We start from the raw sequence: 54,616 nt of genomic DNA on the forward strand, positions 1-54,616 counted from the left end.
ATGTCCGCGTCGACCATGGCCGCGACGAATTCGTGCGTGGCGAAGTCCATATCAATGGCATCGAGGCCTTCTGGGGCTATGCCAAGACCCGCCTCGCCAGGTTCCGCGGCATCAGCCCCGCCACCTTTTCTCTGCACTTGAAGGAGTGCGAGTTCAGGTACAACAATCGGGGCGAGGATCTCACCCGGCTTCTCCTCGAAATCTGCCGGAAAAACCCCCTCTGCTAGTCAAGACCCTCTGCGAAAATTCGGCGTCCCGATTTTTCGCAGAAAAATCGTTACTGGGCGTAGGTCGCGCCTTCTTCGTCCAGCAGGGCCTTGATCTCCGCCAGGTGGAAATCAGCGCCGCCGGGATAGGCTTCCCATTCGCGGGCTGTCTTTTCGGCCACCTCGTCAGAGAGGACGCGGAGCGGCTTGCCGGTCTGCAGGGCGCGGATATAGGTCTCGGCGGCGCGTTCGAAATAGGTCAGGCGGTTGAAGGTCTCGGCCACGGTCTGGCCGATGATCAGCACGCCGTGGTTGCCCATGACCATGGCCGTCACCTTGGGATCGGCCAGCATATGGGCGCAGCGCGCGCCCTCTTCCTCGAAGGCCATGCCACCGTAATGGCCATCCACCACATGCCGGTTGAAGAACATGGCCGAGTTCTGGTCGATCGGCGGCAGGGTGCTGTCGGCGAGGCTCGCCAGCACGGTCGCATGCATCGAATGGACATGCATCACGCAGCGCGCATGCGGCAGCGCGCGGTGGATCGAGCCGTGGAGGCCCCAGGCCGTCGGATCGGGGGCGTCGGGCCGCTCCATCGTCTTCGGGTCATTGGCGTCGATCTCGACGAGGGAGGAGGCGGTGATCCGGCCGAAATGGCGGCCATTGGGGTTGATCAGGAACCGCGTGCCTTCCGGGTTGACGGCGAGGGAGAAGTGGTTGGCCACCGCCTCATGCAGGTTCAGCTTCACCGTCCAGCGGAAGGCGGCGGCGAGGTCGACGCGTTCCTGCCAATGAGTGATGTTGGGGGTGGCTGTGGGCACATGGGTGTTCATTTCGGGTCTCCATAGGGCCATTCGCCGGCGGCGAAGGCGGACAGGGCGGATGTGATGCGGGCAAAGCTGGCCCGGGCGCGGGCCACAGTGTGGCGGGCGCGCAGATAGCCGTGGACGAGGCCGGGCTCGGTCACGGCATGGGCACGGCCCCCGGCTTTTGTGAGGGCTGCGGCATAGGCATGGGCGTCATCGCACAAGGGGTCGCATTCCGCGCCGAGGCAGAGCGTAGGCGGCAGGCCGGAAAAGTCGCTGTCCTGCAGGGGCGAGACGCTGGCATCGCCTTTGGGCACCCGCCCGCCATGGCGGATCCCGGCGTAAAACAGCACGTCGTCGCGGGTCAGCATCGGCGCATGGGCATGGGTCAGATAACTCCCCGCATCGATATCGCCGCCGAGGCCGGGATAGATCAGCACCTGGCCCAGCACCTTTACCCCGCTGCCACGCAGGGCGCGCGCGGTGGCAGCACAGAGGTTGCCCCCCGCGCTGTCACCCGCCAGCAGGATCGGCCCCGCGGCGCCCAGCAGGCGGGCGACGGCCAGCGCATCCTCCAGCGCCGCCGGATGCAGGTGTTCGGGCGACAGACGGTAATCGGCACAGACCACTTTCAGCCCGGTGGCGGCCGCGATCTCGGCGCAGACATCGTCATGGCTTTCAAGGCCGCCCACCACAAAGCCGCCGCCGTGCAAATAGAGGATCGCAGGCGCCGCCCCGGCAAAGATCCGGCACGGCACCCCGGCGAGGTTCCGGTCCTCTGCCGTGATGCCCGGCGGATAGCCGCGGTGGAAGCTGCGGCACATCGCATCATAGACCTTGCGCTGGTCCGCAATGGAAAGGCTAGCCGCATCAGGGGGATAGGCGTCGTCCGTGGCCTTGATGAAGGCCCAGGTCTCCGCATCGATCAACGTGTCGTAATTCATGATCACCTCGCCGCGCGACAGTGGCGCAAACCGCGGCGCAAGACAATCTCTCCCGCCCTGCCCTTCCGGCGACTTTCGGGCAAAGCCGCCCGATTGTGGTGAGGTTCCGGCCAGATTTCGCCCTCATTCCGCCTTGAGGCCCCGATAGTTTGAGTCAAATACCACGCTCACATGAGTCTCCGATGCAAATCATCCGCACCATCCATGAAAATACGGCCACTCCGATCGGCTTTGCCTGCAAGGTGCTGCTTCTTTCGGCAGAGGCGGGGGGTGGCGAACTGGCGCGCCGGTTGGCGGGTCTGGGCGCCCAGGTTGACGTGATGGACGAGATGTTCACCGCCCTGTCCGATGTGATCGACGACCCGACCGGCTACAGCCTTCTGGTCATGGAATGCGACAGGACCAATGCCGGCGGGTTGGAGGGCGGCCTGCGGGCCACCAAGATGATGGGCGATCTGGTGGCCAAGGTGCCGGTGATCCTCGTCTCGAAGGAATGCCAGCAGCAGCGCTTTCCCGAGGACCGCAACGCGCCGACCGTGCTGCGCGCGCCGGTCTCTGCCGTGTCGTTGAAGGTGGGCTTCGAACATGCCCTGCGCGACCGGCTGGCCTACCGGGTGCTGTAACCTTCGGCCGGGGCGCTGCGCCTCATTTCCCGACGAATTCGAACGAGAAGCTGCGCCCGCCGACCTCTGGCGGGGCGGGAAACGGGGCCGCGCGGCGGATGTGGTTCAGCGCGATCTGATCCAGCCCGCTGTCCCCCGAACTCCTCAGCACCTGCACGCCTGCCAGCGCGCCGCTTGTGGCCACGGTGAAACCCACGACCACGCGGCCCTTTCCGGCACCGGTTTCCTTGCGGGTCGCCCGGACCTTCTTCATCACCGCCTTGGCATAGAGTGCGGGAGAGGTGGCGACACCGCCGCTGGCTTTGCTGGCCGCTTGCGGGGCGCTGGCGCCTGCCGCGCTGGCCTGCGCGGGTTTGGCCTTGGGCGGGTTGGCCTTGACGGTCTTGGTCTTGCGCTGAACCGGCTTTTCGGGTTCGGGCGGTTTGGTCTTGGCCTCGGCCTTCGGGGCGGGGGACGGGCTCGGGGCTGGGGCGGGCGGCTCTGGCGTGAGGGGTGCGGGCAAAGCCACCTCCGCCGGTTGGGAGATGTTCGGCAAGGGCGGCGCGGGCCGCGTCTGCGCCTCTGGCACGGGTGGCGCGGGGGCGGCGACGGGCAGCGGCGCGGGTTCGGCCATCGGGGCGGGCGGGGCGGCCAGATCCGGGGCCTCGTCCACCACCTGGGGGGCGGCCTCGGCCAGGGCGGCGAGCGCCGGGGCGGCGGGCGGCGCCTGACCGAGGTCAAGGAAGAGGGGCAGCGGCTCCAGCGGCGCGCGCACCGTCATCGCCAGCGCCGCCGCCCCGGTCAGCAGGGCCGCGGCCGCCCCTGCAGCGCCGAACCAGCCCAGGGCCGGGCGCAGGGGCGAGAGGGAGGCGGGCGGGGACAGCGCGCTCATCGGGCGGCCTCCAGCCCGACGAGGGCCACCTTGAGGTAGCCCGCCGCGCGCAGGTCATCGAGAACCTGCATCAGCGAAGCATAGGTCACGCTGCGGTCGGCGCGCAGGAAGATCGGCGTCTCATGCGCGGCACCGGTGCGGGCGTCGAGGGCGGCGGCCAGCGTGCCGGGTGGCACCGTGTCATCGGCCAGCAGAACCGACAGATCGGCGGCCACGGTCAGCCAGACCGGGTCTTGCGGGCGCTGGGTCGGCGGGGCTGAGGAGGCGGGCAGGTTCACCGGCACATCGACCGTCGACAGGGGGGCCGCGATCATGAAGACGATAAGCAGGACCAGCATCACGTCGATGAACGGGGTGACGTTGATCTCGGCCAGTTCTGCGGCGTCATCGGCGGGGCCGGTCTGCAAAGCCATGGTCAGCCTCCCGTGACCATGCGCGCATCGGCGACATGGCTGAACTGGCGCAGCACCTCGGCCACGCCATCGGCCAGCCGGTGGCGGAACCCCGCGATGCGACGCATCAGGTGGTTGTAAAGCAGCACCGCCGGGATCGCTGCCGTCAGGCCAAGCGCGGTGGCCAGAAGCGCCTCAGCGATGCCGGGGGCGACGATGGCGAGGTTGGTGGTCTGGCTGGCCGAGATCGCCATGAAACTGTTCATGATGCCGAAGACCGTGCCGAACAGCCCGACGAAGGGGCCGACGGACCCGATCGAGGCCAGAACCCCGGTGCCCGCCCGCAGGCGCTGTACCGCGCCGGCCTCGATCCGCGACAGCGACAGCTCCAGCCGCTCGCGGGCCGAGGCGCGCAGATCGGCGGTCAGCAGGACGGCAAGGCGGCTCACCTCCTCCTCCGCGGCGCGGGCGCTTTGGGCAAGCGGACACGAGGGGTTGCGCGGCCCCGCCATCCCGCCCGACAGCGCACGGAGCGAACGTGACAGCCGCGCGGACATCAAGGCGAATTCGCCGGTCTTGAACAGCAGGATGGTCAGCACGACAAAGCTGGCTAGCCCCAGAAGGCCCATCACCCCCTGCACCACCGGATGCGCCTTGAGGACCAGGGCCAGCAGAGCGCTTTCCCCCTCGGGCAGAAGGCTGCCCGAAGAAGGGGCCAGGGTCTGCGCCCGGGCCGTGCTTGCCACCAAAGCCTGCGCCACGGCGGCAAGCCAGAGGGGGGATTGTCTTACCATGTCAGCGTCTTGGCGATGGTCAGCTTGGCATTGCGTCCCACGCCATTGTCCAGCGTCAGGTTGTTGCGATAGGTCCTGTCGAAGACATTCTCGATGGCAAAGTTCACGCTCAACCCGGCAAAGGCCCCGGTTTCCGGCGTCCAGGTCACGAAGAGATCATGGCTGGCATAGCCGCTGGCCGAGGTGCTGAGCGAAGAGGTGGTGATCCCGTCGAAAGCCTGGGCGCGCCAGCCGATGACCAGGTGCTGGTCGGGCAGCTTGGCCCCGAGCGTCAGCGCGAGGTTGCGCGCCGGCGTATCGGCCAGGGTCTTGCCGGTGGACTTGTCCTTGGACCCGATGCCGGAGACCGCCAGCTGGCCGAACCAGCGCTCGGCATCATAGCTCGCTTCCAGCTCGGCGCCCCAGATATGGGCCGAGGCGATGTTCTGGTAATAGGACTGGCCCGGTGCCGAATCCGTCGCGGGCCGGGTGCTGATCTTGTCCTTCATCCGGTTGTCGAAGCCGGTGAACTTGACCTGCAGGCTGTCATCCGCGGACAGAAGATCGCTGCCCTGCCAGGAAAAGCCCAGCTCGCCGGTATTGGCGCGCTCTTTCTTCAGGTTCAGCGACGCGGTGCGCTGCGGCACCCGGCCTGCGGTCGGGTTGTACTGGTAAAGCTCGTCCAGCGAGGGCATCCGCTCGGTATGGGCGAGCGAGCCGAAGACCGAGAAGCCGCCGCCCAGCTTGTAGATCGCGGCGATCTTGGGCGAAAGGGCGGTGAAATCCTTGTCCGCCCCGCCATTGGCCGCCGCCACGGCGGAGGGCGACAGGCTGCCAAGGTCGACCCGCAGGCCGGGGGTCACGGTCAGCCGGTCATCCCAGACGAACTCGCCCTGGACATAAAGGCCCAGCTTCTGGTCGGTGCCCTCAGGATGGAAGGCCAGGGGCCCGAGGGTTGAGGTGGCGCTGCGGTCCTGGGTGGAGATCTGCGCGCCATAGATCACGCTGTTCTTCCAGGCGCCAAAGGCGAAGTCCGAGGTCTGTTCGACCTTCAGCGCGGTGGTCGCATAGGCATAGGAACTGTCGCAGAGCACCTGGCTGTCGCCCGGCGCACAGGCCACCCCGAGGGAGAAGTCCGACTTGTCGACCTCGGTGCGGGTATGGGAGAGCTGGACCTTCAGGTTGCCGATGTCCCAGGCCAGGCTGACGGTGTCATCCACCGCACGCACGTCATTGGTCCCGAAACTCGCCGCCGCCGAGGATGGCGAGGTGCCGAAGAACAGAAGATCCCCGGTCATCGCCACCGAAGCATCGTCAAGGCTGGTATCGGTGCGTGAGGCCGAGAAGGTCACGCTCTGATCGCCCGCGATATGCCAGACGCCCTTGACGAGGCCGGACCACGAGGAATGTGCCGTGCCCGGGATGGTCACGCCGGAACCGTCCTGCATGTCGCCGCCTTCGGAATGGTTCAGCGCGGCCAGAAACTCGCTCTGGCCATGGCGGTGTGCCCAGATCACCCCGGCCCGCGTGCCATCGCCATTGCTGGAATAGCCGCCCGAGAGTTTCAGCGCGGTGCCGTCGCCCTCGCCCAGAAAATCCGCCGGGTCCTTGGTGGTGAAGGCAATCGCCCCGCCGATCGCCCCCGCGCCATAAAGCGTCGAGGAGGCCGGGCCGCGCAGCACCTCCACCCGTTTGTAAAGGTCGAGATCGCCGAAGAACGACCCCATCCGGTAGGATTCGTAGAACTTCGGCGCGCCGTCCACCGTGACCGCGATCCGCGCTTCGGAAGCGGTCTGTTCGGCATTGCCGATGCCACGGATGTTGAAGGCCTGCCCCAGCGGCCGGGCCGAGGCCCCCGCGGCCTTGACCCCGGGAACCGAGGCGAAGAGGTCGCTGATCGTCTCGGGCTGGGCGCGGTCGAGATCGTCCTGATCCAGCACGCTCACCGCCTGCGGCGTGTCGATGGCCAGCTTGGCGCTGCCGGCGCCGAGGATGATCCGGCCCAACATCTGGAACATGCCCTCTTGCGGCGGCGGCGCGGTCTGCGCCCCGGCGGTGCCGGGGGCGAGGGGTATCCACAGCGACAGGGCGGTGGCTGAAAGCAGAAGTTGCCTGCGCAGGGCAGGCGTGTGGCGCGTCGGCATGGTCGTCCCTTCGTGTCTTGTCTGCGGAAGGGCTGGCCGGGCCGAAAGGGGCGTGAGCTGGCGGCAGAAATTTCTGACTTGAACTGTCAGGAATAGCCTCTATGAAAGGTGACAGAATTTGTCAAGTATACCCTGTCGCCCGCCTGCCGGCAAAACGGCGCCAGGGAAACCCGCGCCCCAGCTATCCGCCAGAGATGCGCGTCCCCCGAACCCAAAGGAAGGATGCACCATGGCCGCGCTCATGCCCGCCACGATCCGCACATTGCGACTTGAAAACCCCAAAGCCCGCGCCCGCGACTTTGCCCAGAGCCATGGCATCGCCGAGGCCGAACTGGTGGCGGCCCATGTCGGCCATGGCACCACGGCCCTGGTCGCCGACCCCGACCGGCTGATGCCGTGGATCGGCAGGCTTGGCGATGTGATGGCGCTGACGCGCAACGAATCCTGCGTGCACGAGCGGCGCGGCAGTTACCTCGATTACCGGACCGGCGCCTTTGCCGCGATGGTGCTGGGGGCCGAGATCGACCTGAGGATCTTCCAACCGCATTGGGTCCATGCCTTTGCGGTGGAGGAGGATGGCGCCGATGGCCCCAAGCGCAGCCTGCAGATCTTCGATACGGCGGGGGATGCGGTCCACAAGGTGCATCTGAAGCCCGAATCGCACCATGACCAGTTCGCCGCCCTGATCCGCGGCCTGCGTCATCCCGATCAGGCGGCGCCCCTGACCCTCAAACCGCGCGCCGCCGTCGAACCCGCCCGCGCCACGCAAGCCGGGGCGGACGGCTTGCGCAAGTCCTGGGATGCGATGAGCGACACGCATCAGTTCCTCGGCATGGTCAAGGACCATGGCATGAACCGGCTTGGCGCCTACCGCGTCGCCGGGGCGCCCTATGTGAAACCGCTGAAGACGGGCGCCGTGACCCGAGTGCTGGAGGCGGTGGCGGCAGAGGCGATCCCGCTGATGATCTTCGTCGGCAACGCCGGCTGCATCCAGATCCACTCCGGCCTGATCGAAAAGGTCGTGCCGATGGGGCCCTGGATCAACGTGATGGACCCGCGCTTCAACCTGCATCTGCGCACCGATCATGTGGCCGAGGTCTATAGCGTCTGGAAGCCGACCCGCACCGGCGATGTCTTCAGCGTCGAGGCCTTCGACGCCGAGGGCGGGCTGATCCTGCAGATGTTCGGCTATCGCAAGGACGCCCCCGCCAAGGCCTGGGATGCGCTGATCGCGGCCCTGCCCCCGCGCGAGGAGGCCTTCGCATGAGCCGGGCGCGCAGGAAGCTGTCCGCGCTGGCCCTGCTGCTGGGCCTGGCCCTGCCCGGCCCCGCCCTGGCGGACAAGGCGGCGCGGGTTCTGTCGCTGGGCGGTTCGGTGACCGAGATCGCGGTGGCCCTTGGCGCGCAGGACCGGCTGATCGGGCGCGACAGCACCTCGAACTATCCGGAAAGCGTTCTCGCCCTGCCCGATGTCGGCTACCTGCGCGCCCTGTCGCCGGAAGGGGTTCTGTCGCTGTCGCCGGACCTCGTGCTTGCCGAACACGACGCCGGCCCCCCCGCCGCGATCGAGGTGCTGAAGGCGGCAGGGATTCCCTTCGTCTCGATGCCCGGGACCCCCTCGCCCGAGGGGGTGGTGGCCAAGATCACCGCCGTCGCCGCAGCATTGGATATGGCACCCGAGGGTCAGGCGCTTGCGCAAAAGGTCCGCAATGATCTGGCAGCAGCGACTAAGCGCGCCGAGGCCGTGCCGCAGCGCAAGAAGGTTCTCTTCCTTCTGTCCTTGCAGGGCGGGCGCGTCATGGCAGGGGGGCAAGGCACCTCGGCTGAGGGAATCATTCGGCTGGCCGGTGGGCAGAACGCGGTCACCGGCTTTGCCGGCTATAAACCGATGACGGACGAGGCGGTGCTGGAGGCCGCCCCCGATGTCATCCTGATGATGGCGCGCGAAGGATCGCTTTCGATGTCGGATGCCGATGTGCTGGCCCAGCCAGCCTTGGCTCAGACCCCGGCAGCCAAGGCCGGTGCGATTGTCAGGATGGACGGGATGCTGCTTCTCGGCTTTGGCCCGCGCACCGCCGAGGCGGCGACGGCGCTGCATGACCGGCTTTATGGCCCTGCGGCCGCCGGCTCGGGGGGCTGAGGCGATGACCATGGTTCTGAGCCTTCGCCCGGCGCGGTTCCGGGCGGGGCTTCTGACGCCGGCGCTGGTGCTGGGTGTGCTGGTGGCCTCCATCCTGTCGCTGACCACCGGGGCAGCGGATCTGGGCCTGCGGGCGGTGCTGGCAGCCCTGACCGGCGGCGAGGTCGCCTTGCGCGACCGGGTGATCCTGTTCGACATCCGCCTGCCCCGGCTGGTGATGGGCCTGGCGGTGGGGGCTGCGCTGGCGGTGTCTGGCGTCCTGTTGCAGGGCCTCTTCCGCAACCCTCTGGCTGATCCGGGGATCGTCGGCGTCGGGGCCGGGGCCGGGCTTGGCGCGGTCCTGGCCATCGTGCTGGGCGGGCTTTTGCCCGCCTCGGTCGCAAGCGCGTTGGGGGTGAACCTTGTGCCGCTGGCAGCCTTTGGCGGCGGCTGGATTGCGACGCTGGTCCTGTATCATCTGGCCACCACGGGCGGGCGGACGCAGATGGCGACCATGCTGCTGGCCGGGATCGCGCTTGGCGCGCTGGCGGGGGCGGTGACGGGGCTGCTGGTCTACCTCGCCGATGACCGGCAGCTGCGCGATCTGACCTTCTGGGCGATGGGCTCGCTCGCCGGGGCGACCTGGGGCAAGCTTGGCGCCGGCCTGCCGCTGATCGCGCTGGTGCTGGGCCTTGCGCCGCGTCTGGGCAAGGGGCTGAACGCGCTGGCCCTCGGCGAGGCGCAGGCCGGGCACATGGGCGTCGATGTGCAAAGGGTCAAGCATCTGGCCGTCTTCGGTACCGCGGCGGCGACCGGGGCCGCTGTGGCGGTCTCGGGCGGGATCGGCTTCATCGGCATCGTCGTGCCGCATCTTCTGCGGCTGGCGCAGGGGCCGGATCACCGCCGGCTTCTGCCCAATGCCGCCCTCCTGGGCGCGGGGCTTCTGGTGCTGGCCGACCTCGCCGCGCGGCAGATCGTGGCCCCGGCCGAGCTTCCGATCGGCATCATCACCGCGCTGCTCGGCGCGCCGGTGTTTCTCTGGATCTTGCTGCGCCAGACGCGCAGGGGAAGGTTTTGAATGCTGCAGATCCTTAACCTTTCCGCCCGGCTGGGGGGCAAAGCCATCCTGCAGGGCATTACGCTCAGCGCGCATCCCGGGCAGATCCTTGCGATCTGCGGGCCGAATGGCGCGGGCAAAAGCACGCTCTTGCGCGCGGCTTTGGGCGAGATCCGTGCCGAGGGCCATCTGTCGCTCAACGGGCTTGACGTGGGCATGACCCCGCCGGCCCGTCTGGCGCGCATCCGCGCCGTCCTGACACAGGAAACGCAGGTGGCCTTCGGCTTTCACCCCGAAGAGGTGGTCGAAATGGGCCAGGAGGCCGGCGATTTCGCCCATCTGCCCGGTCTGGCCCGCAAGGCGCTGGCCGCGGTCGGCCTTGCCCATGTCGCAAGGCGCGACTTCCAGACCCTGTCGGGCGGCGAGAAGCAGCGCACCCATCTGGCCCGCGCCCTCGCCCAGGTCTGGGAGCCCAAGGGTCCACAAGGCCCGCGCTGGCTGTTTCTGGATGAGCCGGTGGCGAGCCTCGACCTTGGCCAGCAGTTGCAGGTCATGCAACTGGCCCGCAGCTTTGCCGATGCGGGGGGCGGGGTGGTGGCGGTGATGCATGACCTCAACCTTTCGGCCATGTTCGCCGACCGGATGGCTCTGGTCGTGGCGGGCCGGGTCATCGCCTGCGATGCGCCGGCGGCGGTGCTGACCGCGCCCCTGTTGCGCGCGGCCTATGGCTGCGAGGTCGCGATGAACCGGGCCCCGGCCTCGGGCCCCTGGTTCGTGCCGCAATCCTGCCGGAGCGTCGCAACGCCCCAGCCCTGAGGGTCAATGCGGCCTTGTGCCGGGCGGGACGGCGAAGTCCGCCTCTGTCGCCTGCCGGCTGCGCAGGCGGCGCGCCATGGCGAGGATCATCAGGCCGAGCGGCGCCGCCGTCTGCACCGCATCGAAGGCGAGGTCGGCGGGCAGCATGGTCAGGGCCAGCGCCATGGCATCCTCACGCTCGCCCGCCATGGCGGCGGCGACCATGAGGGCAAAGGCGCTTTCGTCGCCGCCAAGGCAGGTGCAGCGGATGTCATGGCGCATGAAGGGGCGGCGGCCGTGGTGTACCAGAAGGGTGATCAGGTGGTCAAGCGCCGCCACCGCCTCGCCCGCGCAATCGGGGCCGAGGGTGGTGGTGAAATCCTCGGCCACGGCGCTGCGGCCCGAAGGGCTGTCGCACCAGTGCCGCATCAGCAGGACGGCTCCCTGTTCCAGCACGGGCAGATCGGCGACGACGCCGACCGGCGCCGCGCCACGCGGCGCAAAGGCGCCCGGAAGGGCGGGGGAGATGAACCAGGGTTTGCTCATTTTGTCAGGATCAACTTTCCGGCTTTGGTGATGCGCAGGGTGTAGACGTGGTCATCCAGCACGATCTGCGCCACCGACTGGCCCGAGGTCAGAACCCGGGCATCATAGGTCGGCACGGCGGAGGCGGGGGGCAGCATCGCAAGCGCCATCATCGGGCCGTCCCGGCGCTGCTGGGGTGTGAAAGGGCTTGGGTCATCGGTTCCTCTGCAAAGGGTGTCGCGGATCAGGTCCGGGCTTCCCGAGAAACGGGTGGCTGGGCGATGCCTATTTCTGAGTTATTTAGTCAACTTTGTAAATCAGATTCTTTTAGTCAACAATTATCCCGCCACCGCAGAGGCCGGTCAGAGCCGGGGCACCTCCACCGGAACCAGCGCGCCGCGCTGCCGGATCACCTGGGCGGCAATCTCTGCCCCCATCGCGACCGCCTGCGCCAGCGGGGCGCCGCCCAGCCAGCCAGCCAGAAAACCGGCGTTGAAACTGTCGCCGGCGGCGGTCGTGTCGACGATATCGGCGACCGGCTTGCAGGGATGGGTCGCCCAGGCGCTATTCTCCAGCGAGACCATCTCGCCCCCGCCGTTCTTGACCACCACGCAGGCGGCCCCTGCCCCGGCATAGCGGCGGGCGGTGGCCTCGGGGCTGGCATCGCCGAACCAATGCGCCTCGTCCTCGAAAGAGGGCAGGACGATATCGGCGCAGGCGGCGGCCTCGATGATCGCCTGGCACATCTCTTCGGCCGAGGCCCAGAGCCTTGGCCGCAGGTTCGGGTCGAAGGCCACCTTGCCGCCACGGGCGCGATGGTCCTGCAGGGCGGTCATCAGGGTCTGGCGGTCGGACGGGCTGAGGATCGCCACGGTGATGCCCGAGACATAGGCCAGATCCGCGCCCTCCAGCGCCCGGGTCAGGGCGGCAGGGTCGGAGGCCAGGGTGCGCGCGGCACTTTGCCCGCGCCAATAGGCAAAGCTGCGTTCGGCCCCGGTCAATTGGATCAGGTACAGACCCACGGTCAACCCGGCCCGCCGCGCCACATGGGCGGTGCCGATTCCCGACTGTTCCAGGAACCCGACCATCTGGTCCGAGATCGTATCGGCCCCCACGGCAGTCAGGTAATCCACCCCCGCCCCCGGCAGAAGCCTGCGCAGATACCAGGCGGTGTTGAGCGTATCGCCGGCAAAGCCGATCCGGTAGAGGTCGCCCCCCGCCTGCGGCGCCAGTTCCACCATGCATTCACCAATGGAAACCACACGGGTCATCACTCGGCACCTTCCGTGAACCATTGATGGTTCTTCGCCTTGATCTCGGCCAGAAAGCCGCGGATTCGCGCCAGGTGCCGCCGCATCGCCTCGGCCGTGGCGTCGCCGTCGCGGGCGATCATCGCCGCCAGAATCTCGCGATGCTCGTTCAAGGCGATCTCCGAGGATTTGTCGAGCGACAGCATCCGGACCCGGTCCATATGCGATTTGCTTTCATGGATCAGATCCCAGGCAAAGCCGAGCCCGGCGCGGGTGCAAATCTCGCGGTGGAACTGGTCGTCCAGCGCGTGGAACAGCTTCTTCTCCATCGTGTCGGAGGCTTTCTGCTGCCCGTCCAGCAGCTCTTGCAGCACGGCAAAATCCTTCGGCGTCAGCGTCTTGCAGGCGGTGCGGCAAGTCTCCGTCTCCAGCGCCGTCCGGATGAACTGGGCGCGCAGGACGGCGGCTTCCGAGATCAGGCTGACCACGGTGGCGCGCTGCGGGCGGATCAGCAGGAACCCCAGCTGCGACAGGCGGTAGAAGGCGTCGCGGACCGGCTGGCGCGAGACGTCCATCTGGGTCGCCACATCGACCTCGGACAGTTTGGTGCCCGGCGGCAGTTCCAGCGAAAGGATCTTCTGCTGCAAGGCGCCGAAGACCTGATCGGCAATCGAGGCGCGGGTGACCTGGCCCAGACTGGGCAGGCCCAGAACCTGATTGCTCGCCTGGGTTGTGCCCTGCGCTGCCCCCTGTAAAGTCGGTGTCGTCACGCCTCGCTCCTCTGCGGAAGTGTTCGTCTCTTCATATACGATTTCCCGCGATTGACAAACTCTCAACTAGCATATTAGTTTACCAGTAGCTCGGGGATCAAGATGAACCGCGAGCGGGGAGGGATCTTTCTGTGCTGGACGAAAACCGCTTGTTTCCTGTGGATGCGACGACGCGGGGCCTGGCCCGCGGGCTTTACGATTCGGTGCGCGACCTGCCGATCGTCAGCCCGCATGGCCATACCGACCCGCGCTGGTTTGCCGAAAACCTGCCTTTCCCGGACCCGGCGCAACTGTTCGTCACCCCCGATCACTATGTCTTTCGGATGTTCTATTCGCAGGGCATCCCGCTCGAACACCTCGGGGTGCCGCGTGTCGATGGCGGGCCGACCGAGACCGATGGCCGCAAGATCTGGAAACTCTTCGCCGAGAACTATCACCTCTTGCGCGGCACGCCCTCGCAGATGTGGATCGACCATGCCTTTTCCGAGGTCTTCGGCATCACCGAACGCCTGTCGCCCAGGACCGCCGATGCGACCTATGACCATATCGCGGAGTGCCTGACCCGGCCGGAGTTCTTGCCCCGCGCCCTGTTCGAGCGCTTCCGGATCGAGGTTCTGGCCACGACCGAAAGTGCGCTGGACGATCTGCGCTGGCACGGGATGATCAAGGCCTCGGGCTGGTCGGGGCGGGTGGTGACGGCTTACCGGCCGGATTCGGTGGTGGACCCGGAGTTTGCCGGTTTTGCCGCCAACCTTGAAACCCTGGGCAGCCTGACCGGCGAAGATACGATGACCTGGGACGGCTATCTGGCCGCCCATCGCAAACGCCGGGCCTTCTTCATCAAGCATGGGGCGACCTCCTCCGACCACGGCCACCCGACCGCCCGGACCGAGAACCTGTCGCAAGCCGAAGCTGAGGCGCTGTTTGACCGCGTGAAGCGCGGCAATGCGACCGCGAAGGATGCCGAGGCTTTCCGGGGTCAGATGCTGACCGAAATGGCGCGGATGAGCCTTCAAGATGGGCTGGTCCTGCAGATCCACGCCGGGTCCTTCCGCAACCACAACCCGGGCATCCTCGCGCAATTCGGGCGCGACAAGGGTTTCGACATCCCGACGCGGACGGATTTTGTCGGCAACCTCAAGCCCCTGCTCGATGCCTTCGGCACAGATCCGCGCCTGTCGGTCATCGTCTTCATGCTGGATGAAACCACGCTCTCGCGGGAGCTTGCGCCGCTGGCCGGCGTCTACCCGGCGCTGAAGCTCGGCCCGCCCTGGTGGTTCTTCGACAGCCCGGAAGGCATGCGCCGCTTCCGCGAGACGACCACCGAAACCGCCGGCTTCTACAACACCGTCGGCTTCAACGACGACACCCGCGCCTTCTGTTCGATCCCTGCCCGGCATGACGTCGCCCGGCGGGTGGACTGCGCCTACCTTGCCACGCTGGTCGCCACGGGGCGGCTGGATGGGGACGAGGCCTTCGAGGTCGCCCATGACCTCACTTACCGGCTTGTGAAACAGGCTTACCGGCTCTGACGGGCCATCTCTGGGAGGAGAACCATATGAAAATCTCAAGGACTCTGATCGGTGCGCTCTTGGCCAGCGCCGCGATGATGCAGGCGGCCTTCGCCTGCGAGACGACCCTGCGGTCGTCCGACACCCACCCGGACGGCTACCCGACCGTCGAGGCCGTCAAGGCGATGGGCAAGATGCTGGAAGAGCGCACCAAGGGACGGATCTGCGTCGAGGTCTTCCCCTCGGCCCAGCTGGGCGAGGAAAAGGACACGATCGAACAGACCCAGTTCGGCGTGATCGACATGAACCGCGTCAGCCTCGGGCCGTTCAACAACATCATTCCCGAGACGCAGATCCCCTCGCTGCCCTATATCTTCCGTTCGACCGAACACATGCACCATGTGATGGACGGCCCGATCGGCCAGCAGATCCTGGATGCCTTCGCCGCACATGACCTGGTCGGCCTCGCCTTCTACGACGGCGGTTCGCGGTCCTTCTACAACAAGGAGCATCCGATCAAGTCGGTTGCGGACATGAAGGGGATGAAGTTCCGCGTCATGCAATCGGACATGTTCGTCGACATGGTGGCCGCCCTTGGCGCCAATGCGACGCCGATGCCTTACGGCGAGGTCTATTCCTCGATCCAGACCGGCGTCATCGACGGGGCCGAGAACAACTGGCCGTCCTATGACACCTCGGGCCATTACGAGGTGGCGAAGTACTACACGCTCGACCAGCATCTGATCGTGCCGGAAGTCCTGATGATGTCGAAGAAATCCTGGGACAAGCTGACCCCGGAAGATCAGGCCGTGGTGCGCCAGGCCGCCAAGGATTCCGTGGCGGTGATGCGCGACCTCTGGGACAAGCAGGAAAAGGCCTCGGAAGACAAGCTGGAGGCCGCCGGCGTCCAGGTCATCAAGGACATCGACAAGACCCCGTTCATTGAGGCGATGGTCCCGGTCTACGAGAAATACGTCACCACGCCCGAGCTGAAAGCCATGGTTACCGCCATTCAGGCCACCGAGTAACGCAAAGCCCGCATCCGGCTCAGGATGCGGGCGCACCATTCCCGGGGGGGATCCAAAGACATGTTGATGATTGCGCGTGCGACCGGCCTTCTGGCCCGGCTCGCCCTTTGGGTTGCGGGCACAGGACTGGTCCTGATGACCGTGATCATCGCGGCCCAGGTGTTCTTCCGCTATGTGCTCAACTCCAGCCTGGTCTGGTCAGAGCCCGCGGCGGTGATGATCATGGGCTGGTTCATTTTTCTGGGCGCCGCCGTCGGCATCCGCGAAGGCTATCACCTGTCCTTCGACGTCTGCCTGCACGTCATCCCGCATGGGTTGAAGATGGTGCTCTTCTCGCTGTCCGACCTGATCGTCGGGGCCTTCGGCTTCGGCATGATCTGGTTCGGCTGGGAGCTGGTCATGAAGACGGCGGGCAACAAGCTGCCCAGCCTCGGCATCTCCGGGGCCTTCGATTTTCTTCCCATCGTGGGCGGCGGCGTTCTGGTCGTGCTGTTCTCGCTGGAGCGCATTGCCCGCCGGGCCGCCGGCCTGCCCACCGCCCGTTTCGGCGAAACCGAGCTGGAGAGCTGAGATGGAACTTTACGTCCTGTTCGGAACCTTCGTGTTCCTGTTGCTGATCGGCACGCCGGTGGCCTTCTGTCTTGGCGTGTCGTCCTTCGCGACGATCCTTTACCTGGGCCTGCCGCCGGTGGTGGTGATCCAGAGGCTGAACTCCGGCGTGTCGGTCTTTGCGCTGATGGCCATTCCCTTCTTCATCTTTGCCGGCGATTTGATGGTGCGCGGCGACATTGCCCGCAGGCTGGTGGCGCTGGCCGGCGCCATGGTCGGGCACATGCGCGGCGGGTTGGGGCAGGTGAACGTGCTGGCCTCGGTCATGTTCGGCGGCGTCTCCGGCTCTGCCGCGGCGGATGCGAGCGCGGTCGGTGGCCTCATGGTGCCGCAGATGAAGGCGCGCGGTTATGACGTGGATTACGCGGTCAACCTGACCGTTGTCGGGTCGATCATCGCGCTGATGATCCCGCCGAGCCACAACATGATCATCTATTCGATCTCGGCCGGTGGGAAGATTTCCATCGCCGACCTCTTCACCGCCGGGATCATCCCGGGCCTTCTGCTGGCGCTGTCGCTGATGGTCGCGGCCTATTTCGTCGCCCGCAAGCGCGGCTATCCGACCGAGCCTTTCCCCGGCATCGCCGCCCTGGGCCATATCTTCGTCTCGGCCGTGCCGGGGCTGATCCTGGTCGCCATCATCTTCGGCGGCGTGCGCTCGGGCATCTTTACCGCCTCGGAATCCTCCAATATCGCGGTGGTCTATGCGGCGGCGGTGACCTTCTTTGTCTACCGCAGCCTCAGCTGGAAGGATTTCGTCGCGGCGACCTTTGCGGCGGTGCGGACCACGGCGATGGTGCTGATGGTGATCGGCTGTGCGGCCTCCTTCGGCTGGCTTCTGGCCTATACGCGGGTGCCCACCTCGATGGTGATGATGCTGCGCGGCGTTTCGGACAACCCGATCGTGATCCTGCTCCTCCTCAACGTGGTCCTTCTGATCCTCGGCACCTTCATGGACATGTCGCCGCTGATCGTGATCACCACGCCGATCTTCCTGCCGGTGGCGCAGGCCTTCGGCGTCGATCCGGTGCACTTCGGCGTGATCCTGATCCTCAACCTCGGCATCGGGCTTTGCACGCCGCCGGTGGGGGCGGTGCTGTTCGTCGGCTGCGCGGTGGGCCGGATTCCGATCAGCCAGGCGATGCGGACGATCTGGCCCTTCTATGGCGCGGCCTTCACCACGCTGATGCTGGTCACCTATATCCCGCAGCTGTCGCTCTGGCTGCCCTCGCTGTTCCACTGAGAGGTTCCATGACCTATCCCGTCACCCCCACCGATCCCGGCGTCACCCGTCAGGTCCTGGCCGAGACCCCCGCCCTGATGGTCGTGGCCTTCCGCTTCGAGACCGGGGCCAAGGGCGCCTTGCACAGCCATCCCCATGTGCAATCGACCTATGTCCAGGCGGGACGCTTCACCTTCCACATCGACGGGCGCGAGACCGAGATCGGCCCGGGCGATGCCCTGGTCGTGGCCTCGGGCCTGACCCATGGCTGTGTCTGCCGCGAGGCGGGCACGCTGATCGACACGTTCACGCCCCGGCGTGACGATTTTCTCTGAAAGGACCGACCCCATGCTGACTGTTGAAACCCGCCACGCCGTGCATCCGGACCATGCCAAAACCATGGACACCACGGCCTTGCGCCGCCACTTCCTGACGGAAGGCATGTTTCAGCCCGGTCAGATCCGGCTGGTCTATACCCATTACGACCGTTTCGTGATGGGCGGGGCGGTGCCGGAGGGCCGTTCGCTCGTGCTGGATCATATCACCGAAACCCGCACCCCGGGCTTTCTGGACCGGCGCGAGATGGGCATCGTCAACATCGGCGCGGCGGGCACGGTTTCGGCCGGGGGGCAGACCTATCCGATGAACCGGGGCGATGTGCTTTACCTGGGCATGGGGTCGGGTCCGGTCACCTTTGCGGGTCAGGGGCGGTTCTACATCACCTCGGCCCCGGCGCATCGCACCTGCCCCTCGCGCCTTGTCACCGTGGCCGATGCCAAGGAGCTGCGCCTCGGCGCGCCCGAGACGGCGAACAAGCGGGTGATCCGCCAGTTCATCCATCCGCTCGTCATGGAAAGCTGCCAGCTGGTGCTGGGCTATACGACGCTGCTCGATGGATCGGTCTGGAACACGATGCCGGCCCATGTGCATGACCGGCGGATGGAGGCCTATCTTTACTTCGACATGACGCCCGAGGCCCGCGTCCTCCACCTGATGGGCGAGCCGCAGGAAACCCGGCACCTCTTCATCGCCAACGAGGAAGGCGCCCTCTCGCCGCCCTGGTCGGTGCATGCCGGGGCCGGGATCGGCGGCTATACCTTCATCTGGGCCATGGCGGGGGACAATGTGGATTACACCGACATGGACATGCTGCCTGCGGCGGCGCTGCGCTGATGGGCCCGTTTTCCCTTGCAGGCCGCCGCGCCCTGATCACCGGGGCCAATACCGGCATCGGGCAGGCGATCGCGCTGGCCATGGCCGAGGCCGGAGCCGAGGTGATCTGCGCCGCCCGCTCCTCCCTTGACGAGACCATGGCGGTGATCCCCGGCGCACGGGCACAGCATCTGGATTTCGCCGATCCGATGGCGGCATCGGGTCTGTTCGACGGCGCGGGCATCGACATCCTGGTCAACAACGCCGGGATCATCCGCCGCGCCGATGCGGTGGATTTCTCCGAGGCGGATTGGGATGACGTGATGGACGTCAACCTCAAGGCCGTCTTCTTCACCTGCCAGGCCTTTGGCCGCGCCGTTCTGGCGCGGGGCGGCACCGGCAAGATCATCAATGTGGCCTCGCTTCTGTCGTTTCAGGGCGGCATCCGCGTGCCCTCCTATACCGCGTCCAAGCACGGGGTGGCGGGGCTGACCAAGCTTCTGGCCAATGAATGGGCGGCCAAGGGCATCAACGTCAATGCCATCGCCCCCGGCTATATCGAGACCAACAACACCGAGGCGCTGCGTGCCGACCCCGACCGAAGCAGGGCGATCCTCGACCGCATCCCCGCCGGCCGCTGGGGACGGGCCGAGGATATCGCCGGCACCGCGGTCTTCCTTGCGTCCCCTGCCGCGGCCTATATCCATGGCGCGGTGCTCAACGTCGATGGAGGCTGGCTTGCCCGCTGATCTTCCCCGGCTGACCCGCAGCACGGGCCCCCGCCCCGGCGTCGGCATCGTCCATCTGGGCCTCGGCGCCTTCTTCCGTGCCTTTGGTGCGGTCTATGTCGCCGAGGCGATGCAAGCCTCGGGCGGCGACTGGGGCCTCATTGGCGTCAGCCTGAAAAGCCCCGCCACGCGCGATGCGCTGCGCGGGCAGGACTTTGCCTATACCTCGGTCACGCTGGGGGCAGCGGGCGAAAGCTGGACGACGGTCGAGGTGCTGGAGAATGTCCTCGTCGCCCCGGAAAACCCCGCGGCGGTTCTGGCCGCCATGGCCGCCCCCGCGACGAAGATCGTGACGCTGACGGTGACGGAGAAGGGCTATTGCCACAACCCGGCGACCGGGCACCTCAACCCCGACCACCCCGAGATTGTCCATGACCTTGCCCATGCCATGCCGGTCTCGGCGCCGGGATACCTCGTGCGGGCCTTGCAGCTGCGGCATGCGGCGGGACTTCAGCCCTTCACCGTGCTGACCTGCGACAACCTGCCGGACAACGGGCGGCTGGTGCGGGCGGTGGTCCTCGACCTCGCCCGGCGGATCGACCCGGCTTTGGCCGGTTGGATCGAGGCCGAGGGCCGCTTTCCCGCCACCATGGTCGACCGCATCACCCCCGCCACCACCGCCGAGGATATCGCCCGCCTCGCCGCCCTGACCGGCCGCCAGGATGCGGCGCCGGTGCTGCACGAGCCCTTCCGGCAATGGGTGGTCGAGGATGACTTCGTCGGCGGCGCCCGCCCCGACCTTGCCGCCGTTGGGGTGGAGCTGGTGGCCAATGTCACCGCCCACGAACACATGAAGCTGCGGATGCTGAACGGCACCCATTCCTCGCTCGCCTACCTCGGCTATCTCGCGGGCTATCAGACGATTGCCGAGACGATGCAGGACGCGGCCATGGCCTGCTTCCTGCGCAAGCTCTGGGGTGAGATCATGCCGGCGGTCACCGCCCCCGAAGGCGTCAGCCTGACCGCCTATGCCGACGCCCTCTTCGAGCGCTATGCCAATCCCGCGATCCGCCACCGGACCTGGCAGATCGCGATGGATGGCAGCCAGAAACTGCCGCAGCGGATCTTGGGCACCCTTGCGGCCAACCTTGCCGCGGGGCGGGCCTCGCCCGGACTCTGCCTCGCGGTGGCGGCCTGGATGCGCTATGTCGGGGGCGTGGACGAGGCGGGCCAGCCGATCGAGGTGAAGGACCCGCTCGCGACGCGCCTGCGCGTCCTGTGTGACGCAAACCCCACGCCCGAGGCGCGGGTGGCGGCCCTTCTGGCCGTGACCGAGGTCTTCCCCCCTTCCCTCGCGCCAGCCTTGCAGGCCCCGCTGACCGAGGCCGCCCGCCTGCTCTGGGCCAAGGGCGCAAAGGCGGCGGTTCGGGCCCCGTAAGGGACCGGGACCGCACGTCAGCGCGGGGGGACGAAGGGTCGGATGGAGGCGTCCTTTTCCGGCCCATAGGCGCGGGCCTTTAGGTTTGCACAGGTGTTCCGAAAATGCGCGATCTGGAAATTGGGCGTAAGGCCCGGAAACAATTCATTCTCCGGGGGCGCCGAAACCTGCACAATTAAACAATAATCAGCCGCCGGCCGAGAGATAATGAACGATCATTACGATCAATTTGATCTTGACCGCCAGAACCGCGCAAAGTGCCAGCCCGATTGCCAATTTCAACCGGAGCGACATCTTGCGCCGCGGCGGCACCCCGAACAGGCGCCGGGCGACGGCGGCATAGGGCACCGGCGCGGGCTGCGGGACATAGGCGGCGTTCAGGCTCTCGAACTTGGTGATCCAGAAATAATACTGCTCGCGCAGTGCGCCGTCGTTGCGCAGACGGCGTTCGATGGCCGCATTTTCCGCCCCCGTCAGCAGGCCCATCACATATTGCGCGACGGTGAAGTCATCGACGATGTCAGGAGATTTCATCGGTCTGCCCCCCGCTTTCCAGACAGACCCGCAAGCGCCGCAACGAGCGCCTGAGCCAGCTTTTCATCGTATTCATGGGGACTTGGAACTGCGAGACCAGTTCCTCGTAACTGGCGCCGTCCAGATAGGCCAAGCGCACACAGCGCTGGTGGCTCGGCTCCAGACGGTCGAGGCAGAGGGTCAGAAGGCGGATGTCGCTGTGCTGGATGGCCACCTGCTCCGGCCCCGGGGCATCGGACTCGACCGTATCCAGAAACGCCTCCCCGCCCGGCCGCCGCCCCATCGCGCGCAGCCTGTCGATCGCGGCATGGCGCGCCATATGGGCGATCCAGCACTCGGCATGGGCGCGAGTCGGATCGTAAAGGAAGGACTTGGTCCAGAGCCGCAGATACACCTCCTGATGGACTTCATCCGCCTCGCTCCTGTTGCGCAGAATCCGCATCAGGATGCCGTAAACCTTGGCGGAGGTCGCCTCGAACAGGCTCTGGAACGCGCTGCGCGAGCCTTGTTTGACCCCGGCCATAAGCTCATCGAGCCGGCCCAGCCTTTTATCCTCGTCAAGTTTGGCAGAGGAATTTTCCATAATTTTGCCATATGAATTGATCAAGGTCTGATGACCATAGGCCAAATTCAATACGGGAGGGAGTGGTAAATGGAAATGGCGCAAAGGATCGGTCCGCAGAAGCTCAAGGCCGCTGCTGCCGTCTTCGTCGGTCTGCATGTTCCGCTGGTCGGGCTGGTGGTTTACGCGATGATGACGGATCTGGCCGGGATGATGCCCGTGCTGATCGTGGCGCTGGTTTCGACGCTGGTCGGCGTCGTGGCCACGATTGCCGCGCTGTTCCAGATCCTGAACGCCCCGGTGGCCGCCGGTGCCGCCGATCGGGGCTATCAGCTGTCCTGACGGCGCAGCCCTTCTGACCCGCGACATCCTTGCCTGACAGGTTGCCCCCTCCACCCGGCATGGTGGAGGGGTATTTTTTGCGCTGTGTCCGATTTTTTCCATGCCGCCCCCTATTCGATCAGCCGGGGCGCGCCGGAACATCCGGCATTCAAAAGCTCCAGATTGGCCTGGGCGACGGACAGGCCCAGAAGGTCCTTCACGACGTTCTGGGTCAGCAGACCCTCTGCCCCAGTCGCCTGGGCCACGTTGACGGCCGCCGTGTTCAACTGGCCGATGATGGAGTTCAGAAGCGTCGTCGTTGTCGACAGGGTCGCGCTGACGAGGCAGCCGAGCGGGTTGGTACAGGCGCTGGACCCTCCGGTCTGGCCGCTGATCGCCGTGCTGGCGGTGGTCAGCATCGCGCCGATCTTCGCATCGATCGTCGCGGTCAGGGCGGCAAGGTCCACCGCCACCGTCGGGCCGAAGGTCTTGACCGGATGGTTGGTCGCCTCTTCGCGGGTATAGCTGGTGCGGCTGTTGACGCGCGAGACCACCGCATCCGCGACATGGCCAAGGCCCGACAGGTTCAGCGGCAGGCCCAGGACATCGACCTGAAGATCAAGGTCCAGCAGGCTGGCGGTGACCGGGTCAAAGACGGCGACCACGGTTCTGTCGTCCTGCGAACAGGTGGTACCCTCGTCGGTCAGCCGGGCCGAGGCATTGGCCACTTCCAGCGCCATCGTCAGTTTGAAGAGGCTGAGGATCTGGACAGCCGGAAGCTCGACCCGGATCTGGCTGGTGCGGGCCACGGCGGCGGGATCGCCGGGAATCGCCCCCAGAACGATCTGGCGCGGATCGCCGACCGTGACCTTGGCCTGCAGCGTGCCGACCGAGGGCAGGGTCACGCCGGTCTCCACGGTGGCCACCCGCTTGGCCAGAAGCTCCGCCGTGGCGAAGGCGATGTCAGAGGCCTTGATCGACAGCGGCGGCAAGGGCTGTCCGACGCGGATATTGCGCAGATCGGGGGCGAGATAGATCACATCGGCCAGCCGGATCGTCTGGCTGCCACCCGCCACCGGAAGGCCCAGCGCCGCGCCCAGCACCGAGGAGACCGGCAGATTGGCGTTCAGGATATCGCCATAGGTCAAGTCAGAGCCGCTTGGCGTCAGCAGGCTCGCATCGGCCTGCAGGCTTTGCAGAAAGGACTGCCCGGAGATATGGGCATCGATGCCCCGCCCGCTGCACAGCACGTCGACTTGGGCGCCGATCAGCGGCTGCAGGACCGGGCGCAACAGATTGAGGCTGAGCAGGCAGTTCGACAGCGCGAAGCTGACCCGCGGCTGCTGCGAGGCGACGGCGGACCGGACGATGAAATGGTCCTCCTTGCCCACGAAAAGCGGCAGGATATACATGACGGCCTTGGCCATCACCGTCACCTTGACCGCGTTGTTCTTGCCGATCTCCTGCTGGTCCGCCGCGGCGATGAAATCGGCGCGCGAGGCCTGCCCGATCTGGATGCGCGAATCCGGCGTCGGCTGGGTCGGATAGCTTCCGTTCGCGTCGATGGTCAGGCGCGCCTCCTTGCGCATGCCCTCGGCGGTGTCGAAATGGCGGATCGCGGTCAGGGCCGCCAGATCGGCCTGGGCCTGAACATAGCGCTTCTCGGCCTCGAGGCTGGCCACATCGATCGCAATTCCCGCCGCGAAGAGCAGCAGCGGGAAGAGGATCATGAACAGGACGGAAATGGCGCCCTGCTCGGCCTGACGGAAACGTCGCGGACTGAAGGCGCGGCCCATGATCAGAGCCACATCTTGGAGCTGCGGTTCATCTCGGACAGGTCGATGCCGATCAGATTGGCCAGCGCCATGATCGGATGGTTCGCCATGTCATAGGTGACCGTCACCGTCAGGGCATCGGCGGAATCCAGTTCGCACTTGATCCCCTTGAACCGCGAGGCGGACAGGAAGTCGCCCGTTTTGATCACCGAAGGCGCCAGTTCGGTTTCCAGGGCGGAACACAGGGTGGCCGAGGGCATCCCCGGCTCGTAATAGCGCAGGCTGCCCCGGGTCAGTTCGAAGGAGACCTGCTGCACCTGGCTGGAGGTGACCAAGAGGATGCTGCCGCTGGCGAAAAGGATGAAAAGGCTGATGATCGCCGGCAGGATCAGGACAAACTCGACAGAGACGGCGCCGGAGGTGCCGGTCATAAAGCGCTTCAAGCCCGTGGCCAGAAACGCCGGGCAGAAGCTGCGGCCAAACATGGCGATACTTGATACGGTGCGTTCCATGATATCTCCCAGTTCCCCACCAGGTTTCGGTTCATGAAAGGCCTGCGGTGTCGTCGCTGTCGCAGGACACTTCATAGTTGATTACGCCGGGGGAATACAAATTGTTGCACCCTTGTCTGAAATTTTCTTACAAAAAATGACTTGTATGTATGCATATATTGCCTGAAAGGGCCGAAAACACCGCCCACGCCGCCTGAAAGAGTCAAGCATTACAGGCCCGTCGCGGCGGTTCTTCACTCTGGCCAAGGCGGCTTTCCGCCCTGCTGGGGCGTCTTGCCGCGGCACGCCGCGTCGCCGTGGGCTGGGCGCCAACACTATTTAACTTCGCTTAACTTTGTTCGCGCCCTCCCGTGGCCCACAGTCAAGCCACCGCGGTGCGATGGTGAGCCCGCCTCTCAGGGAGATGGACCATGAAGCCACTGTTTGCGATTGCCTTGGCCTGTGCAGCCTTTGGGGTGCCCGAGCTGGCGCAAGGCGCCTGCGTCCCACCGGTCACCGGCCCTGCCGCCTTTTCGGTGCCGGTCATCCATTACAGGACGGCCGATATCGACGGCGTGAAGGTCTTCTACCGCGAGGCGGGGCCGGCCGATGCCCCGGTCGTGCTGTTGCTGCACGGCTTTCCGACCTCCTCGCACATGTTTCGCAACCTGATCCCGCTGCTGGCCGACCGCTACCATGTGATTGCCCCGGACTACCCCGGCTATGGCCAAAGCGATGCGCCCGATCACACGACCTTCGAATATTCCTTCGCGCATCTGACGGATGTGGTGGACAGTCTGACCCAGAAGCTCGGCCTCGACCGTTACAGCATGTATGTGATGGATTACGGCGCCCCGATCGGCTACCGGCTGGCGCTCAAGCATCCCGACAAGGTGCAGACCCTGATCGTGCAGAACGGCAATGCCTATACCGAGGGGCTTTCCGCCTTCTGGGACCCGATCAAGGCCGACTGGGCCGAACCGACGCAAGCCCACCGCGACGCGCTGAACGGGCTGGTGACGCGGGAGACGACGATTTTCCAATATACCGACGGCATGGGCGATGTGGCGCGGATCAGCCCGGACAACTGGACGGTGGATCAGGCCCTGCTGGACCGCCCCGGCAACCGCGACATCCAGTTGGACCTTCTGCGCAACTACGGCACCAACGTGCCGCTTTATCCCGACTTTCAGGCCTTCTTCCGCGAGAAGAAACCGCCAACGCTGATCGTCTGGGGCAAGAATGACGTGATCTTCCCCGAGGCCGGCGCCCATCCCTATCTGCGCGACCTCCCCGATGCCGAGATGCATATCCTCGACTCCGGCCATTTCGCGCTGGAGGACAAGCTGGACGTGATGGCCCCGCTGATCCACGACTTCCTGGACAGAAAGCTCTGCTCCTGAGGCGCGGGCCACCTTCAACCGAAACGCCAGATCAGGAGAGCGCCCATGCCCCCCGCCACGCGTCCGAAATCCAGCATCCTGCCCACTGGCGGGGGTGCGGCGCTGATCGACCCTGCCGATACGCTGGTGCTGCTGCTCGACCACCAGTCCGGCCTGTTCCAGACCGTCAAGGACATCCCCGTGGCCGATCTGCGCCGCAATGTCGAGATGATCGCGCGGCTTTGCACCCTGTTGAAGATCCCGGTCATCACCACGGCGTCCGAACCTGCCGGCACCAATGGCCCCCTGATGCCGGAGATCCACCGCGATGCGCCCCATGCCGTCTATGTCGCCCGCAAGGGCGAGGTGAACGCCTGGGACAATGCCGACTTTGTGGCCGCGGTGGAAAAATCCGGCCGCAGGACCCTCGTCATGGCCGGGGTCTGGACCAGCGTCTGCGTGATGTTTCCCGCCCTCGGTGCCGTTCTTGCCGGCTATGATGTCTATGCGGTGATCGACGCCTCGGGCGACCCGAGCGAGATGGCCTCGCGCACCTCGCTCGCGCGGTTCGTGCAGGGCGGGGTGAAGCCCACGACGACCAATGCCCTGCTGTCCGAACTGCACCGCACCTGGGCCCGGCCCGAGGCGGCGGAACTGGCGCAGCTTTACGGGCTGGTGTCGCCGAACTACGCGGCCGTCATCGAAAGCTATATGCGGGCGCAAGAGGCCGCGAAGGCCTGAAGCTTCCCGCCCCGGAACCTTGCGGGCGCGATCAACGGAGGTGACTTATGCCCTATGGTTTCATGGAGATCGCCCTGACGCCCAGCGTCCATGCCGCGCAGGTGGAAATGGGGACCGACCATCTCTGGACCGAGTTCAAGGGCCACCGCGCCTCTGACCGCTTCACCCCGCAGGAGGTGGGCTTCATCGCAGAGCGCGACAGTTTCTACATCGCCTCGGTGTCGGAAACCGGCTGGCCCTATGTCCAGCATCGCGGCGGGCCGGCGGGGTTCCTGAAGGTGATCGACGCGCAGACCCTCGCCTTCGCCGATTATCGCGGCAATCGGCAGTATATCAGCACCGGCAATTTCCTGGCGAACGGCAAGGCCTGCCTGATCCTGATGGATTATCCGAACCGGGCGCGGCTGAAGATCTTCGGCGAGGTCGAGAGGGTCACGCTCGAAGCGGACCCCGCCCTGCGCGAGAGCGTGACCGACGCGGCTTATGGCGCGAGGCTGGAGCGGATCTTCCGCCTCCGCCTCAAGGCCTTTGACTGGAACTGCCCCCAGCACATCACCCCCCGCTTCACCGAAGCCGAGGTCGCGGCGGCCGTGCAGCCGCTGCACGATGCCATCACCCGGCTGGAGCAGGAAAACGCCCGCCTGCGCGCCCTGTTCGGCGATGGCGGCGCAGCGCCCGGCTGAACCTTTACAGGCCGAGGTCGGACAGGCCGGGATGATCGTCCGGCCTGCGCCCCAGCGGCCAGCGGAACAGGCGGTCAGCCTCGCGGATCGGCAGGTCGTTGATGCAGGCATGGCGCTGCGCCATCAGGCCATCGGGCGCAAATTCCCAGTTTTCATTGCCATAGGAGCGGTACCAGTTGCCGCTGTCGTCGTGCCATTCATAGGCATAGCGCACCGCGATGCGGTTGCCGGTGAAGGCCCAAAGCTCCTTGATCAGCCGGTAATCCAGCTCGCGGTTCCACTTGCCGGTCAGGAAGGCCTGCGCCTCGGCGCGGTTGGTCACGAAGGTGACGCGGTTGCGCCAGCGCGTATCCTCGGTATAGGCGAGCGCCACCTTGGCCGGATCACGGCTGTTCCAGCCATCCTCGGCCAGACGGACCTTCTGGATGGCCGTCGCTTCGGTGAAGGGCGGCAGCGGCGGGCGGGACATGAGAGCTTTCCTTCCTGAAGTTCCGGTTCAGAGCGCGACGAAGCGGAAGGCATCGCCCTCGCGCATGACGCGGCCAAGTCCCGGCGCGGTGACATGGTTGCCGGCGACAATCAGCCCCTCGGTCGCGGCCATGTCAAGAACCTTGCGCCGGGTGACCTCGGCCGCCGCCGGGTCGGCGTCCAGCACCCAGCCGACCTCGGGATGTTCGAAGTGGATGTGATCGGAGACCACCGAATCGCCGAGCAAAAGGAGCTTCTCGCGCCCGAAATCGACCAGAACCACACAATGCCCGGCGGTATGGCCAAAGGCCGGCAGCATGGTGATCCCACCGCCCAGGTCCGTCTCGCCGGCGTGCAGGACGACCGAGTCTTTCACCATGCGGGCGGTTTTCTGCACCGCCGCAACCATCGGGCGCATGGCGTCCGGGGCGGTGGTGTCGAACCCCTCTTTGGTCCAGAAGGCCCATTCCGTCTCGTTCACATGGATCTTGGCCTTGGGAAAGGTCAGCGCCCCGTCATAGACCGTGCCGCCGAAATGGTCGGGGTGCATATGCGTGATGACGATATCGGTGATGTCGCCGGGTGCCAGCCCCGCCGCCGCCAGTTCGGCGGGCACATGGCCCACGGTCTTGAACTGGTCGGTGATGAAGCGGTCGTTGCCCGCGCCCGCATCAAGCAGGAAGACCCGGTCGCCGCTGCGCACCACATAGGCATTGGCGCCGATCACCACCGGATTGCCCAGCCCGGCCTTCTCGGCCTCGGTCGCGCCGATGAAGGCATCCGCCGGAAAGGCGAAGGTCCCGTCGGAGAGCGTGATCACTTCCCCGTCACCCAGCGCAAAACGCGCCGCCGCGATGGAGCGCCCGGCGAGGCCAGCCCCGGCCAGGGCGGCAAGGCTGAAGGTGAAAATCCTGCGGGTCATGCGGGTCGGGATCATCGGGGGCCCTCCTCTGCTGGCGTCAGCGCCGAAGATACCGCGAGGCGGAGGTCCGGCCTCGTTAATTCTGGTAAAATTCCGCGATGCCTTCGCGGCCTCTGAAGGCGTTCTCAGGCGCCGAGCGTGTCAAGGATCGCCTGCGCGGCAAGGAAGTCGCCGCTGTGCTGGCCTGCGGGGAAGCTGCGGTACAGGGGCAAAAGCGCCGCGCGTGCCGCCCCGGGCCTCTTGTCCGCAAGGCAGAGCTGCGCGAGATCTACCGCCGCCCGCATCTGCCAGCCACGGGCCCCGCATTCCGCGGCCATGGCGATGGCCCGCAGCAAGGTCGCCTCGGCCTCGGGCCGCTGCCCGGCAAGGGTCAGGACCGCGGCCTCGATCCGCAGCAGTTCCGGCCGGCACCAAAGCTCGCCCTGCGCCGCGCACCGCGCCAGCGCCTCGGCGATGGCATCGGCGGCCTCGGCCAGCCGGCCGCATCGGGCAAGGGCCTCGGCCAGGGCGCCGACGAAATAGGGGGTGCGCACGCGGTGCCGGATCGCATCCAGACCGGAAATCCCCTGCCGCAACAGGGTGATGCCTTCGTCCGACAAGGGGTCCTCGGCGCTGGCCAGAAGACCGCGGTAGCACAGGATCACCGGGCGCCAGGTTTCAAGATCGTTGCGCTCGACCAGGGTTTCCAGCATCTCCAGCCGGATTCGGGCCAGGTCGTGATGCCGGCTCCACAAGGCCACCGGGATGGCCGAGACGACAAGCGCGGTGACGATCGTCATCTCGTGGCCGATCTTCACCGTGTGGTTCAGCACCGCCTCGCTGGTCCGCGCCGCCTTGTCAGGGTGCCCGGCGACCCATTGGAACATGCCGAGGATGACGCCGAACTTGCTGGTCGTCTCGAAAAGGAACCGCGCCATCTGTGCCCCGGCGGGCGCGGCGGGATCGGGCTGGAAATGGCCTTCGATCCGCGCGATCACCTGGCTGATCCGGCCCAGATAGAACTCGGCCAGCGAGAGCATCGTCATGCCATCGGCCAGGGCCGAAGGGTCCTTTTCCCCGGCGACAGAACGGAAAGCCTCCATATGCGCCTTGGCGGCGCTGTGCTGCCCGGTGAAGACCTCATAGCCCCCGATCAGCCACAGGTTGCGCAGGTAGAAGTCAGTATCCTCCAGCGCCTCGGCGATCTGCATCGCGCGTTCGGCGGCGGCCAGCGTGTCGACCTTCAGGCTATGGGTGAACATCGAGGCCCCGGCGAGGAAGGTCTGCAGCTTCATCTCGATCCTGGTGCCGGCAAGGCCTGCGGCGTCGAGGCCGGCGATGGCACGGATGACGGCAAGCCTGCATTCCTTGGTCAGCGAGAAATGGTTCCAGAGCGGGGTTCCCGCCGCCGTCAGCTGCACCAGAAGTGCTGTGTCACCGGTGGCGGAACCCGCCCAGACCAGGGCGGCGCGCAGCTCGGGAAGGGCAGATTGATAGCGGGCGCCCCAGTCCGGCGCCGGGGTCGTGGGCCATTCGCTGGTCGCCCGGTCCAGCACGGCGCAGATCTGCGTGGCATGGCGGCGCTGCACCGCGTCGCGCAGGCCGGAGGCCGCGAGCCGTTCCAGGCAATAGACCCTTGTGGTTTCCAGGAGCCGATAGGTCACGCCATCCGGACGCAGCTCTGCCGCCAGAAGCGACTTTGCCGCCAGCTGGCGCAGCCCCTCGGCGGTGTCGTCCGGCGGTGATTGCGCGACGGCGGCGGCATCCTCCTGCCGGAAGGGGCCTGCAAAGACCGCAAGGGCGCTCAGCATCGCGGCCTCTTCCGGCGCGAGGAGGCGGAAGCTCCAGTCCAGCGTCGCAATCAGGGCGCGCTGGCGTTCCGGCCCGGCCCGCCGCCCGTCCAGAAGGCGAAAGCCATCATCCAGCGCGCCCAGCAAGGCACTGACGCTGAACATGTCGACCCGCGTCGCCGCAAGTTCGATGGCAAGCGCCAGACCATCGAGACGCTGGCAGATCCGTGCGACGAAGGGCGCCTCGGCATCGTTCAAGCGGAAAGATTGCAGGCGCGCCGTGGCGCGGTCGGCGAAAAGCTGCACCGCCGGGAAGGTGAGGGCCTGCGCCGCCGTCAGATCTGCCGCAAGGGGCGGCACCTCCAGCCCTTCCAGCCGGCGCACCCGCTCGCCGTTCACGCCCAGCGGCTCGCGGCTGGTGGCAAGCAGGACCACGCCGCGGGTCCGGGCGGCGATCCGTTCGGCACAATCCGCCGCCGCATCGATGAGATGTTCGCAATTGTCGAGGATGAGAAGCATCTCCCGGTCGCGCAGATGAAGGCAGAGTGCGGCGAGCGGGTCGGCCGCGCTGGTCCGAAAGCCTACGGCCGAGGCCACGGCAAGGGGCAGCATCAAAGGGTCGGTCAGCGCCGCAAGATCGACCAGCCAGATCCCGTCGCGGAAATCGCCCAGCGCCGCCTCTGCCACCGCCGTGGCCAGCGTGGTCTTGCCGACCCCGCCGGGGCCGACGATGGTCTCGATCCGGGTGGCGCGCAGATCGGCGCGGATCGCCGCGATCTCGGCCTCGCGCCCGAAGATGCGCGTGGTGAGGCTGGGCAGGTTGTCGCGCCGGGTTTGTGGCGCAGGGCGGGGCGGGGCTGCGCCCGGATGATGGTGGACGGGGGCCACGAACCGATAGCCCCGGCCCGCGACCGTGGCGATATAGGGTCCGGCCTCGGGCCGCAGGGCCAGGGTGCGGCGCAGGGCCGACATGTTGACCTTGAGGTTGCTTTCCTCGACCAGGGTGCTGGGCCAGACCCGCGCCATCAGATCGCCCTTGCTGACGATCTCGCCCGGCCGCTCGACCAGGAGGGTCAGGATGTCCAGCGCCCGCCCGCCCAGCCGCACCGGGTTTCCATCGCACAGGAGGGATTGGCGTTCCGGGGTCAGTTCGAAAGGGCCGAAGACAAAGCGACATGGCGCGGTCCTGTCGACATCGCTTTGCATCCCGCCCGGCCCCCTGTTCTTGCGCCCCGGGCGAATAGTAGGGCATGGCCCGCCACGGGTCCATCGCGACATGGCGCGGCGCTACATTTCACGTTTCAGGATTTATCGTTCCGATACAGACCCTTGATCGACGCGCGGCCGCCCCCTTCCCCGCCAGGCAAGCGCTTGCGTCCCCAGCCCGGCTAAGGCTGCGGTGCGTCCTTGGCCTCGACATAGACCGTATCGGTGGGCCCGTTGCCCGAGATGTAAAGGACGACCGGCTCCTTGCCGGTCCGGGCGAAATGGGCCTGCCCGCCCGGCTCGGTGTAAAAGCTGCCGGGCGGCAGGGGCTTTAGGCTGGCCTCGGTGTTGGTCGGGCCAAAGCCGAACCACCAGGTGCCCGAGATGACGACCGCGGTCCGGTCGTCGCGGTGGGTATGGGCTGCGATGACCGTCTCGGGCGGCACGCGAAGCGCGATCGTGTAGGGCCCGGCAAGCTTGGGGTCCCCCATCAGGATCGTGGTCCTGATCCCGGCCACGCCGGAGGTTCCGGCCCCTGCCCCCTGCGCGGCAAGGCCCGCAATCTCCGCCGGGTCGAGGCGCAGCTGACCGAGGGGCGCGGCGGTTGCGGCAAAGGCCGCTGCGCAGGTCAGGACGACAAGGCCCGCGCCGATCCTGCCCCGCGCGCTCATTGGATGAAGGCCTGGATGACGCGGACGGTGTCTTCGGGGTTTTCCTCCATCAGCCAGTGGCCGGCCTTCGGGATCACCGCCCCCTGCACGTTGGTGAAGGCCGCCTTGGTCACCTCGGCCATCCCGCTGCCGAAGGAGGCTTCGCCCCCGATGGCCAGGACCGGGGTCGCCAGCATCCCGGCCTCAAGCGCCTTGCGGTTGTCGATGGCATCCTGATCGAAGGCATGGAACTGCTCGAACCCGTCATGCATCGCATGCGGCAGGGCGTAGAGCTTGGCGTAATGCTCGCGGCTCGCCTCGTCGAAATTCTTCGGATCGGCGGAGAAATCGTTCCAGAACCGGTCGAGGTAGATCCGCTCGCGCCCCGCCACCAGACGTTCCATATCCGGCCCGCCAAAGCGGAAGTGCCAGAGGAGCGGGTTCTTCAGGATCTCTTCCCAAGGGCCGACGCCGGGCACCGGGGCATCCATCAGCACCAGTTTCGTGGTGCGCTGGGGATCTTCCACCACGAAGGCGAAGGCCACCATGTTGCCGATGTCATGCGCCACGACATCGACCTTGTCGACCTTCAGCGCGTCCAGCACGCTGGCGATGTCGCGGCCCTGGTTCATCTTGTCATAGCCGCTGTCGGGGTGATCCGACAGGCCCATGCCGCGCAGATCGGGCACGATCACCTTGTGGGTCTTGGCCAGGGCAACGGCCAGAGGCTCCCACATGTCGCCGGATTCGCCATAGCCGTGCAGCAGGACAACCGCCGGCCCCTCGCCGCCGACGCGGACGAAAAGGCTGGTGCCATTGGTGGCGATCTTCTCGGTCTTGAAGTCAGAGGGGAAGGGTTTGACCTCTGCGAAGCCCGGGAGGGCAGCAAGGACAAATCCGCTTGCGATCAAGAGTTTGAACAGGTGTTTCATGGCTTTTCCTCTACCTTCTGTCGGGATCAGGATAGCTTTCCCGCCGACCTCAGGCTTGATCAGGGCTGCTGGTCTTGTCGAACACTGCTGTCGCATCGGCGGCGCGGCGGATGGGTCAAACCAGTTGCCTCCGGCCCGCGAAAGCGGCAAGTTAACGAACGGCGATGCATGTACGGCAGCCCCGCGGGATCAGGCCGCGACACCCCCGGCCCGGCGGGTGCGGCTGCGCTTCAGGAAGGATTGGCGCGGTGAATGAAGACGGCGATCTGCAACGTCTGGAGCCTTTGCCCGCCAAGCTGTCCGGCGACCTTCAGTCCTGGGAGAACAGCTTTCGCATCGCGATCGACACCATCCCCGGCCTTGCCTGGTTCGGCAGCGCCGAAGGCCCGGTCGAATTTCTGAACCGTCAGTGGTGCGACTTCACCGGGATCGCGATGGAGGATGCCTTGGGCTGGGGCTGGGCCAGCACGATCCACCCCGAGGATCAGCCGGGACTGGAGGCGCATTGGCGCGTCGCCCTCACCCGCGGCGTGCCGGGCGAGACCGAGGCCCGCGTCCGCCGCTTTGACGGGACCTATCGCTGGTTCCTCTTCCGCTATGCCCCCCTGCTGGATGATCTGGGCCGGGTGGTGAAATGGTACGGCTGCAACATCGACATCGAGGACCGCAAGCTGGCCGAAAGGGCGCTGCGCGCCTCTGAACAGGTGGCGCGCGGCCAGGTCAACGCGCTCAAGAGCACGCTCGACACGCTGGCGATGGAAACCGATCCCGGCCAGTTGGTCGCGCATCTGATGCGGACGATGATCGAACAGTTCGGCGCCGAAAGCGCCAGCGTCTGGCGCCCGAGCCCCTGGCGCCACGGCACGACGGACGAGACCATGACGCTCGATTTCGTCTTCGAGGGCGGGCGGGTCGTGCCCTCTTCCGACATCCGATTTGCCGGCATGGACCTTGCCCTGCCGATGGAGGATGTCTGGCCCTGGGCGGAGGTCTTCCGGCTGGGAAAGCCCAGCGTCATTGCCGATATCCGCGCCGTGCGCCCCTTCCCCCTGCGCGACAGGCTGCTGCCGCTGGGCATCGTGACGGTGCTGCTGGTCCCGATGACGGTGGCCGGGCGGCTGGAGGGGGTGATCGGTCTGCGCTTCCGCGCCCGGCGCGATTTCGAGACCGAAAGCCTCGGGCTGGCCCAGGCCCTTGCCAATCAGGCCATGCTGATGATCAAGCTCGCCGAATTGTCCGCGCAGGGCCGCGAAGCCGCCGTCGTGGGCGAACGCAACCGCATCGCGCGCGACATCCACGACACGCTGGCGCAGGGGTTCACCGGCATCATCGTCCAGCTGGAGGCCGCCGAGGACGCCAGCCGCCGCAACCTCGGCCATGAGGCCGAACAGCATGTGGTCACCGCCCGCAACCTCGCCCGCGACAGCCTGCGCGAGGCCCGCCGCTCGGTTCAGGCGCTGCGGCCGCAGCCGCTCGAGGAATGCGAGCTGACGACCGCCGTCCGCGCCCTCTTCGCGCGTCTGCCGGAAGGCGCGGCCCTGCGCGCCGACTTCAAAGTGATCGGCCCGACCTGGCCCCTGCCGCCCGAATGGGAGGAGAACCTGTTCCGCATCACGCAGGAGGTCCTGACCAATGTCCTGCGCCACGCCCGCGCCACGCGGCTGGCGGTGTCGATCACCTTCAACACCGATGCTGTGCTGGTCGAATTCGTCGATGACGGCCAGGGCTTCGATCCCGCCGCGGTCAGCGAGGGCTTCGGCCTGCTGGGCATGCGCGAAAGGGTCGATGCGATGGGCGGGCAGATGCACATCCGCAGCGCCCGGGGCCGCGGCACGACCATGTCGATCCGCCTGCCGCCCACTTCTCGCGATGCGCCGGGGCCAAGGGCATGACCGCACAGTCCCGTCCCGGCAAGCCGATCCGCGTGCTGATCACCGATGACCATGTCACCGTGCGCGAGGGCCTTGCCGCGATCATCGGGCGCCAGCCTGACATGGTCGTGGTGGCCGAAGCCGCCAATGGCCGCGAATGCCACGAGCTCTGGCGGCAGTTCCACCCCGATGTGGTGCTGGTCGACCTACGGATGCCGGTGCTGGACGGTGTCGGCGCCATCGAGGCGATCCGCCGCGAAGACGGAACGGCGCGGCTGATCGTGCTGACCACCTTCGACACCGACTATGACATCACAAGGGCGATCATGGCCGGGGCCAAGGGCTACATCCTCAAGGACGCGCTGCGCGAGGAGCTCCTCGACTGCATCCGCGCCGTCCACGCCGGCGAAACCCGGATTCCGGCCTCGCTGGTGGCGAAATTCGCCGCCGGGGTCAGCGACGAATCCCTCACCAGCCGCGAGCTGGAGGTGCTGACGCTTCTGGCCCGCGGGCTCAGCAACAAGGACATGAGCGTCCAGCTGAACATCGGCGAAACCACGGTGAAATCACATTTGCGCAGCATTTTCAGCAAGCTGCGGGTGCTGAGCCGGACCGAGGCCATCACCGTCGCCAACCGCCGCGGCCTGGTTCACCTTTAGCCGCCCCTCCTTCGAAAGGAGGAGACTTTCCCCGTCCCTTCGCGGTGCAAAAGCCCCCGTCCGGCGATCAATTGACCGCGGAGGACCCCCGATGTGATCCTTTCCCATCAGGAGGGCCCGGACACATGGGACGATTGCTGGCAGATTTCAGGGCTCCGCAAGAGCCGTCAGACCCCGAGGAGGTGGTGGCACTCGTGGCCCGCCTCCTGCACCGCGCCTCGCAATCGCTCTACCGCGACATTGCCGTGGCCCGGTCCGAGATCCAGACGGCGGTGGACCTGCTGGCGGACAGAAGGCCGGCGCCGAAACCCCGCCCGGCTCCGCGGGCGGCGCGGCAATCCGGTGCGCTGGCGCCCTGGCAGATGCGCTGCGTGACCGACCATATCGCGGCGCATCTTGAAAGCCAGATCGCGGTCGAGGATCTGGCCGGCATCACCCGGCTCAGCACCAGCTACTTCTTTCGCGCCTTCAAGCGCAGCTTCGGCATGGCGCCGCATGCCTATGTCGTGGCCGCCAGACTGACCCTTGCCCGCAGCCTGCTGATGGGCAGCGAGGAGCAGCTCTGCGCCATAGCCCTGGCCTGCGGCTTCGCCGATCAGGCGCATTTCTCGCGGGTGTTCCAGCGCGAGATGGGCTGCTCTCCCGGCAAATGGCGGCGGGAACAGCGCGCCAACCCGCTTGCCGCACGCATCGCCCTGCCGCAGGCCGACAGAACCCCGGCCCGCGCGGTTCTTGAGGCGCCTGCGGGCATCGCGCAGATCCGCCTGCCCGTTGGTCTTGCCATCCTGCCCGCCTGCTAGACAGGGATCAGGCCGGGCCAGAGATCAGGATCGCGCGGAAATCGTTCACATTTGTCAGGGTGGGTCCGGTGATCACCTGCCCGCCGATTGCGGCGAAGAAGCTGTGGGCGTCGTTGCCCTCTAGTGCCGCCTGCGGGTCGATGCCTCTGGCGCGGGCCCGCGAAAGCATGTCGGGGCCAAGGACCGCGCCCGCCACCTCGGCGCCACCATCCACGCCATCGGTGTCACAGGCGATGGCATGGACGCCTTCCGCCCCGTTCAGCGCCAGGCCAAGGGCGAGGGCATATTCGGCATTGGGGCCGCCGATGCCACGGCCCTTGCGGGTGACGGTCAACTCGCCGCCCGAAAGCAGCAGAAACGGCGGGTCGCCCGGGTGCCAGTCTTGCCGGAGCTTGAGGGCAAGCGCCGCGTGCCGGGCAGCCACGCTGCGCGCCTCGCCTTCCAGATCGCACCCCAGCACCTCGACCCGGCAACCCGAGGCGCAGGCCAGATCGGCGGCGGCGGAAAGCGACTGCGCCGGGGCGGCAATGATGCGGTTGCGCACGCGGCTCAGCCTCGGGTCACCCTCCGGCACGCAGCGGGACGGAGCCAGAAGCGCCCTGCGGATGGCCTCGGGCGGGTTCAGGTTCCACCTTTCCAGGGCTTCGGCAACGTCGACGGCGGCGGGGGCTTCGCCCAAGGTCGGACCCGACCCGATCAGCGAGGGGTCATCGCCCGGCACATCCGAGATCATCAGGGCCAGCATCCGCGCCGGTCCTGCCACGGCCAATTGCCCGCCCTTGACCCGACTCAGACGCTTGCGCAGGGCGTTCATCAGGGAAATCGGCGCGCCGCTGGCCAGAAGGGCGGCGTTGAAGGCGGCTTTCTCGGCCAGGCTCACCCCCGCGACCGGGGCCACCAGAAGCGAGGAGGCCCCGCCGGAGATCAGCGCCAGAACGAAATCCTCGCGCCCCAGCCCGCCCAGAAGGTCGAGCATCCGCGCCGTGGCCACAAGGCCGGCCTGATCCGGCACAGGATGGGCGGCCTCGACAATCTCGATGCCGCGGCAGGGCCTGGCATAGCCGTACCGGGTGATCACCAGCCCCTCGCAGGGGCCCCAGGCGGCCTCCACCGCCTCGGCCATGCGGGCGCTGGCCTTGCCGGCACCGACGACGACCACGCGGCCCCTGGGGCGGGGCGGCAGATGTGCTGACAGCGCGCGCATCGGATCGGCAACCTCGACCGCGCGATCAAAGAGGCGGCGCAGAAAGGCGAGCGGGTCCTGCATCCCTCACCTCACCCAGGGGCTGCGCTTGCCGATGGCGATATGGACGGACTTGACCTCGGTATATTCCTCGACCCCCAGCATCCCCGCCTCGCGCCCGATGCCCGATTGCTTGAAGCCGCCCATCGGCTGGCCCGGCCCGCCGGCAATCGTGGTGTTGACCCAGGTCCGCCCGGCCTCGACCCCGCGCATCAGGGTCAGGGCCTTGTCGATGTCCTTGGTCCAGATCGAGGCGGCAAGGCCATAGATCGAGTCGTTGGCCATCTGCAGCGCCTCCTTCGGCGTCCGGAAGGTCATCACGCAAAGCACCGGGCCGAAGATTTCCTCGGAGGCGACGCGCATCCCGTTAAGGGTGCCGGTCAGGATGGTCGGTTCGATGAACCAGCCCGGCGCGTCGCGCCTTTGCCCACCAAAGGCCAATGTTGCCCCCTCGGCCTCGCCCAGCGCGATGTAGTCGAGGATCTTGGTGCAATGTTCCGGTGTCGCAATCGCGCCCATCTGGCTTTCGGGGTCCAGACAATCGCCGATCCGCACCCGGGCAAGCCGGTCCTGCAAAAGGTCGAGGAATTGGTCCGCCACGGAAGCCTCCACGATCAGGCGGCTGCCCGAGACACAGCATTGCCCGGCGTTGAAACACATCGCGAAGGCGACGCCATCGGCCGCGTCCTCAAGATCGGCATCGGCAAAGACGATCTGCGGGTTCTTGCCGCCCAGCTCCAGCCCGACCTTCTTGAAGTTCGAGGTCGAGGCCTGCAGCACCAGCGCCCCCGTCGCGGTCGAGCCGGTGAAGGACACCATGTCGATATCCCTATGTGCGCTGATCGCCTGCCCCACCTCGCGGCCCGTGCCGGGCACCACATTGTAGACGCCCGCCGGCAGGCCCGCCGCTTGCGCGATATCGGCCAGCATCAGGGTCGTGGCCGAGGTGATCTCGGCCGGTTTGACCACCACCGAATTGCCCGAGGCGAGGATATAGGGCAGCCGTTCGGCCAGGACGATCATCGGAAAGTTCCAGGGCGTGATCAGGCCCACGACGCCCACCGGCTGGCGGGTGACAAGGCCCAGCATCGCCTCGCCCAGATGGTTCGCGCTTTCGCCGTGCAGGGTCAGGGCCAGGCCAGCGGCCAGGTCGAAGTTCTGCGCCGCCCCCTCCATCTCGCCCAGAGATTGCGAGATCGGCTTGCCGGATTCGAGCGTCTCCCAATAGGCCAGCTCCGCCGCCGCCGACCGGATGCCCTCGGCCATCCGGCGCAGCACGGCGGCACGGCTGGCGCCATCGCAGCGCGACCAGAGGCCGGCGCGAAAGACGCGGCGCGCCGCAGCGACGGCGCGGTTCACATCCTCGACGCTGCACAGCGGGATGCGGGTGACGGGCAGGCCATAACCGGGTGCGATGCGGGTTGAAAGGGCGCGGTCGCCCGCTGACTCCCACAGCCCGTCAATGAACAGGCCAAAGGTCTTCGGCGCCTCGGGCAGGGCCCGACGGCTGAGGTTCGTCATGATGTTTCCTTTCAGGTCAGAGTTGGGAAAGCGGCGGGCGGCCGAGGATCATGTCCGCCCCCTTTTCCCCGATCATGATGGTGGGCGCATTGGTGTTGCCGCTGGTCAGCACCGGCATGATGGAACTGTCGATCACGCGCAGCCCGCTCAGGCCGTGGACCTTCAGGTCCGGCCCGACGACCGACATCGCATCGCGCCCCATCTTGCAGGTGCCCACCGGGTGATAATCGCAGCAGCCGTATTGCCGGACATAGGCCATGATCTCGTCATCGGTCTGGGCCTGAACCCCGGGCAGGCGTTCATGCGCGATCAGGTCGGCGATGGCAGGCTGCGCCAGCACCTTGCGGATGGTGCGGACGGATTCGATGGCCATCTGGCGGTCGTAAGGATCGGCCATGTAATTGGGGTCGATCACCGGTTCCGCGGCAGGATCGGCGGAGGCGAGCGTCACCTGCCCCCGGCTCCTCGGGCGCAGGAAGGTGGAGTTGACGGTGAAGCCATGGCCCGGGATCGTCGTCTGACCGCCGCGCACCACGGTCGCCGGGGCGATATGGATCTGCAGGTTGGGCCGCGTCTCGCCCTCGGTCTGAAAGAAGCCACCGCCCTCGACGATGACCGAGGCGACCGGGCCCGTCCGGTAAAGCAGCCATTGCAGCCCGTGCAGGACCGATTTCGGGAACCTGTCCTGCCCGTCATAGGTGATACGATCCCTGGTCTGCACATGGACATTGGTGCAGATGTGATCCTGCAGGTTCTTGCCCACGCCGGGCAGGTCATGCACCGGGGCAATGCCGAGGGCCGAAAGCTCATCCGCGGCGCCGATGCCCGACAGCATCAACAGGCGCGGCGAATTGATCGCCCCCGCAGACAGGATCACTTCTTTCGCCGCCGAGACCACGCTTCCGTTCACTTCGACCCCGGTGGCGCGCCCTTCCGCCACCACGATACGGGTGACGCGGGCCCCGGTCTGCACGGTCAGGTTCGGCCGGCTGCGGATCGGGTGCAGGTATGAGACAGCCGAGGATCGGCGGCGGCCGTCACGGCAGGTCACCTGATACAGCCCCGCGCCATACATCGTCTCGCCGTTGAAATCGGCATTGGGCGGCAGGCCATATTGCTGCGCCGCCTTGACGAAGGCGCGCGACAGGGCATGCGGTCCGACCTGATCGGACACCCAGAGCGGCCCGCCATCGCCGTGGTAGCGGTCGGCCAGACGGTTGTTGTCCTCGGCCCGGCGGAAATAGGGCAGGATCTCCTCATAGCTCCAGCCTTCATTCCCCAGCGCGGCCCAGCCGTCGTAATCCTCTTTCTGGCAGCGGATGTAGATCATCGCGTTGATCGACGAGGACCCGCCCAGGGTCTTGCCCTGCGGATACCAGACGGCGCGGTTGTCGAGGTGTTTCTGCGGGGCGGTGTGAAAGCGCCAGTTCACCCCCGGACCGAAGAGCCGGCCAAGGCCGCCCGGCATGTGGATGAAAGGGTTCCAGTCGCGACTGCCCGCTTCCAGAAGCAGCACCCGCGCCGTGCCATCGGCGGACAGGCGGTTGGCCAGAACGCATCCGGCGGAACCCGCCCCGATGATGATGTAGTCGTAAGCTGTTGGCATGTCCGTCATCTTCCCTTGAAGACAGGGGGGCGCTTCTCGGCAAAGGCCCGCAGCCCCTCGACGCGGTCTTCGGTGGCGAAGGCTTCGATGGTCAGGGCGCGTTCGGCGCGCAGCCCTGCGTCAAGCGGCAGGTCAAAGGCGAGGTTCACCGCGCGTTTGGCATAGGGCGTGATGGCCACCGACATGGACGCGATCTCGGACCCGATCTCGACCGCGCGGGGGATCAGGGCCGCCGCCTCGGTCACTTCGCTGACCAGACCCTTGCGTTCGGCCAGATCGGCATCGACCATCATGCCGGTCAGCACCATCTGCATGGCAAAGGACTTGCCCACGGCCCGTGGCAGACGCTGGGTGCCGCCATCGCCGGGAAAGGAGCCGATCCTGATTTCCGGCGTGGCAAAACGCGCGCCGCGGGCGGCCAGGATGATGTCGGCCAAAAGCGCCAGTTCCAGCCCGCCGCCCAGTGCATAGCCGTTCACCGCCGCAATCATCGGCTTGGGGAAGGCGGCGATCGCCTCCCAGGTGGCCAGACGCTCCGGATCGGCATAAGAGGCCACACCGCGTTCCAGCATGTCGGATATATCAGCCCCGGCGGCAAAGGCCCGCCCCGCGCCGGTCAGGATGACGCAGGCGGTTGCGGGGTCAGCCTCGGCCCGGGCGAGATGCGCCCGCAGCTGCGCCAGAAGCTGCTTGGACAGGGCGTTGAGCTTCTCCGGCCGGTTCAGGGTCAGCAGGAGAACCCCCGGCGCCATCACCTTGGCCCGAACCAGGTCCTCGGGAGCTTGCTCTTGGTTCGCATGATCTGCGCTCATGGGATTCTCCTGCACCGCGGGCCTCTTCAGGCCGCGTTCCGGTACACAGTGTCAGGCGTCAGCCCGGCCAGTTCAAGCATCCGCCCGATCTTGGCAATTTCCTCCGGACGCGGCTTCATCAGCGGCGGGCGGACATGGGCTTCCCGCATCCTGCCGAGGAGGACCAGCGCCTCTTTCATCCGGTTGTGCATGTCCAGAAGCGGCGCATCGTAAAAGGCGCGGACGGTGGGATAGATCCGGTCATTGACCGCCTGCGCGGCCTTCAGATCCCCCGCCTGCACGGCACGAAACAGCGCCACCTGCAGATCGGCGATGACCGAGCCCGCGCCCGACAAAAGCCCGTCGCACCCGAGCGCCAGCGAGCCCAGAAGCCAGGCGCTGTGCGTGGTCAGCACGGCCACCGGCGCGTCGAGGGCGTGAAGCTCGCGGATCTGACGCTCGTGCTGGTTGCCGTCGCCGATCTGGTCCTTGATGGCGCGGATCGTCGGGAAGCGCTGGCAGAGGTCCAGCAGGGTCGACAGCGGATAGGACAGGTTCGAGGCCAGCGGAAACTGGAACAGGATGATCGGCAGGTCCGAGGCCCCGGTGATATGGCGCAGGTGTTCGGTGATCATCTCGGGCCGCAGATGGCCGCCCAAAGTCATGAAGGCGGGCGGAAAGACCAGAAGCGCCTCGGCGCCTTCCTTCTGCGCATGGGCTGCAAGACGGCCCGCCTCAAGGCTCGATTCCGTGCAGATGCCGACGACGGTGGCGATGCGGTGGCCCAGCACCTCTTTGGTCCAGATCACGGCCTTCTTCTGCTCCTCCAGCGTCAGGGCGTGCACTTCGGCGGCATGGCCGTTGATCGTGATGCCGGTGATGCCCGCGACCGAGGCGATATCCTGCAGATGCGCGCGGTAGGACGCCTCGTTGATCGACATGTCGGCGTTGAACGGCATCAGGCAGGCGGGGATAACCCCTTTCGGAACATAGGTCACGGCGGACCTCCTTCTTTCTTGCGTTTCAGAGGGGTGAAGGGGCCGCCCGGCCCAACAGGGGCGGCCCCTTCGGCTGCCGGGCTCAGAAGCCCTTGCCCAGCATGTCGTCGATGTTGGAGGCATCGACCTGCTTGCCCGGCAGGATGATCTCCTTGTCCACGGCCTCGCCCTTGGCGAGCTTGTAGGCGATCTCGATGCCTTCGGGGGCGACATAGGGATAGGTGAAGGTCGCGGCCATCTTGCCCGCCTTGATCGCCTCGTAAGCGGTGTTCTGGCCGTCGATGCCGATCACCGTCACCTCTTTCAGGCGACCCGCCGCTTCCAGCGCCTGAACGGCGCCGAGGGCCATCTCGTCATTATGGGCATAGACGGCCTGGATCTCGCCCGGTCCGAAGCGTTGCAGCTGGTCTTCCATGAATTTCAGCGCATTCTCCCGCAGGTAATCGCAGTTCTGCGAGGCGACGACCTCCAGCCCGGACCCCGCGATGCCTTCGGCAAAACCGTCATGCCGGTCCACCGTGGCCGAGGCGCCGCCCGTGCCCTGCAGTTCGATGACCTTGCCCTTGCTGCCGAGCTTTTCGACGAGGAACTTGCCGGCCTGCACGCCGATCGGCTTGTTGAGCGCGCCGACATGCACGGTGACTTCGGTGTTGACCTTGCGGTCCATCGTCACGACCTTGATCCCGGCATCCATCGCATCCTGGACCACCGGCGTCAGCGCATCGGCGGTCAGCGGGCTGATCATCAGGACCTTGATGCCCTGCGCGATCAGGCTTTCCACGTCGGTCACCTGCTTTGCGCTGTCGTTCTGGCCATCGGTCACGATCAGCTCGACATCGGGATAGTTGGCGGCGGCATAGGCCTTGTTGCCCTCGACCATCGCCACCCGCCACGGATGGTTCATCGTGCCCTGGCTCAGGCCGATCTTGATCTTGTCCTCGGCCAGGGCCGGCACGCCGATCAGCAGCGCCGTCGTGGTGAAGAGCGAGGCTTTCAGGAATGTTCTCTTGTTCATTGCAGTTTCCTCCACTGGATTTGGCTTCATCGCTTGGGTTTCTGTCGACCGGGGTTCAGAACCGGCCCTGCCGCTTGCGCAGCGTCGCGTAAAGCACCGCCCCGATGATGATGGCGCCCTTGACGATCTGTTGGGTGAAGGGGGAAATCCCCACCAAATTCATGATGTTGGCCAGAACGGCCAGGATGGCGGCCCCGATGATCGTGCCAAGGATCCCGCCTTCGCCGCCAAAGAGGCTGGTGCCGCCGATCACCGTGATGGCGATGGCCTCGAGCTCGATCCCGGTGCCGGCCGTCGGCTCGCCCACGGTCAGACGGGAGACGAAGATCAGCGCGGTCAACGCCGCCATCAGGCCGCTGATCACATAGACGCTGAAGGTCACGACGCCGACGTTGATGCCCGACAGGCGGGCGGCCTCGGTATTGGACCCCACGGCATGGATCTGCCGGCCAAAGCTGGTGTAGCGCAGGACATAGATCGCGATGGCAGCGACGAGAGCGAAGAATACCACGGGCACCGGCACGCCCATCACGGCCCCGCGCCCCAGCCAGGAGAACTCGGCCGCACGCGCCCCAAGGCCGATGGGTTGGCCATTGGCCAGCGTCAGGGCAAGGCCGCGCCCCATCACCATCATGCCCAGCGTCATGATGAAGGGCGGGATGCCGCCCAGGGTGATCCCCAGCCCGTTGATCGCCCCCATGGCAAGGCCAACCAGAAGCACGACCGGCACCACCAGCGCGACGGAACTGCCGCTCACCAGCATCAGGGCCGCCGTCACGGCCGACACCCCGAGGATCGAGCCCACCGAAAGGTCGATCCCCCTGGTGAGGATGACAAAGGTCATGCCGACGCTGACGATGCCGTAAAGCGCCACCTGCCGCAGGACATTCATCACATTGGCCGGGTTGAGGAAAGCGTCCGACAGCAGCGTGGCCACGACGCACAGCGCCACCAGCACCCAGATCAGCCCGGCCCCCCTGGGCAGGGCCATCCGCAGGCCCGCGCCCCTGGTCATCTTGTCTTGCATCGTCATATCTCCCTCCCCCGGCCCCGGTCGAGGCCGCCGCGTTTCAGTGAAACGTCGCGTGTTTCATGATGTCTTCTTCGGACGCACCGCGCGGCAACTCGGCCGAAATCGCGCCCTCGCGCATCACCAGGATGCGGTCGCACATGCCGATGACCTCTGGCAGTTCCGAGGAGACCATCAGGACGGCAAGGCCGCGGGTCTCGACCAGGTGGACGATCAGCTCGTAAATCTCGCGCCTTGCGCCGACATCGACGCCGCGGGTCGGCTCGTCGATCAAAAGCACATCGCAGGCCGCATTCAGCTGCTTGGCGATCACGCATTTCTGCTGGTTGCCGCCTGACAGGGTGCCGATGGCGGTTTCGATCCCCGGGGTCTTGACCCGCAATTGCCGGGTCAGGCCCTGTACCGCGCGGGCCTCTGCCTTCAGGTCGATCTTGCCGCCGGTGATGAAGTTCGACAGGCGCGCGATGGTGACGTTGAACCTGACCGATTGGCCGAGGAACAGCCCGTCGGTCTTGCGGTCCTCGGGCGCAAAGCCCATCCGCAGGGCGATGGCCTGGCGTGGAGAGGCCACGGTTTCCGCCCGGCCATGCACCTCGAGCGTGCCGGAGTCGATCGGGTCCGCGCCGACGATGGCGCGCAAAAGCTCTGACCGGCCGGCCCCGGCCAACCCGCAAACGCCAAGGATCTCGCCCTTGCGCAGGGACAGGCTGACCCCGCGCAGCGCTTTGCCCCGGGTGAAATCCGTGACCTTCAGCACCACCTCGCCCGGATCGGCGTGGCGCGGCGGGAAATAATCCGCCATCGGCCGCCCCACCATCGACTGGATCAGGCTGTCCGTCGTCCAGCTTTCAATCGGCCGGGTGGCCACATGCCTGCCGTCGCGCAGCACCGTCACCGCCTGACAGAGCGCGAAGACCTCCTTCAGCCGGTGCGAGATATAGATGAAGGCCACGCCCTCGGCCTGCAGCGCCCGGATCGAGCGGAACAGCTTCTCAAGCTCCTGATCGCCCAGAACGGCGGAAGGCTCATCCAGCACGATCAGCCGGGCCTTGCGAGAGATGGCGCGAGCAATCTCGATCATCTGGCGCTGTGCCACGCTCAGGGTGCCGACGAGGGCCGCGGGGTCGATCTCGAACCCCAGTTTGCGCATCGCGGCAAGGGCCTGGGCCTGGGCCGCGGCCCAATCCACCCGTCCCAGCGCGCCGCGGGGCATCCGGTTCATGAAGATGTTTTCCGCCACCGACAGATGGGCCGCCTGGGCAAACTCCTGATAGATCACCGCCACGCCCTTTTCGATCATCTGGGCCGGGGTCGGCGCTTCGACGATCCGGCCGTCCAGCCTCAGCTGACCCCCATTGGCGCGATAGGCCCCGGAGAGAATCTTCATCAGCGTCGACTTGCCCGCACCATTTTCCCCGACCAGGCCATGCACCTCGCCCTTGCGGACCGAAAAGGACACGCCTTGAAGGGCTTTCACACCGGGAAAGCTTTTCTCGATCGCCGTCATCTCCAGGATGACGTCGCCAGATGGCGGTTCGAAGGGCGGGGCGGGTTGGTTCATCTTGCGATCTTTCTGAGAAATCGTTTTCTCGGCGCGGCACAAAAAGGGTCAAAGGCGCGGAATGTGCATGCCACCGCCGATGTTGTAGATATCGCCGGTGCTGTAAGGCATCCCGCCGGTGGCCAGTGTGCCGATGGCCCGGGCGATGTCGGAAGGCTCGCCCCAGCGGCGCAGTGCGCAGAGGGCGCCGCTTTCGATGCCGGGCGAGTATTGCGCCGTCACTTCGGCGGTCATGTCGGTGGTGATCAGGCCGGGGCGAATCTCGTGCACCCGGATCCCCTCGGCCGCCAGCCGCAGGGCAAAGGTCTGCATGGCCATCGAAAGTCCGGCCTTGGAGATGCAGTAAGCCCCCTTTTCCGGCGAAACGAGATGGGCATTGGCCGAGGTGATGGTGATGATCGACCGATCCGTGCCCGGTTGGTCCAGCATCCGCCGGGCGACGGCCTGGGTCAGAAAGAAGGTGCCGCGCAGGTTGATGCCGACCAGCCGGTCGAATTCCGCCTCGTCGATCTCCAGCAGGTCGCCCCGGACCGAGACCATGACACCGGCATTGTTCACAAGGCAGGACACCGGGCCCATCTCTTCGGCCACATGATCGAGAATCGCGGCGTGTCGGGCGGTTTGCGCGATGTCCAGCCGCTGGAACAGCGAACGGCGGCCGGCATCGCGGATCAGCGTCAGGGTTTCTGCGGCGCCGTCCTCCACATGGTCGATCACCGCCACGTCAAAGCCATGCGCGGCGAGGTTGGCGCAGATCGCGCGGCCGATCCCGCGGCGGCCTCCGGTCACGAGGGCGACGGGCATCATGCAGCCTCCCCGTTCAGCGCCCGCGAGGCCGCCACCGCGCCGGCGGCGATCATCGCCTCGGTCTCTTCGGGGCTGAACCCCAGTTCGGCCATGATCTCGCGGCTGTGCTCGCCGATCTCCAGCGCCAGAAGGCGCAGTTCCGGCACCTGGCCGTCATAGCGGTTGGGATGGTTGACCAGATGCACGGTCCGCCCGCGCAGGGTGATCTTGCGGAACACCTCCATATGGCGCAGCTGCGGGTGGTCGAGCAGGTCGTCATAGGTATTCACCGGAGAAAACCAGACCCCCGCCGCATCGAACCTTGTCGTCAGCTCTGCCACCGAGAATTGCGCGGTGGCGTTGCGCACGGCGACGGCCCAAAGGTCACGCTCCTTGTAACGGTCGGTGCCGATCAGGTCGCGCAGCGCCGCACTGTCCAGCGCCGCCGCAAGCGCCGCGTCGCTGCACAGCGAAATCACAACCGCCCCGTCCTTGGCCGGATAGACGCCATAGGGCGCGGAATGAAACCAGGTGGCGAGGTTCGGTTCGCGGGTCAGACGGTCTTGCGTGATGCCGCCAGCGAAATAGTTGACCAAGGGCTCGCCCTGCAGATCGATGGCGGCGTTGATCAGGCTGGCCTCGACCCGGGTGCCCTTGCCGTCACGCTCGCGCCGCAGCAAGGCCCCGAGGATGCCCATCGCCAGCAGCGCGCCGCCATGCTGGTCCACGATGGCGGCGCCGACCGCCGTTCCGCCTTGCGCGGGGGCGCCTGTGACACTGATCAGGCCCGAGGCCGCCTGCATCAGGATATCCTGACCCGGCCGCATCGCCATCGGCCCGCTGGCACCATAGCCCGAAGCCGAGGCGAAGATCAGCCGGGGGTTCAGCCGCTGAAGCTCTTCCCCCGTAAAGCCGAGGCGTTCAAAGACGCCGGGACGGAAGTTTTCCATCACCACATCGGCCTCGGCGATCAGGCGCCTGGCCACCGCCAGACCGGCTTCGGACTTCAGATCCAGCCCGATCGAGCGCTTGTTGCGGTTGGCACAGAGGTAGAACCCGCTGACGCCTTCGACAAAGACATCCGCCCCCGACCAATGACGCTCATGCGCGCCGAGGACCGGTTCCACCTTGATCACATCCGCGCCCATGTCGGCCAGATATTGGGCGCCCGCGGGCCCCTGCAGAAAGTGACAAAAGCTGACAACCTTGAAGCCGTTCAGTAGCACAAGCCTTCCCTCCGCCGTCTGACCCGGGCATCGCCTGGGTCGCTCCTCTTGAGAAAACGATTTCTCACATGAGGTTTATCAAGTCAACGATTTTCTTTATCTCTGAATTTTCAGAACTTTGCTGCGCCATACGCCGGTGAAATGGTTTCCGCAGGCCCGACTCACCGCCACAGTTCGGCGCGGCAGCGCGCGATGGCGCGGGCGACGCCGGCCTCTTCGGAGCTTGCCGTCACCCAATCCGCTTCGGCCTGCACGGCGGCGGACGCATTGCCCATCGCGATGGCCGTGCCGGCCACGGCGAACATCGACAGATCGTTTTCGGAATCCCCGATGGCCACGACATCGCCACCGGCAACGCCCAGCCCATCGCGCAGGGCCGCGACCGCCCTGCCCTTCGAGACCTCGGGATGCATGATCTCCAGAAAGTTCACATGGCTGAAAACCACGCTCATTTCCGCTCCGAAGCGGTCCTTGAGCGCCTGCAGACCCGAGGGATCGGACCTGTCGCTGATCGCCAAGGCCTTGATGATGGGGGATTCCACGGTCGCCAGATCCGCCTCCGTGCCCCGTAGGCCCGTCACCTCGAATTCGTGCCGCAGCCGCGCGTCAAGCTGGTCGACAAAGACCTCGTGCAGGCTGTAGAGCGCCAGCGAGACATCAAGGTCGCGCGCCGTCGCGACGATGCGAGCGCTCTGATCGGCGCGCAATGTGGCCGTGGCCTGCGGTGGCGCATCGATCGGGTGCAGGATCACGGCCCCGCCAAAGCAGATCGCCGCATCCACGCCGCCGATATCGCCCAGCACATGGGTCATCGCCGCAAGACTTCGCGCCGTGGCCAAGGCCACGGTGATGCCGTCCTGCCGCGCCCCCTGGATCGCCGCCCGCACCTCTGGCAGCACGCGGTGATCCCTTGTCAGGATGGTTCCGTCGACGTCGAGGACAACCAGGGCCGGGCGCTTCATGCTCATCTCCAGAAATCGTTTTCTCAAAAGTCTTGAAACATTTTCACCAGCCACTTACAAGGGAAATGGTGGCAGCCAATATGGCGTTCCCGGTTAGGAAGCCAAGAGATGAACAGTATCAAACCGCCCGCCGAAGGCTCTGGTGTCGTCAAACTGAAGGATGTGGCGGCACGGGCCGGCTGTTCGGTCGCGACAGCCTCGCGGGTGATGAACGGCAACACCGCCGTTGGCGTGGCCGAACGCGAGCGGGTTCTCGCGGCTGCGGCGCAGCTTGGCTATGTGCCCAACAACTCTGCCCGTGCGCTGCGCGCCCAGACCACGCGGCTGGTGGGCGTCATCATCCCGACGCTGGACCATGCGATCTATGCCAAGATGGTCGACGGGCTGCAGGACCGGCTGGCACAGGCCGGAACCTCGGTGATCATCAACACTTCGGGCTATGATCTGGAACGCGAGCGGCAGCAGGCGCGGCTTCTGGTCGGTCGCGGGGTGGAGGCGCTGGTTCTGGTCGGGGCCGAACATGACCCCGACCTGCACGAACACCTGAAACGCGCCGGGATTGCGCAGGTCTTCACCTATACCAACAGGCTTGGGCAGGGCGATGCCGCCGTGGGCATGGACAACCATGCCTCCGGCCTGTCGGTCGCACGTTATCTGCACGGGCTGGGCCATCGCCGGTTCGCGATGATCGCCGGGGTGACCCGCGGCAACGACCGCGCCACGCTGCGCCGCGACGGCTTTCTCGACGGGCTGGTGGCGGAAGGGATCGGGCGCGAGGACATCATCGTGCTTGAGGCCCCTTACGCGATCGAGATGGGCCGTGCCGCGATGCAATCGCTGATGCAGACCTATCCCCGCCCGACGGCCGTCTTCTGCGGCAGCGACATTCTCGCCGTCGGGGCGATGAAATACTGTCAGGGTCAGGGAATCAGCATCCCCGACGAGGTGTCGATCGTCGGCTTTGACAACCTCGAGATCGCCCAGCTCGTCTCGCCCGAACTGACCACGCTCGACGTGCCGGCGCGGGCGATGGGCGAGGCTGCCGCTGCCGTGCTGATCGAGGCCAAGGCCAAGGGCAAGACCCCCTCCGGCGTCGTCACGCAGCTGCAAACCCGCCTGATCCTGCGCGGCAGCACCGCCAAGGCCCCGGGCTGAGCCATGTTCGAGCGTGACGAGCTGATCCGCTTTCAGCACTGCGATCCCGCCGGGATCGTCTTCTACCCGCGCTATGTCGAGATGATCAACGCCACCGTCGAAGACTGGTTTGCGGCAGTGGTGGGGATACCCTTCGCCGAAATCCATGTGACCCGGAACGTGGCCATTCCCGCCGTTGCCCTGTCGGTCGACTTCAGCGCCCCGTCCCGGCTGGGCGAGGTTCTGACCTTTGGCCTTGCCGTGGAAAGGCTTGGCACGTCCAGCGTGGCCTTGGTCATCAACGCCAGCTGCGACGGCGCCCCGCGGCTGGCCGCCAAGCTGACCCTGGTCTTCATCGACAAGACCGACATGCGCCCGAGGCCCTGGCCGCAGGACTTCCGGCTGGCGATGGGCGGGGGCTGATCCAGCCGCCTTGCGGGCGCGGATTGAGACGGCTTTCAGCCGCCGGCAGCAGGTTCGTGCACCGTCATGGTGAAGAGGCAGGGCGTGCTGCCCGCATTGGCATAGGCATGCAGCCGGTCGGTCAGGGCGATGGCCGAGGCGCCCGCCGGGACGAGGCGGGTGGTGCCGTCGACCTCCAGCCCCAGCGTGCCTTGGGTGACGTGCAACAGCTCCCGCGTGCCGGGGCCGTGGACCTCTGCCGCGAAGCGCTCGGACGGCATCAGGCACCAGTCCCAGATCTCCAGCATGTCGGGGCCCGGCACCCCGGCCAGAAGCACGGCATGGCCCCCCTGTGGCCCGGTCCAAAGCCGGCGCGCCGCGGAAGCGGGCAGCACAGTGACGGGTGCGGCCGGCCCTTGCGGTGCGGCCACCAGATCGGCCACCGAGACCTGCAGCGCGGCGGCGAGGCGGCAGAGGGTGGAGATCGACGGATTGGCCCCGCCCTGTTCGATCTGCACCAGCGTGCCCTTGCTGACCCCGGCCCGCTGCGCCAGGGCGTCGAAACTGAGGCCCAGCCCCTTGCGCAAGCCGCCGATCCGCAGCGCCACAAGGGCCGCGAGGGCGGCCTCTTCGGTGGGAAGATCACTGTCTCGGTCACGCGCGGTCATTTAAATGAGATATTGAAACAGGTGACTGCCGTCAATCAGCCAAAACGGTCACTTTATTGACATGGGTCCGCGTTCCTGTCACCAAGGGCAAAATCCCGAACCCTGGTTCCGCCATGCTGCTTGCCCCCGTCATCGCCCCTGAAATCTTCAGCCTCCGCCCCGACTTCACGGCGCTGAGCCTGGTCATCACCGGGGCGGCGAACCGCCCCAGCACGCCGGAGAGCCTCGCCATGCTCGCCGATGCGGTCGCCCATCTGGATGCCGCCTGGGCCGAGGCGCATCTGGAGGCCTGGCGCGAGGCCTACCGCGCCTTTGGCACCAAGCCCAACCGCTTCCTCCCCTCGGCCGAGGCGCTGCGCAAAAGGGCCTTGCGCGATGGCGAGATGCGCCCGCTCAATGCGGTGGTGGATGTCTACAACGCGGTCAGCCTGCGCTTTGCCATTCCGGTGGGCGGCGAGGATGCCCGGACCTATATCGGCGCGCCAACCCTTTGCCGCGCCACGGGAAACGAGCCCTTCGTGACCATGGCCGACGGCGCCCCCAAGACCGAAACCCCCGAGGTGGGCGAGGTGATCTGGCGCGACAGCGAAGGCGTCACCTGCCGGCGCTGGAACTGGCGGCAGGGCACGCGGACGCAACTGACCGAGGCCTCGCAAGACATGTGGTTCGTGCTGGAACGGCTGGAACCGATGCCGATGGCGGCCTTGATCGCGGCGGGTCAGGACCTTGTGCGCGGCCTGAAGCAGATCGCGCCTGAGGCGGAGGTGGTGGCGAGCCTCTTCGATGCCGCCGATCCCGGCGGAAAGGCCATCGCCCTCTGAGCATTCCGCACCGGGGCGGCGTGCTATGGCGCGTGCGAGCGAACCCCTAGGGGTTTCGCCGCGCCATAGGTGCCAGAGGCCCGAGGCTTTCCAGATAGTCAGACCGGCGGGCATCGCCGGGGGCATCGAAGAGCGCGGGCCCGTCGCGCCAGGATTTCAGGACCTGGCCCAGCCCATTGGCGCCATCGCGCCGGGCCTGCCGCACCAAGCCCAGATCCAGCATCACCGGAAAGATCTCCGCCGTCTGCCCGGCCTCATGCACCGCCCGGCCGCTCGGTTCGGTGACGACCGAACGGCCGATGCCGCCGCCCTCCAGCCCGTTCACATCGACCACATAGCACTGGAACATCGCCGCCGTCGCCCGCGCGATGGCGCCCTCGGCGGCGCGGTCGGTGGTGCCGGTCAGCGTCGGGTGCAGCAAGACCTCGACCCCCTGGCTGGACAGCGCGCGCATCACCTCGGGAAACCAGATGTCGTAGCAGATGCTCAGGCCGAACCTGCCGACCCCGGGCACATCAAAGCTCAGAAGGCCAGAGCCGCTGCTGACCCCGTTCTCGAAAGGGGCGAAGGGATAAAGCTTGTCATAGCGCCCGGCGATCCGCCCCGCGGGGTCGATCACCACGGCATGGTTATAGACCGCCCCCGCGCGCCGGACATAGAAGGAGCCCGGCACGATCCAGACCCGATGCTGTGCCGCAAGGGCGCTGAACGTGGCGATGTCGCGCTCGGGGTCGGGGGAGGCTTTGGCGATCAGCGGGCCATGCATTGCCAGTTCGGAAAAGACGATCATGTCGGTGCCGGGAAACAGCGCCATGACCTCGGCGACCTTGGCCGTCATGGCCGGAATGTTCCCGCCGGCCAGCGCCACCGGCATCTGCACGCCGGTGACGAGGAAGCGCTCGCTGTCGCGCGGCCCTGTCATTCTGCCGGCTCCAGCGCGGGGCGGACGGCGCCCCGGCCATAGGCGGCCATGACCTCCATCAGGCGGGCGGTGTCGATGGCGGGGCAGATGAAACCCTCGGGCTTGAAGGTTGGCGCATCCTCGCCCGCCACGATGGCGTTGATCACGCTTTCATCGACGGCCTGAACGGCGGCCTCGTAGAAGGGGTCCAGCTCCTCCCAGTTCAGAGAATGACGCGTGATCATCGGCCCGGCGAACAGGCTGTGCGGCATGTCGTCGGCGACCGAGAAGGCGAGGAAGATATCGCCCGAATTGTTGCCCCCCGGCGTGCCCGACCGCCCGATCCCGATCGAGGCGCGCTTGGCAAGCTGCCGCAGGATCGCATCGGTCAGCGGCGCATCGGTGGCGATGATCACGATGATCGAGCCGGTCTCCTTGTTGCGCTGCCAGCCCTCGGCCATCTCGCGGCCGACCGGCACGCCCAGCACGGTGAACCAGGGGCGCGAGCCGTAGTTGGCCTGGACCAGAACCCCCAGCGTATAGGTCTGCCCGCCCACCACAACCTGGCGCGAGGCGGTGCCGGTGCCGCCCTTGAAGTCATAGCAGATCATGCCATTGCCACCCCCGGTCGAGCCTTCCGCCACCGGACCGGACTTCGCGGCATCCAGCGCCGCCTTCGCATGTTCGGGCTTGATGAACATGGCGTTGATGTCGTTGAGCGTGCCGTCATAGGTCTCTGCCACCACCGGCATGGCCCAGGCGTGCTCCTCCCGGAAATGCTTGGCATAGGTGGAGATCATCCATTCCGTCGCCCCGGTATGGGCGGCGCCGATGCCATGGGTGTTGGTGATGCAGATCGGGCCGACGAAATAGCCCGCATCGTTGATCCAGTGAACGCCCGTCATCTCGCCATTGCCGTTGAGCGTGTGGAACCCTGCCCAGACCGGGCGCGGGGTGTCGCTCTCGGCCCGCGGCAGGATCGCCGTGACGCCGGTGCGCATGTTCTGCGCCGGATCGGTCAGCGTGGTGAAGCCGACCAGAACGCCGGGCACGTCGGTGATGGCGTTGAAGGGCCCGGTCTGGCCCGGAAAGGGCAGACCCAGGTCACGGGCGCGCGGTTTTGTCATGGCAGGAAGTCCTCAATCAGGAAGCATCAGTTTGGGCACCGCGTTCAGCAGCGCCCGGGTGTAAGCGGTTTGCGGTTCGCGCAGGACCTGTGTGGC

Annotated in this window: 57 protein-coding genes and 1 pseudogene (1 of these 58 cut by a window edge); 24 read left to right on the forward strand and 34 right to left on the reverse strand. The window is 66.7% G+C overall.

From position 1 onward, the window contains the following. Positions 1-227, forward strand: a pseudogene (locus AC1DZT_RS23210) (IS1595 family transposase); the annotation flags it as partial. 50 nt (positions 228-277) lie between these two features. Here AC1DZT_RS23210 and AC1DZT_RS23215 read toward each other — a convergent pair. Next, entirely contained in the window at positions 278-1,039 is a 762-nt protein-coding gene (locus AC1DZT_RS23215; RefSeq protein ID WP_478009030.1) for a class II aldolase and adducin N-terminal domain-containing protein, read from the reverse strand. Then, positions 1,036-1,956, reverse strand: coding sequence for an alpha/beta hydrolase (locus AC1DZT_RS23220; protein WP_478009031.1), 921 nt, complete (start codon positions 1,954-1,956; stop codon positions 1,036-1,038). Before AC1DZT_RS23220 ends, AC1DZT_RS23215 begins: the two co-directional genes overlap by 4 nt. Positions 1,957-2,138: 182 nt before the next feature. On the opposite strand from AC1DZT_RS23220, the gene AC1DZT_RS23225 reads away from it, so the two are divergent. After that, a complete protein-coding gene (locus AC1DZT_RS23225) occupies positions 2,139-2,579 on the forward strand; it encodes a hypothetical protein (protein WP_478009032.1) in 441 nt (146 codons plus the stop codon). A 22-nt stretch (positions 2,580-2,601) separates the two neighbouring features. On the opposite strand, the gene AC1DZT_RS23230 is transcribed toward AC1DZT_RS23225, so the two are convergent. The 4 genes from AC1DZT_RS23230 to AC1DZT_RS23245 are packed head-to-tail and all read right to left on the reverse strand — an operon-like array spanning position 2,602 to position 6,759. Continuing rightward, a complete protein-coding gene (locus AC1DZT_RS23230) occupies positions 2,602-3,450 on the reverse strand; it encodes an energy transducer TonB family protein (RefSeq protein WP_478009033.1) in 849 nt (282 codons plus the stop codon). After that, entirely contained in the window at positions 3,447-3,863 is a 417-nt protein-coding gene (exbD, locus tag AC1DZT_RS23235) for a TonB system transport protein ExbD (RefSeq protein WP_478009034.1), read from the reverse strand. Before exbD ends, AC1DZT_RS23230 begins: the two co-directional genes overlap by 4 nt. Before the next feature lie 2 nt (positions 3,864-3,865). Further along, positions 3,866-4,636 carry a MotA/TolQ/ExbB proton channel family protein gene (locus tag AC1DZT_RS23240; RefSeq protein WP_478009035.1) on the reverse strand — a complete coding sequence of 257 codons (771 nt, stop codon included), beginning with the start codon at positions 4,634-4,636 and terminating at the stop codon, positions 3,866-3,868. Next, the gene (locus AC1DZT_RS23245; protein WP_478009036.1) at positions 4,630-6,759 is read right to left on the reverse strand and encodes a TonB-dependent receptor domain-containing protein; all 2,130 of its coding nucleotides are present in this window, start codon (positions 6,757-6,759) and stop codon (positions 4,630-4,632) included. Before AC1DZT_RS23245 ends, AC1DZT_RS23240 begins: the two co-directional genes overlap by 7 nt. A gap of 229 nt (positions 6,760-6,988) precedes the next feature. On the opposite strand from AC1DZT_RS23245, the gene AC1DZT_RS23250 reads away from it, so the two are divergent. From AC1DZT_RS23250 to AC1DZT_RS23265, 4 genes are read left to right on the forward strand one after another with little or no spacing between them, the layout of a single operon-like run. Further along, complete coding sequence (locus tag AC1DZT_RS23250) at positions 6,989-8,026, forward strand: hemin-degrading factor (protein ID WP_478009037.1); 1,038 nt, start codon at positions 6,989-6,991, stop codon at positions 8,024-8,026. After that, the gene (locus tag AC1DZT_RS23255) at positions 8,023-8,898 is read left to right on the forward strand and encodes a heme/hemin ABC transporter substrate-binding protein (protein ID WP_478009038.1); all 876 of its coding nucleotides are present in this window, start codon (positions 8,023-8,025) and stop codon (positions 8,896-8,898) included. The genes AC1DZT_RS23250 and AC1DZT_RS23255 overlap by 4 nt, the downstream gene beginning before the upstream one ends. A gap of 10 nt (positions 8,899-8,908) precedes the next feature. Beyond that, the gene (locus AC1DZT_RS23260; protein ID WP_478009039.1) at positions 8,909-9,955 is read left to right on the forward strand and encodes a FecCD family ABC transporter permease; all 1,047 of its coding nucleotides are present in this window, start codon (positions 8,909-8,911) and stop codon (positions 9,953-9,955) included. Beyond that, complete coding sequence (locus AC1DZT_RS23265; protein WP_478009040.1) at positions 9,956-10,750, forward strand: heme ABC transporter ATP-binding protein; 795 nt, start codon at positions 9,956-9,958, stop codon at positions 10,748-10,750. 3 nt (positions 10,751-10,753) lie between these two features. On the opposite strand, the gene AC1DZT_RS23270 is transcribed toward AC1DZT_RS23265, so the two are convergent. From AC1DZT_RS23270 to AC1DZT_RS23285, 4 genes are all read right to left on the reverse strand, one after another. Next, positions 10,754-11,275, reverse strand: a complete 522-nt coding sequence (locus tag AC1DZT_RS23270; RefSeq protein WP_478009041.1) for a hypothetical protein — start codon at positions 11,273-11,275, stop codon at positions 10,754-10,756. Then, the gene (gene hemP, locus AC1DZT_RS23275) at positions 11,272-11,427 is read right to left on the reverse strand and encodes a hemin uptake protein HemP (protein WP_478009042.1); all 156 of its coding nucleotides are present in this window, start codon (positions 11,425-11,427) and stop codon (positions 11,272-11,274) included. Before hemP ends, AC1DZT_RS23270 begins: the two co-directional genes overlap by 4 nt. 189 nt (positions 11,428-11,616) lie before the next feature. Beyond that, on the reverse strand, positions 11,617-12,525 hold the full coding sequence (locus AC1DZT_RS23280; protein WP_478009043.1) for a sugar kinase: 909 nt from the start codon (positions 12,523-12,525) through the stop codon (positions 11,617-11,619). Further along, positions 12,525-13,274 (reverse strand): GntR family transcriptional regulator, encoded by a 750-nt coding sequence (locus AC1DZT_RS23285; RefSeq protein WP_478009044.1) that lies wholly within the window; start codon positions 13,272-13,274, stop codon positions 12,525-12,527. The genes AC1DZT_RS23280 and AC1DZT_RS23285 overlap by 1 nt, the downstream gene beginning before the upstream one ends. A 131-nt stretch (positions 13,275-13,405) precedes the next feature. Between AC1DZT_RS23285 and uxaC the strand changes: the two genes are divergently transcribed. The 8 genes from uxaC to AC1DZT_RS23325 all read left to right on the forward strand — a co-directional run bounded on the left by uxaC (position 13,406) and on the right by AC1DZT_RS23325 (position 20,962). Beyond that, on the forward strand, positions 13,406-14,806 hold the full coding sequence (gene uxaC, locus AC1DZT_RS23290) for a glucuronate isomerase (RefSeq protein ID WP_478009045.1): 1,401 nt from the start codon (positions 13,406-13,408) through the stop codon (positions 14,804-14,806). Positions 14,807-14,838: 32 nt separating this feature from the next. Further along, entirely contained in the window at positions 14,839-15,813 is a 975-nt protein-coding gene (locus AC1DZT_RS23295; RefSeq protein ID WP_478009114.1) for a TRAP transporter substrate-binding protein, read from the forward strand. Positions 15,814-15,879: 66 nt separating this feature from the next. After that, the gene (locus AC1DZT_RS23300; protein WP_478009046.1) at positions 15,880-16,383 is read left to right on the forward strand and encodes a TRAP transporter small permease; all 504 of its coding nucleotides are present in this window, start codon (positions 15,880-15,882) and stop codon (positions 16,381-16,383) included. Position 16,384: 1 nt separating this feature from the next. Continuing rightward, entirely contained in the window at positions 16,385-17,665 is a 1,281-nt protein-coding gene (locus AC1DZT_RS23305; protein ID WP_478009047.1) for a TRAP transporter large permease, read from the forward strand. A gap of 8 nt (positions 17,666-17,673) precedes the next feature. Then, positions 17,674-17,979: a cupin domain-containing protein gene (locus AC1DZT_RS23310; protein ID WP_478009048.1), complete on the forward strand. Its 306-nt coding sequence runs from the start codon at positions 17,674-17,676 to the stop codon at positions 17,977-17,979. 13 nt (positions 17,980-17,992) lie between these two features. After that, positions 17,993-18,817, forward strand: a complete 825-nt coding sequence (gene kduI / locus AC1DZT_RS23315) for a 5-dehydro-4-deoxy-D-glucuronate isomerase (protein WP_478009049.1) — start codon at positions 17,993-17,995, stop codon at positions 18,815-18,817. Further along, positions 18,817-19,545, forward strand: coding sequence for a 2-dehydro-3-deoxy-D-gluconate 5-dehydrogenase KduD (gene kduD, locus AC1DZT_RS23320; protein ID WP_478009050.1), 729 nt, complete (start codon positions 18,817-18,819; stop codon positions 19,543-19,545). Before kduI ends, kduD begins: the two co-directional genes overlap by 1 nt. Further along, positions 19,523-20,962 (forward strand): mannitol dehydrogenase family protein, encoded by a 1,440-nt coding sequence (locus AC1DZT_RS23325; protein ID WP_478009051.1) that lies wholly within the window; start codon positions 19,523-19,525, stop codon positions 20,960-20,962. The genes kduD and AC1DZT_RS23325 overlap by 23 nt, the downstream gene beginning before the upstream one ends. Before the next feature lie 186 nt (positions 20,963-21,148). Here the strand turns inward: AC1DZT_RS23325 and AC1DZT_RS23330 are convergent, their stop codons facing one another. Further along, on the reverse strand, positions 21,149-21,496 hold the full coding sequence (locus AC1DZT_RS23330; protein ID WP_478009052.1) for a hypothetical protein: 348 nt from the start codon (positions 21,494-21,496) through the stop codon (positions 21,149-21,151). Next, positions 21,483-22,079 (reverse strand): sigma-70 family RNA polymerase sigma factor, encoded by a 597-nt coding sequence (locus AC1DZT_RS23335; RefSeq protein WP_478009053.1) that lies wholly within the window; start codon positions 22,077-22,079, stop codon positions 21,483-21,485. The genes AC1DZT_RS23330 and AC1DZT_RS23335 overlap by 14 nt, the downstream gene beginning before the upstream one ends. Before the next feature lie 69 nt (positions 22,080-22,148). Here AC1DZT_RS23335 and AC1DZT_RS23340 point away from each other — a divergent pair, with 69 nt between their 5' ends. Further along, positions 22,149-22,400, forward strand: a complete 252-nt coding sequence (locus AC1DZT_RS23340; RefSeq protein ID WP_478009054.1) for a hypothetical protein — start codon at positions 22,149-22,151, stop codon at positions 22,398-22,400. A 110-nt stretch (positions 22,401-22,510) separates the two neighbouring features. Here AC1DZT_RS23340 and AC1DZT_RS23345 read toward each other — a convergent pair whose 3' ends face one another. Both AC1DZT_RS23345 and AC1DZT_RS23350 read right to left on the reverse strand, forming a co-directional pair. Next, entirely contained in the window at positions 22,511-24,175 is a 1,665-nt protein-coding gene (locus AC1DZT_RS23345) for a pilus assembly protein TadG-related protein (protein WP_478009055.1), read from the reverse strand. 2 nt (positions 24,176-24,177) lie between these two features. Beyond that, positions 24,178-24,666 carry a TadE/TadG family type IV pilus assembly protein gene (locus tag AC1DZT_RS23350; RefSeq protein ID WP_478009056.1) on the reverse strand — a complete coding sequence of 163 codons (489 nt, stop codon included), beginning with the start codon at positions 24,664-24,666 and terminating at the stop codon, positions 24,178-24,180. A gap of 410 nt (positions 24,667-25,076) precedes the next feature. On the opposite strand from AC1DZT_RS23350, the gene AC1DZT_RS23355 reads away from it, so the two are divergent. From AC1DZT_RS23355 to AC1DZT_RS23365, 3 genes are read left to right on the forward strand one after another with little or no spacing between them, the layout of a single operon-like run. Beyond that, positions 25,077-26,048, forward strand: coding sequence for an alpha/beta fold hydrolase (locus AC1DZT_RS23355; RefSeq protein ID WP_478009057.1), 972 nt, complete (start codon positions 25,077-25,079; stop codon positions 26,046-26,048). Positions 26,049-26,093: 45 nt separating this feature from the next. Continuing rightward, positions 26,094-26,768, forward strand: coding sequence for an isochorismatase family protein (locus AC1DZT_RS23360; protein ID WP_478009058.1), 675 nt, complete (start codon positions 26,094-26,096; stop codon positions 26,766-26,768). A 47-nt stretch (positions 26,769-26,815) separates the two neighbouring features. After that, positions 26,816-27,451, forward strand: a complete 636-nt coding sequence (locus AC1DZT_RS23365) for a pyridoxamine 5'-phosphate oxidase family protein (RefSeq protein WP_478009059.1) — start codon at positions 26,816-26,818, stop codon at positions 27,449-27,451. Between the two features lie 4 nt (positions 27,452-27,455). Here AC1DZT_RS23365 and AC1DZT_RS23370 read toward each other — a convergent pair whose 3' ends face one another. From AC1DZT_RS23370 to AC1DZT_RS23390, 5 genes are all read right to left on the reverse strand, one after another. Continuing rightward, on the reverse strand, positions 27,456-27,920 hold the full coding sequence (locus AC1DZT_RS23370; RefSeq protein ID WP_478009060.1) for a nuclear transport factor 2 family protein: 465 nt from the start codon (positions 27,918-27,920) through the stop codon (positions 27,456-27,458). A 27-nt stretch (positions 27,921-27,947) separates the two neighbouring features. Next, complete coding sequence (locus AC1DZT_RS23375; protein WP_478009061.1) at positions 27,948-28,856, reverse strand: MBL fold metallo-hydrolase; 909 nt, start codon at positions 28,854-28,856, stop codon at positions 27,948-27,950. 110 nt (positions 28,857-28,966) lie between these two features. Then, positions 28,967-31,816, reverse strand: a complete 2,850-nt coding sequence (locus AC1DZT_RS23380; RefSeq protein WP_478009062.1) for an ATP-binding protein — start codon at positions 31,814-31,816, stop codon at positions 28,967-28,969. Between the two features lie 182 nt (positions 31,817-31,998). After that, positions 31,999-32,487 carry a cupin domain-containing protein gene (locus tag AC1DZT_RS23385; RefSeq protein ID WP_478009063.1) on the reverse strand — a complete coding sequence of 163 codons (489 nt, stop codon included), beginning with the start codon at positions 32,485-32,487 and terminating at the stop codon, positions 31,999-32,001. Then, positions 32,484-33,398 (reverse strand): alpha/beta fold hydrolase, encoded by a 915-nt coding sequence (locus AC1DZT_RS23390; RefSeq protein WP_478009064.1) that lies wholly within the window; start codon positions 33,396-33,398, stop codon positions 32,484-32,486. The genes AC1DZT_RS23385 and AC1DZT_RS23390 overlap by 4 nt, the downstream gene beginning before the upstream one ends. A gap of 248 nt (positions 33,399-33,646) precedes the next feature. On the opposite strand from AC1DZT_RS23390, the gene AC1DZT_RS23395 reads away from it, so the two are divergent. From AC1DZT_RS23395 to AC1DZT_RS23405, 3 genes are all read left to right on the forward strand, one after another. Continuing rightward, positions 33,647-35,290 (forward strand): sensor histidine kinase, encoded by a 1,644-nt coding sequence (locus AC1DZT_RS23395; RefSeq protein WP_478009065.1) that lies wholly within the window; start codon positions 33,647-33,649, stop codon positions 35,288-35,290. Next, entirely contained in the window at positions 35,287-35,928 is a 642-nt protein-coding gene (locus AC1DZT_RS23400; RefSeq protein ID WP_478009066.1) for a response regulator, read from the forward strand. Before AC1DZT_RS23395 ends, AC1DZT_RS23400 begins: the two co-directional genes overlap by 4 nt. A gap of 125 nt (positions 35,929-36,053) precedes the next feature. Further along, positions 36,054-36,728: a helix-turn-helix transcriptional regulator gene (locus AC1DZT_RS23405; RefSeq protein ID WP_478009067.1), complete on the forward strand. Its 675-nt coding sequence runs from the start codon at positions 36,054-36,056 to the stop codon at positions 36,726-36,728. Positions 36,729-36,735: 7 nt separating this feature from the next. Here the strand turns inward: AC1DZT_RS23405 and AC1DZT_RS23410 are convergent, their stop codons facing one another. From AC1DZT_RS23410 to AC1DZT_RS23460, 11 genes are all read right to left on the reverse strand, one after another. Beyond that, a complete protein-coding gene (locus tag AC1DZT_RS23410) occupies positions 36,736-37,995 on the reverse strand; it encodes a glycerate kinase type-2 family protein (protein WP_478009068.1) in 1,260 nt (419 codons plus the stop codon). Positions 37,996-37,998: 3 nt separating this feature from the next. Continuing rightward, positions 37,999-39,492 carry an aldehyde dehydrogenase family protein gene (locus tag AC1DZT_RS23415; protein WP_478009069.1) on the reverse strand — a complete coding sequence of 498 codons (1,494 nt, stop codon included), beginning with the start codon at positions 39,490-39,492 and terminating at the stop codon, positions 37,999-38,001. 16 nt (positions 39,493-39,508) lie between these two features. Next, positions 39,509-41,098, reverse strand: a complete 1,590-nt coding sequence (locus AC1DZT_RS23420; protein WP_478009070.1) for a GMC family oxidoreductase — start codon at positions 41,096-41,098, stop codon at positions 39,509-39,511. Between the two features lie 5 nt (positions 41,099-41,103). Then, on the reverse strand, positions 41,104-41,910 hold the full coding sequence (locus AC1DZT_RS23425; protein ID WP_478009071.1) for an enoyl-CoA hydratase-related protein: 807 nt from the start codon (positions 41,908-41,910) through the stop codon (positions 41,104-41,106). 26 nt (positions 41,911-41,936) lie between these two features. Further along, a complete protein-coding gene (locus AC1DZT_RS23430) occupies positions 41,937-42,887 on the reverse strand; it encodes a dihydrodipicolinate synthase family protein (RefSeq protein WP_478009072.1) in 951 nt (316 codons plus the stop codon). 82 nt (positions 42,888-42,969) lie between these two features. After that, a complete protein-coding gene (locus AC1DZT_RS23435; protein WP_478009073.1) occupies positions 42,970-43,902 on the reverse strand; it encodes a substrate-binding domain-containing protein in 933 nt (310 codons plus the stop codon). Positions 43,903-43,957: 55 nt separating this feature from the next. Then, on the reverse strand, positions 43,958-44,935 hold the full coding sequence (locus AC1DZT_RS23440) for an ABC transporter permease (protein WP_478009074.1): 978 nt from the start codon (positions 44,933-44,935) through the stop codon (positions 43,958-43,960). A 37-nt stretch (positions 44,936-44,972) separates the two neighbouring features. Continuing rightward, positions 44,973-46,493: a sugar ABC transporter ATP-binding protein gene (locus AC1DZT_RS23445; protein ID WP_478009075.1), complete on the reverse strand. Its 1,521-nt coding sequence runs from the start codon at positions 46,491-46,493 to the stop codon at positions 44,973-44,975. Positions 46,494-46,541: 48 nt separating this feature from the next. Further along, a complete protein-coding gene (locus AC1DZT_RS23450) occupies positions 46,542-47,300 on the reverse strand; it encodes a 3-ketoacyl-ACP reductase (protein WP_478009076.1) in 759 nt (252 codons plus the stop codon). Continuing rightward, complete coding sequence (locus AC1DZT_RS23455; protein ID WP_478009077.1) at positions 47,297-48,505, reverse strand: CaiB/BaiF CoA transferase family protein; 1,209 nt, start codon at positions 48,503-48,505, stop codon at positions 47,297-47,299. Before AC1DZT_RS23455 ends, AC1DZT_RS23450 begins: the two co-directional genes overlap by 4 nt. Positions 48,506-48,666: 161 nt before the next feature. Further along, a complete protein-coding gene (locus AC1DZT_RS23460; protein ID WP_478009078.1) occupies positions 48,667-49,467 on the reverse strand; it encodes a Cof-type HAD-IIB family hydrolase in 801 nt (266 codons plus the stop codon). A gap of 108 nt (positions 49,468-49,575) precedes the next feature. Here AC1DZT_RS23460 and AC1DZT_RS23465 point away from each other — a divergent pair, with 108 nt between their 5' ends. Continuing rightward, complete coding sequence (locus AC1DZT_RS23465) at positions 49,576-50,622, forward strand: LacI family DNA-binding transcriptional regulator (protein WP_478009079.1); 1,047 nt, start codon at positions 49,576-49,578, stop codon at positions 50,620-50,622. Positions 50,623-50,625: 3 nt separating this feature from the next. After that, on the forward strand, positions 50,626-51,024 hold the full coding sequence (locus AC1DZT_RS23470; RefSeq protein ID WP_478009080.1) for an acyl-CoA thioesterase: 399 nt from the start codon (positions 50,626-50,628) through the stop codon (positions 51,022-51,024). Between the two features lie 35 nt (positions 51,025-51,059). Here AC1DZT_RS23470 and AC1DZT_RS23475 read toward each other — a convergent pair whose 3' ends face one another. Next, positions 51,060-51,671 carry a helix-turn-helix domain-containing protein gene (locus tag AC1DZT_RS23475; RefSeq protein WP_478009081.1) on the reverse strand — a complete coding sequence of 204 codons (612 nt, stop codon included), beginning with the start codon at positions 51,669-51,671 and terminating at the stop codon, positions 51,060-51,062. Between the two features lie 113 nt (positions 51,672-51,784). Between AC1DZT_RS23475 and AC1DZT_RS23480 the strand changes: the two genes are divergently transcribed. Then, positions 51,785-52,492 (forward strand): B3/B4 domain-containing protein, encoded by a 708-nt coding sequence (locus AC1DZT_RS23480; protein WP_478009082.1) that lies wholly within the window; start codon positions 51,785-51,787, stop codon positions 52,490-52,492. 46 nt (positions 52,493-52,538) lie between these two features. Here AC1DZT_RS23480 and AC1DZT_RS23485 read toward each other — a convergent pair whose 3' ends face one another. The 3 genes in view from AC1DZT_RS23485 to AC1DZT_RS23495 are tightly spaced (at most 12 nt apart) and all read right to left on the reverse strand, a layout consistent with a single transcriptional unit that may run on beyond the window. Then, positions 52,539-53,414, reverse strand: a complete 876-nt coding sequence (locus AC1DZT_RS23485) for a carbon-nitrogen hydrolase family protein (RefSeq protein WP_478009083.1) — start codon at positions 53,412-53,414, stop codon at positions 52,539-52,541. Continuing rightward, positions 53,411-54,520: a DmpA family aminopeptidase gene (locus AC1DZT_RS23490; RefSeq protein ID WP_478009084.1), complete on the reverse strand. Its 1,110-nt coding sequence runs from the start codon at positions 54,518-54,520 to the stop codon at positions 53,411-53,413. The genes AC1DZT_RS23485 and AC1DZT_RS23490 overlap by 4 nt, the downstream gene beginning before the upstream one ends. A gap of 12 nt (positions 54,521-54,532) precedes the next feature. After that, positions 54,533-54,616, reverse strand: the end of a protein-coding gene (locus tag AC1DZT_RS23495) for a dipeptide ABC transporter ATP-binding protein (protein ID WP_478009085.1). The gene runs 1,515 nt beyond the window's last position; the window shows 84 of its 1,599 coding nt (coding positions 1,516-1,599); its start codon lies beyond the right edge, outside the window; it ends in the stop codon at positions 54,533-54,535.

The sequence above is a fragment of the Rhodobacter sp. P1_C2 genome, from assembly GCF_056406375.1.

Bases quoted from the DNA above. Each gene is read 5' to 3' on its own strand.
- AC1DZT_RS23215 (WP_478009030.1), bottom strand. From the start codon at position 1,039: ATGAACACCCATGTGCCCACAGCCACCCCCAACATCACTCATTGGCAG.
- AC1DZT_RS23220 (WP_478009031.1), bottom strand. From the start codon at position 1,956: ATGAATTACGACACGTTGATCGATGCGGAGACCTGGGCCTTCATCAAG.
- AC1DZT_RS23225 (WP_478009032.1), top strand. From the start codon at position 2,139: ATGCAAATCATCCGCACCATCCATGAAAATACGGCCACTCCGATCGGC.
- AC1DZT_RS23230 (WP_478009033.1), bottom strand. From the start codon at position 3,450: ATGAGCGCGCTGTCCCCGCCCGCCTCCCTCTCGCCCCTGCGCCCGGCC.
- exbD (WP_478009034.1), bottom strand. From the start codon at position 3,863: ATGGCTTTGCAGACCGGCCCCGCCGATGACGCCGCAGAACTGGCCGAG.
- AC1DZT_RS23240 (WP_478009035.1), bottom strand. From the start codon at position 4,636: ATGGTAAGACAATCCCCCCTCTGGCTTGCCGCCGTGGCGCAGGCTTTG.
- AC1DZT_RS23245 (WP_478009036.1), bottom strand. From the start codon at position 6,759: ATGCCGACGCGCCACACGCCTGCCCTGCGCAGGCAACTTCTGCTTTCA.
- AC1DZT_RS23250 (WP_478009037.1), top strand. From the start codon at position 6,989: ATGGCCGCGCTCATGCCCGCCACGATCCGCACATTGCGACTTGAAAAC.
- AC1DZT_RS23255 (WP_478009038.1), top strand. From the start codon at position 8,023: ATGAGCCGGGCGCGCAGGAAGCTGTCCGCGCTGGCCCTGCTGCTGGGC.
- AC1DZT_RS23260 (WP_478009039.1), top strand. From the start codon at position 8,909: ATGGTTCTGAGCCTTCGCCCGGCGCGGTTCCGGGCGGGGCTTCTGACG.
- AC1DZT_RS23265 (WP_478009040.1), top strand. From the start codon at position 9,956: ATGCTGCAGATCCTTAACCTTTCCGCCCGGCTGGGGGGCAAAGCCATC.
- AC1DZT_RS23270 (WP_478009041.1), bottom strand. From the start codon at position 11,275: ATGAGCAAACCCTGGTTCATCTCCCCCGCCCTTCCGGGCGCCTTTGCG.
- hemP (WP_478009042.1), bottom strand. From the start codon at position 11,427: ATGATGGCGCTTGCGATGCTGCCCCCCGCCTCCGCCGTGCCGACCTAT.
- AC1DZT_RS23280 (WP_478009043.1), bottom strand. From the start codon at position 12,525: ATGACCCGTGTGGTTTCCATTGGTGAATGCATGGTGGAACTGGCGCCG.
- AC1DZT_RS23300 (WP_478009046.1), top strand. From the start codon at position 15,880: ATGATTGCGCGTGCGACCGGCCTTCTGGCCCGGCTCGCCCTTTGGGTT.
- AC1DZT_RS23305 (WP_478009047.1), top strand. From the start codon at position 16,385: ATGGAACTTTACGTCCTGTTCGGAACCTTCGTGTTCCTGTTGCTGATC.
- AC1DZT_RS23310 (WP_478009048.1), top strand. From the start codon at position 17,674: ATGACCTATCCCGTCACCCCCACCGATCCCGGCGTCACCCGTCAGGTC.
- kduI (WP_478009049.1), top strand. From the start codon at position 17,993: ATGCTGACTGTTGAAACCCGCCACGCCGTGCATCCGGACCATGCCAAA.
- kduD (WP_478009050.1), top strand. From the start codon at position 18,817: ATGGGCCCGTTTTCCCTTGCAGGCCGCCGCGCCCTGATCACCGGGGCC.
- AC1DZT_RS23325 (WP_478009051.1), top strand. From the start codon at position 19,523: ATGGAGGCTGGCTTGCCCGCTGATCTTCCCCGGCTGACCCGCAGCACG.
- AC1DZT_RS23330 (WP_478009052.1), bottom strand. From the start codon at position 21,496: ATGAAATCTCCTGACATCGTCGATGACTTCACCGTCGCGCAATATGTG.
- AC1DZT_RS23335 (WP_478009053.1), bottom strand. From the start codon at position 22,079: ATGGAAAATTCCTCTGCCAAACTTGACGAGGATAAAAGGCTGGGCCGG.
- AC1DZT_RS23340 (WP_478009054.1), top strand. From the start codon at position 22,149: ATGGAAATGGCGCAAAGGATCGGTCCGCAGAAGCTCAAGGCCGCTGCT.
- AC1DZT_RS23345 (WP_478009055.1), bottom strand. From the start codon at position 24,175: ATGGGCCGCGCCTTCAGTCCGCGACGTTTCCGTCAGGCCGAGCAGGGC.
- AC1DZT_RS23350 (WP_478009056.1), bottom strand. From the start codon at position 24,666: ATGGAACGCACCGTATCAAGTATCGCCATGTTTGGCCGCAGCTTCTGC.
- AC1DZT_RS23355 (WP_478009057.1), top strand. From the start codon at position 25,077: ATGAAGCCACTGTTTGCGATTGCCTTGGCCTGTGCAGCCTTTGGGGTG.
- AC1DZT_RS23360 (WP_478009058.1), top strand. From the start codon at position 26,094: ATGCCCCCCGCCACGCGTCCGAAATCCAGCATCCTGCCCACTGGCGGG.
- AC1DZT_RS23365 (WP_478009059.1), top strand. From the start codon at position 26,816: ATGCCCTATGGTTTCATGGAGATCGCCCTGACGCCCAGCGTCCATGCC.
- AC1DZT_RS23370 (WP_478009060.1), bottom strand. From the start codon at position 27,920: ATGTCCCGCCCGCCGCTGCCGCCCTTCACCGAAGCGACGGCCATCCAG.
- AC1DZT_RS23375 (WP_478009061.1), bottom strand. From the start codon at position 28,856: ATGATCCCGACCCGCATGACCCGCAGGATTTTCACCTTCAGCCTTGCC.
- AC1DZT_RS23380 (WP_478009062.1), bottom strand. From the start codon at position 31,816: ATGCAAAGCGATGTCGACAGGACCGCGCCATGTCGCTTTGTCTTCGGC.
- AC1DZT_RS23385 (WP_478009063.1), bottom strand. From the start codon at position 32,487: ATGAGCGCGCGGGGCAGGATCGGCGCGGGCCTTGTCGTCCTGACCTGC.
- AC1DZT_RS23390 (WP_478009064.1), bottom strand. From the start codon at position 33,398: ATGAAACACCTGTTCAAACTCTTGATCGCAAGCGGATTTGTCCTTGCT.
- AC1DZT_RS23400 (WP_478009066.1), top strand. From the start codon at position 35,287: ATGACCGCACAGTCCCGTCCCGGCAAGCCGATCCGCGTGCTGATCACC.
- AC1DZT_RS23405 (WP_478009067.1), top strand. From the start codon at position 36,054: ATGGGACGATTGCTGGCAGATTTCAGGGCTCCGCAAGAGCCGTCAGAC.
- AC1DZT_RS23410 (WP_478009068.1), bottom strand. From the start codon at position 37,995: ATGCAGGACCCGCTCGCCTTTCTGCGCCGCCTCTTTGATCGCGCGGTC.
- AC1DZT_RS23415 (WP_478009069.1), bottom strand. From the start codon at position 39,492: ATGACGAACCTCAGCCGTCGGGCCCTGCCCGAGGCGCCGAAGACCTTT.
- AC1DZT_RS23420 (WP_478009070.1), bottom strand. From the start codon at position 41,098: ATGCCAACAGCTTACGACTACATCATCATCGGGGCGGGTTCCGCCGGA.
- AC1DZT_RS23425 (WP_478009071.1), bottom strand. From the start codon at position 41,910: ATGAGCGCAGATCATGCGAACCAAGAGCAAGCTCCCGAGGACCTGGTT.
- AC1DZT_RS23435 (WP_478009073.1), bottom strand. From the start codon at position 43,902: ATGAACAAGAGAACATTCCTGAAAGCCTCGCTCTTCACCACGACGGCG.
- AC1DZT_RS23440 (WP_478009074.1), bottom strand. From the start codon at position 44,935: ATGACGATGCAAGACAAGATGACCAGGGGCGCGGGCCTGCGGATGGCC.
- AC1DZT_RS23445 (WP_478009075.1), bottom strand. From the start codon at position 46,493: ATGAACCAACCCGCCCCGCCCTTCGAACCGCCATCTGGCGACGTCATC.
- AC1DZT_RS23450 (WP_478009076.1), bottom strand. From the start codon at position 47,300: ATGATGCCCGTCGCCCTCGTGACCGGAGGCCGCCGCGGGATCGGCCGC.
- AC1DZT_RS23460 (WP_478009078.1), bottom strand. From the start codon at position 49,467: ATGAAGCGCCCGGCCCTGGTTGTCCTCGACGTCGACGGAACCATCCTG.
- AC1DZT_RS23465 (WP_478009079.1), top strand. From the start codon at position 49,576: ATGAACAGTATCAAACCGCCCGCCGAAGGCTCTGGTGTCGTCAAACTG.
- AC1DZT_RS23470 (WP_478009080.1), top strand. From the start codon at position 50,626: ATGTTCGAGCGTGACGAGCTGATCCGCTTTCAGCACTGCGATCCCGCC.
- AC1DZT_RS23475 (WP_478009081.1), bottom strand. From the start codon at position 51,671: ATGACCGCGCGTGACCGAGACAGTGATCTTCCCACCGAAGAGGCCGCC.
- AC1DZT_RS23480 (WP_478009082.1), top strand. From the start codon at position 51,785: ATGCTGCTTGCCCCCGTCATCGCCCCTGAAATCTTCAGCCTCCGCCCC.
- AC1DZT_RS23485 (WP_478009083.1), bottom strand. From the start codon at position 53,414: ATGACAGGGCCGCGCGACAGCGAGCGCTTCCTCGTCACCGGCGTGCAG.
- AC1DZT_RS23490 (WP_478009084.1), bottom strand. From the start codon at position 54,520: ATGACAAAACCGCGCGCCCGTGACCTGGGTCTGCCCTTTCCGGGCCAG.